Raw genomic sequence first — 56242 nt, 5'->3', positions numbered from 1 at the left:
CCCCCCGTCTCCTCCCTCTTCGCCGCCCAGCTGGGCGTCAATCCGATCCAGCACCTCCTCCAGCCCACCGGCGCTCTCGCTCACCTCACCGAAGCGCAGCAACAGGCCCTGACCGGACGCGAGTTCTTCCCGCCCCTGATCGCCGGCCCCTTCCACTCCGGCCTGATCATCGTCTTCGCCTTCGGGGCCGCTCTCGCGCTGCTCGCCGCGATCGCCTCCGTACTGCGCGGCAGCGGCCCCGCGGCCAGGCCCCCGGCGCCGCACGAGACCCCGACCGCAGCCCCCCTCCCACGACCGCAGGGGCGAGGCCTGTCCGGCGGCCGGCACCACCGAACTGTCCGGCCCGGCAACCGGCCGGCATCCACAGGAGAGACAACCGCATGACACTGACTACGATCGATCCCAGGCCCGCGCTCGTCGTGATCGACCTGCAGAAGGGCATCGTCTCCGCCCTGGCCGGCAGCCCACTCGCCGCCACCGCTGTCGAACGGGCGACCCAGCTGGCCGCCACCTTCCGGCGCCACGAACTGCCCGTGGTCCTCGTCAACGTCACCGGACGCGCGTCGGGACGTACCGACGCCGGACGGTCCGGGAGCGACGGCGCCCGGCCCGCCGGCTGGGCAGACCTCATCGATGAACTCGATGTCCAGCCGGCCGACCACCTGATCACCAAGCGGCGGCGCAGCGCGTTCCACGACACCGGCCTCGACACCCTCCTGCGAGACCTGGGCGTCACCCAGACCGTCCTCGCGGGCATCTCGACCAGCGCGGGCGTCGAGTCGACCGCACGCTCGGCCTCCGACTACGGATACCACGTCGTCATGGCCACCGATGCCATGTGCGACCCCGACCCCGAGGCCCACCGCCACAGCATCGAACGCGTCTTTCCCAAGATCGGTGAAACCGCCACGACCACCGAGGTCGTCCGCATGGTCGAGGTGACACGATGACGCTCCTCGGCCGACTCCTGCACAACCGCAGGGCGGGGGAGGCCCATACGGCGTGGAATCTGCCGAACCTCCAGGGCCCCGATCTGCTGACCCTCACCAGCCGGGACTTCGCCCACGGTGATGCCATGCCACCACGGCACGGCGCGAAGAACATCGGCGGCGAGAATCTCTCCCCCCACCTGGCCTGGACCGCGCCGCCGGCAGGCACCGCCCAACTCCTCCTGGTCGTAGAGGACATCGACGTCCCCCTGTCCAGGCCCGCCGTGCACTGCGTCGCTCTCGTCGACCCGGCATCGGGAGACCTCGGGCCCGGTGCCCTCGACGCGCGGCGGCCGGCGACCGGGGTACGGGTGCTCCGTGCCACCATCGGACGGGGCTACCACGGCCCCGCGCCCATCAAGGGCCATGGACCACACCGCTACACCTTCCAGCTGTTCGCCCTCGGGGCCACCGTGGACGGCGCCCTCGGCGCGGCGGCGACCGACCGGAAACGGCCCCGCGCACTCCTGGGCGCCATCACCGCCCCCGTCCTCGCCCGGGGCCGGCTGACCGGCACCTACGAACGCTGACCGCCGGCACGTGGCGTCTCCGCGACACCGTCCGCGACAGGGTCACGACGATGAGACGGGTGCGCCCTCTCCAACGAGGCTCCCGGATACCGGCCGGTCCGGACCGTCGGCCGGCTCGGCGCTCCGCAGCGCGGCCTCGACCCGGCGGTTGCCGGTCATGGTCGCGGTGAGGGCCGTCATGGTGAGGAGAAGGCCGGCGGCGGCGTAGAGCGGAGTGCGGACGCCGTACGAGGTGGCCAGCCACCCCCCGGCGAAGGCGCCGAACGGGGCCGCGCACATCGCGAGCATGCGGGAGGTGGAGGCTACCCGACCCATCAGCCGAGCCGGGACGATCGCCTGCCGGAGGGAGGGCGCGAGCACCATCGTCGCGCCCATGCCCGCCCCGCAGACGGCGAGCGCGAACCCGGCCACGTAGGAATTCGGGGCGGCGGCAAGCCCCAGGACGGCGAGGCCCTCGATCGCGGCCGTACAGGTCAGCGCGGTGCCGGTGCCGAGCCGCCGGCCGAGGAAGGAGGCGATGCCCGCGCCGAGCAGCCCGCCGGTGGCCTCCGCCGTGAGCAGCAGGCCGAAGCCGAAGTTGCCGATGCCGAGACGGTCGTGCGCGAAGAGGGCGAGCACGGTCTCCACAGCGAGGAAGGCCACGTTCCCGACCGCCGGACGGAGCGCGAGCCCGAGCAGCAACCGGTCCCGGAACACGTACGAGGCCCCGTCCCGCGCCTCCCGCAGCAGCGACGCGCGGACGCCCCCGGCAGGCCGGGGCACGGCGGGCAGCGACCGTACGAGCAGCGCGGAGAGCGCGAACGACACCGCGTCGGCGACCAGCGGAACCGCCCGGCCGAGCGCGAGCAGCGCACTGCCCGCGGGCGGCCCCGCGAATCCGGACATGGCGGTCTGGGCGCCGCGCAGCCGGGAGTTGGCGCGCGCCAGGCGGACGGGGTCGCGGCCGAGCAGATCGGGCAGATAGGCCGTCGCGGCCGTGTCGAAGAAGAGTCCGCCGAGGCCGAGCAGGAAGGCGACGGCCGCGAGCAGCGGAATGCTCAGCACGTCGAGCACCGCGGCCGCCGCCGGTATCACGAGCAGCACCGCACGAGCCGTGTCCGCGACCCACATCGTGCGCCGGCGGTCCCAGCGGTCCATCAGCGCACCGCCGACCACCCCGAAGAGCAGCCACGGCAGGGTCCCGGCGGCCGTGACGACGGCGAGCGCCATCGGATCCCGGGTCAGCGCCAGCGCGAGCAGCGGCAGCGCGGCATGCGTCACGCCGTCGCCGAGCGAGGAAACGGTCTGAGCGGTCCACAGCCGCCCGAACCCGGTCGGCAATGTGCGTGCGTCCGAGGTCACTTGGCCTCCTCCTCGACCTGCTCGCGCGGCCCCGGCCGGAACAGCGCGAAGGCCAGCGACACGTCCGGCAGCGCCGGATCCGACAGCTGCCGGTACTCGTCGGCCAGCTCCTCCAGCCGCGCCCCCAGCTCGGCGAACTGCTCCTCCGTGAGCCGCAGATGAGCCATCCGTACATACCGTTCGCCGTCCACGGGCGCCGCTTCCAGGTCCGCCACCGCATGCCGCATCAGCACATCCGGCTGTCCGGTCCCCGGGTCCGGCAGCACGATCGCCCGCGCGGCCATCGCGTAGTACCGCTCGGTGACCCCCCGCACCTTCCGCGTCCGTACGACCTTCACCAGCCCGGCCCGCTCAAGCAGCCGCACGTGATAGCTGGAACTCCCCTTCGCGAGGCCCACCCGACCGGCGATCTGAGTGATCGTCGCCGGTTCGAAGCGGAGCACGGCCATGATCCGGTGGCGCGTGAGGCTGGAGACGGCGCGTAGCTGCTCGTCGGTGGTGACATGAAGCGTCTCGGGCAGATCATCGGTAGGCATGCACCCAATGGTCAACGTTTCTTGACCATTGGGCAAGGGGTTTCCGTGACGGCGTTCAGAATTCGCTGTCCGATGTGCTGAGCCTTCGCTACGCCAGCCCGGCGCCGTTGAGCGCGCCAGCGGGGCTTTCTCACGCCGCGTCACCCACAGGGCGGTCTACTGGTCCGCGATCGCGGCGCTGGTCACGGGCGGTTGGTCGGCTTCTTCGGACGTGGCGTGGGAGCACGCCTCCGGTCAGTGACGGGCTGCGGGTGCCGTGGCAGTCTGCTCGGCTTCGGATACCAGATCTCGCATGACCGCGGGCGGCAGTGAGGGGTTGGCGGCGGCGGCCTCCACCACCTGCCAGTCGTCGTCGGAGAGGAGCTCGACCACGGTCCGGGTCGGAAGGGCCGGGTGGCGGGCGGCACGTGGCCGGGCCCGGCTGTCGGCGAGACAGGCGAGCAGGGCGGGTCCCGACGCGTCGCGGTGCCGGGCGATCTCGCGCAGTGCTTTGCGGGCGGGTGGATCGTGGCGGGACAGCTCTTCGAGCAGGGCGGGCGGTGTGTCCGGATTGGCCGCCACTTTGGCCATGACCTGGACTCCGTGCCGCGCGGTCATGGTCCGCAGCTGATGCTCCGACAGGCCCGGGTGCGGCGCTATGGACCTGGCGACCTTCGCGTCGGGGTCGGCGGCCAGTCTGTCGCGGACCCCGCCCGGCAGATCGCGTCGTTGGGCCAGGAGCATCCGTACCGAGGGATTCGACGAGCGGGACAGATCCTCGGCCTCGGCATCGGTGGCGGCGGATATCCGCGGCAGCAGTGTCGGTCCGATTCTGACGGCGGCCGCGAGGGCGGGGAGTACGTCCAGTGGCACCCGGGGGTTGTGCGCGAGTGTGCGCTGTACGTCGTGTCCGCGGTCGGCGGCCAGCTTCCGCATGAGCGCCGTGTCGATCGCCGGGTTCTCCGCGAGTTCGGCCCGGACTCCGGGAATGGGATCGTCGGCGAGCTTCAGCCCCGTCTCGGGCGGCAGGCCGGGGCGGGCGGCGAGGGCCCAGCGCAGCATCATGGAGGGGTGGCCGGCGAACCGGACGAGAGCCTCGACCGGCGCGGCGGGATTCCGCAGCACCCGTTCGGCCGTTTCGTGGACGGTGGACTCGTGGGAGCCGTCGCAGGAGGCACCGGACCGCAGATCGCAGTCGGGCAGCGGGCAGTGCGGATCGTGCGTGAACGGCGTCCCCACACTGTCGCAGACCAGGCAGCGCTCCGCCGGGGCAATCCCCTCACCGGTGGCGAGCGCGGCCAGGAGGTCCGGTGGCGTGGCCTCGTTCGCCGCAGCCGCGCGGCGGACCTCCGCATGAGGATGACGGGCGAGCCGGGCCGCCATGCCGGCTGTCGTCCACAGCGCCAGTTCCGCGACGACCCGGATCTCCGGGTCGGAGGCGAGCATTTCCAGTACGTCGTCCGGAAGCCCCGGACAGGCGGCCAGCTTCTCCCGGCGCCGGACATCCGGGTGCGTGGCCAGGAGACGTGCCCACTCCGGATCCCCGGCACGCTGGTCGAGCAGGGCGAGTGCCGCGCCCGGCTGTGTGACGGGATCGATGTCGGCGGCGGTCAGCAGACCCTCGTACGCAAGTCGTTCAGCACTCTCCTCGACCCGGGCGGCCAGGGTCACCGCCTGCTCGGGGCTGAGGTCGGCACGGCCGGCCAGGCTCTCCGCGATGTCCGCGTCCGCGACCGCGATGAGGCGCTGGACCAGCTCGGAGGGCAGAGCCGCGTTGACGGCGAGGCCGCACAGTGCATGATTCACAGCAACACATAGTGCCCGCCGCGCGATCGCCCCCACAACCGGCGGCCGCAGAGCAGACCCGAGGGCGAACACTGACGCGGCGTCATGGATATTGGCTCGCGGCGGGGTTGATCAATGGAGCGCTTCGAGCAGCGGAATCGTCCGCTCGGGTCCCGGTAGCGCGTTGATCTCCTCCGCGATCCGCTCGGCGGCGCGGCGGTGGGCGACGTCGGCGAGCACGGCCGATACGGACGTGCGCACTTCCTCCGAGGTGACGGTGACCGGGTCCAGGACCTGTGCCGCGCCGAGTTCGGCGCACCGCCGCGCGTTGTACGGCTGGTCCGCACCGAGGGGGAGCAGGACCGACGGCAGACCGTGTGCGAGCGCACCCATCAGGCTGCCGGAGCCCGCGTGCGAGACGACCAGATCGCACTGCGGCAGCAGCAGCTCCTGCGGAACGAACCGCTCGACCCGGACGTGGCCGGGCAGCGGCCCGAGCCCTGCGGGGTCGACGCGCTCACCGACGGTCACGACCACGTCGACGGGAAGCTCCTGGAGTCCGGCCAGGACCCGGGAGAACAGGTCAGTGGTGTTGTTCACGGTGCCGAGGGTGAAGTACACGGTAGGCGTGCGGCGCGGGGTGCCGACCGGACCGAAGGCCGTCGGCCGGAACGAGAAGGTGCGCGCAGGCAAAGGGAATCGGGGGTCTCGGAAGCTCGGCGGGAACGGCGACAGCACCAGGTGCCGGTCCAGCATGGCGAGCTCGGGGTCCGGCCGCAGGCCGTACGCGGATCGCAGCTCGTGCAGCGGCTCCGCGACGACTTCCCTGCGCAGGAAGCCCCCGGCTGCGAGCACGAGGACGGTCGCGCAGGGAACGGCGAGCGACTCGGCCGCGATCGCCGCGCCGAAGTCGACCTCGTCACGCACCAGGACATCGGGCTTCCACGCACGGGCGTGTTCAAGAATGGCCGAGGCATGCCGCCGTGCCCCGCGCCGGGCGAACCCCTCCGCGAGGTGCCGCACATCCGCCTCCGGATCGGGTGTCTCCACCGTCCGGCGCTCCGCGGCCCTCGTAGTTTCCGCGACCTCCGCACCTGTGCGCGGCTCGCTCGTGGCGAAGGCGGTGAACCCGGCGGCTGCGATCTCGGGCCCCCTCCTGCCCGCACCGGCGACGGCGACCGTGTGTCCTGCGGCCCGAGCTGCTCGGGCCACCGGGATGAGAGGGCGGAAGTGGCCGCTGCCCCCGATGAACGTGAACAGGATGCGCATCGGGGAAGGGTAAGGGGTGTGCCGCCCCCGGGGCACCGGCGCCGGTGTGCCTACTGCGGCAGGCCGGCCTCGGCCGCCCGGCGTAGGAGGTCGGCGCACGTCGGTGACGGTGACGGCTCGCGGGCGGCGAGGACGGTCAACGTCCGGCGTACCTCCGTGCCGAGTCGCATGAGCTGGAGACTGGACCGGCCGCCTCTGTAGGCGTACAGCCGGAAGATCGTGACAGCGACTTCGTCGCGGTCGTCGGCGAAGGTGTCCGGGAGCCCGGCGAGCAGCTCGAAGTCGCACTTGCCGGTCGCCGCGTCGGCCACGCTGCTGAGCGGCAGGTTCTCGAACTCCGCCGCGGACAAGGAATCATCCAGCGCGACAGCGTGGCCTGCCAGGGCCGCGAAGATCTCGATGAGCCGTTCCCCCACCACCGTGTCGATGCCCCAGCCTTCCAGCCCCTCCCGGCGGCGGTCCCGGCGCCACAGCTCCTGGTCGAGCAGTGGCAGCAGGGCGCGCCCCAGGAACGCGCAGCGAGACCACAGCATGTCGTGGTCCGAGGCCATGTGCGATCCCTTCCGCAGGCGCCACCGGCCCTCCAACTTCCCACTCCACGCGGGGCGCGTAAAGAACGGGGCGGCCCGCCGGGCGCGGTCGGAGAGACCTCATGGCCGCGGGGCCGGGGGCTCGGCGACGCCGGCCGGCAGCGCCCGGAGCAGTGCCTCGACCGCTGCCCCGTACGCGTGTTCCGGCGGCGTCGAGTACCCGATGACCAGACCGTCCCCGGCCGGCATAGACGCCCGTGGGTGCCGGAACCCGGCGAGGCCGTCCAGCGCGATCCCCTGCCAGGACGCGGCCTTGACCGCGGACGCCTCCGTGCCGGGCGGCAGCCGAAGGACGGCATGCAGTCCCGCCGCGACGCCGGTGGCCGTGATGTGCGGGGCCTGTTCGGCGAGGGCTCTGACGAGCCGGTCGCGGCGGTGCCGGTAGCGCTGCCGCATCCGGCGGATGTGACGGTCGTACTGCCCGGAGGTGATGAAGTCGGCGAGCGTGAGCTGGTCGAGGACGCTCGCCGACGACTCCCGCGTGCCCTTGGCGGCGAGCACGCCGTCGACGAGCCTCGCGGGCAGCACCATCCAGCCGAGACGCACCGCCGGGGACAGGCTCTTGCTGACCGAGCCGAGGTAGACGACCCGTTCGGGGTCCAGGCCCTGTACGGCGCCGACGGGCACGCGGTCGTAGCGGAACTCCCCGTCGTAGTCGTCCTCAAGAATCAGACCGTCGTGGGTGCGGGCCCAGTCGATGACCGAGGCGCGCCGGGCCGGATGCAGCGGTCCGCCGGTCGGGAACTGGTGCGCGGGCGTGAGCAGGACGCCGCGTACCCGTGGGTGCTCGGCCAACTGGTGCACCAGAGCGCCCTGTTCGTCCAGATCCAGCGGCACCGTCCGAACGCCCGAGCTCTCCAGGATGTCGCTGTGGAAGCGGAGCCCGTACGACTCCACGGCGAAAGGACCACGCAGCGTCGCGCCGCCCGCGCCACGCGAGCCGTCGAACAGCAGCCGCAGCGCGTGCGCGAAGCCGGAGCACACCACGATCCGCTCGGGATCGACGCGAACCCCGCGCACGCGCGTCAGATAGTCGGTGAGCGCGCGGCGAAGCTCGACGCGGCCGCGCGGATCGCCGGGCCCGAAGACCTCGTCCGGTGCGGCGCCCAGCGCGCGCCGGGCGGCCGCGAGCCAGGCCGTTCGAGGGAAGGAGGCGGCCTCCGGAACACCCTGGCGCAGATTGTGCCGATGGGCGGTGGGCGGCACGGGAGCGGGCTTCGGCTGCCGGGCGCGCACGGGCGGCGCGGCACCTTCCGCCACCCGCGTCCCGGAGCCCTGACGCGCGGTCAGCCAGCCCTCGGCGACCAGCTCCGCGTACGCGTCGGCGACCGTGTTACGGGCCAGGCCCAGGTCGGCGGCGAGCGAGCGGTAGGGCGGCAGGCGGGTGCCCGGCGCGAGCAGTCCCTCGCGCACGGCGTCCCGCAGCGCGCGGATGAGAACGGCGCGGCGACTGCCGGGACCCGACAGCTCCAGATACAGGTCGCTGCCGAGGCGCTCCGCCAAATTGACCCATGATTCCGGCATGAAAATGCACCTTACCGGAGGTCTTTCACGGCCGTAGATTCATGATCATGACAGACAACGCGCACACCAACACGACCGCACCCCACACCACCACGACCGCACCCCACACGCCCCCCACCGCTCACGACCACGCCCCGCGCATCAACTTCGCCAAGGCCGCCCCCAAGGCGTTCAAGGCCCTCATCGGCTTCGACGCCGCCGCCCGCGAGGGCCTCGACCCGGCCCTCGTCGAGCTGATCCAGATCCGCGCCTCGCTCCTCAACGGCTGCGCCTACTGCCTCCACATGCACACCTCCGACGCCCGCAAGGCCGGCGAGGACGAGGCCAGGCTGCACATGATCGGCGTCTGGCGCGAGGCCCGTCGCTTCTTCACCGAGCAGGAACAGGCCGCCCTCGCCATGACGGAGGCGGTCACCCTGGTCTCCCACGGCGGCGTCCCCGACGACGTCTACGCACAGGCCGCCCGCCACTTCGACGAACCGGAACTGGCCCGCGTCCTCGCCCTGATCTTCACCATCAACACCTGGAACCGCATCGCCCTGAGCACCGCGAAGGTCGCGGGCGAGGACGAGAGGGCGGCCCACTGATGGCGGCCCTGGAGGCGGGGACCGGCCGGCACCCGGCCCCCGCCCGGAGCGGGAGGACGAGCGCCGCGACGCTCGCTCTCCTCGCCTTCGCCCAACTGATCATCTCCGTCGACTACAACATCGTCTACGTGGCGCTGCCCCGGATCGGCACGGGCCTGGGCTTCTCCGCACAGCACCTCCAGTGGGTGATCAGCGCCTACGCCGTCGCCTTCGGCGGCTTCCTGCTCCTCGGCGGCCGCGCCTGCGACCTGTTCGGCCCACGCCGCACCTTCGTACTCGGACTGGGCCTGTACGGCGTCTCGTCGCTGGCGGGCGGCCTCGCCACCGGACCCGCTCCGCTGATCGCGGCCCGAGCCGTGCAGGGCATCGGCGGCGCGTTCCTCTTCCCCGCGACCCTCACCCTCGTCGGCACGCTCTTCCCCGAGGGCCGCGAGCGCGACCGCGCCTACTCGGTGTGGGGCGCGGCGGGCGGCAGCGGACTCATCGTGGGCGCGCTGCTCGGCGGCGTACTGACCCAACTCCTCGGCTGGCGCTCGGTGCTGTACGTCAATGTCCCGCTGGCCCTGATCGGGGTGGTGGCCGCCTTCCGCCTCATCACCCCGGACACCGCCCGGCGGGCCGGCCGCCGCATCGACCTGCCCGGCGCCCTGACCTCCACGCTCGGCGTCACGGGCCTGGTCGTCGCCCTGGTCCAGGGCCCGGACTCGGGCTGGCTGTCCGCGACGGTCACGCTCTCCGCGACGGCGGGCGCGACCCTGCTGGCCGCCTTCCTCCTCATCGAGGCCCGCACCCCCGACCCCCTGATGCCCCTGCGGCTGCTCCGCGGCCGCGGTCTGCGCACCGGCATGGCGGTGACGTTCCTCTTCATGGCGACGATCGGCAGCCTCGCGTACTTCCTCACCGGCTACTTCCAGAACGTGCTGGGCTACGGCGCCCTGCGCACCGGCCTCGCCTACCTCGTCCCGATGCTCGCGATCACCGCGGGCTCCCTCCTCGCGGGCCGCACCACCACACGGCTCGGCACCCGCACCGCGATGGCCGGCAGCCTGGCGCTCGGCGCGGCGGGCACCGCCACGGTGGCCCTCGCGATGGCCGCCGACGGTTCCTACACCGCGCTGGTCCCCGGCTTCCTGGTCCTCGGCCTCGGCCAGGGGACGGCCTACACCCTGATGTTCGGCGCCGCCGCCGCGGGCATCGCGGGCCACGAGCAGGGCATCGCCTCCGGCATGGCGTCCACGGCCCAGCAGATCGGCGGCGCGGTGGGCCTCGCGGTCCTGGTCGGCATCGCGGGTCTCGGCGACCACGCCTCGGCGGCGGCCACGGTGGACGGCACGCGGACCGCGCTCCTCGTGGCGACGGCGGGCATCGTGCTGACGGCGGTGGTAGCCCTGGGCTTCCCCCGCAGGGCCACCCGGTGACCTGGCGGGCCGGGGACGCCGGTCACTCCGGCACCACGCCCTCGCCCTCGACCCGGAACCGGGTCCCCGCGGTGACGGCGCGGAGCTTGTCGGGGTTGGCCACGTTGTGGATGGCCGAGATACGGCCCTCCGGGTCGAAGTCGAACGATATCGTCGCGAGCACACGGCCCGGGGCGTGGAAGACCACACCCGGTCCGCCGTTGATCCAGGTGAACTCGGCCCGCATCTCATGGGGTTCGACGCCCTGGTAGCTGGCCGTGCCGAGTGCGGCGAACCAGCCCGCCACGCTCTTCAGGCCCACGACCGGCTTGAGTGCCTGACGGACCTTGCCGCCGCCATCGGTCCACAGGGTCACGTCCGGGGACAGCAACTCCATGAGGGCGTTGATGTCTCCACCTGTCGCCGCCGCGAAGAACCGCTCGGCCACATCACGTTGGGCGGTACGGTCGGTGGAGAACCGGGGACGGCGCGCCCGTACGTGCTCGCGGGCACGGTGCGCCGCCTGCCGGACGGCCGGCTCGGCGCGTTCCACGGCCTCCGCGATCTCCGCGTAGCTGAAGGCGAACACCTCCTTCAGTACGAAGACCGCACGCTCCAGCGGGCTGAGAGTCTCCAGCACGACGAGCAGGGCTACGGAGACCGAGTCCGCCGCGACGACGTCCTCGGCCGCGGCGGGGCCGGTGAGTATCGGCTCGGGGAGCCACGGCCCGACATACGTCTCCCGCTGACGGCGGGTCGAACGGAGCAGCTCCATCGACAGGTTGGAGACGATCCGGGTCAGATAGGACTTGGGGTCGGCGACCTGGGAACGGTCGGCCGCCGACCACTTGAGCCAGGCGTCCTGGACCACGTCCTCCGCGTCGACGGCGGTACCGAGGATGCGGTACGCGACGGAGAAGAGCAGGGTGCGGTACTGCTGGAAGGCCGACTGGTCGCGGTCGGCCTGCTGCGGCTGAATCATTTGGCACTCCGGATGCGGGTGTAGCGCCCGCCGTGCGGCCAGAACGCGCCCGAGGCGGGAATCCTCTTCATCCGGGCGAAGGTCGGCCACGGCGAGGCGGTGACCGTCTCCTTATACCGCGCGGCCCGCTTCCCGGTCAGCACGATGCGGCGCGGGCTGTCGTCGGGGCGAGTGAACTGCACGACGCCGTCTTCGCGGCCCAGGCTGACCGGTGTGTGGTAGTAGCCGAAGCGGAAGGGCTTGGGCTCCTTGCCGGCCAGTGTCCGCAGGATCGTGAGGGCCGCGTGCACGCCGGTGGGCATGCCGCCCTGGCAGGTCCCGTGCATCACGCCGTAGCCCTGCCGGATCGCCGCCGCGTCGCCCACGGCGTGGACATCGGGGTGGGAGACGGACCGCAGCGCCCTGTCGGTGATCAGCCGGCCCCGCTCGTCGACGCTCAGGCCCGCGGCGGCGGCCAGTGGCGGGACGCGGGTCCCGCTGGTCCACAGCACGGCGCCCGCCGGGACGCCGGAGCCGTCCGCCAGCTCGACGCTGTCCGGCAGCACCTTGATGACTTCGACGCCCGCGAGTACCCGTACTCCGAGCCGGGCGAGCCCGGCTTCCAGGTGGGCCCTGGCCCTCGGGTGCATGCCCGCCCCGGGTCCCTCCCGGCCCAGCAGTGTCACCTGGAGCTCCGGGTGCCGTTCGGCGATCTCCGCCGCGGCCTCGACTCCGGTGAGACCGCAGCCGGCGACCACCACCGTCCCGCCGCCGAGCCCGGCCAGCCGGCCGGCGAGGAGGGCGGCGTCCTGTGGGCTGTTCAGGGTGTGCGCGTGGGCATCGACTCCGGGGACGGCGACGGTGTCGGCGACGCTGCCCAGACCGTAGACAAGGGTGTCGTAGCCCAGGACCCGGTCGTCGTCGATCCGGACGGTCTTCGCCTCGGCGTCCACGGCGGTGACCCAGCCGCGGACGAATTCGGCGCCGGTCCCCTCCAGCAGCTCCGGGATGCTCATCCCGGCCGTCTCCTGGCCCGTGGCCGTCATGTGCAGGCGGAGCCGTTCGGTAAAGTTCTCGCAGGGGTTGACCACCGTCACGCGCACGTCGCCACGCTTCCTGGTGCGGGCCGCGAGCTGGATCGCGGCGGCGAGACCGGCGTAACCGGCACCCAGGACCAGGACCTCGTGCTTCCGCGCCTCTGTTGTGTTCATCGCGTTGCCGCCTCTTTCGTCTGGTAGCCGTTCGGGCCTTGCGAACGACCACCAGACGCAAGCTGCTCGCCTGTTCGTGACATGAGGCGGATGTGAACTGCTTCACACGCTCGGCCGGCTCGGCGCCGGCCGGGTTCGACAGCGGAAGGCGTCAGACCGCGACGGAGAGGAGGTCCACCACGAAGACGAGTGTCGAGCCCGCCGGGATCAGCACGGAGGGCGACTGGTTGCCGTAGCCGAGGTGTGGGGGAACGATGATCTCGCGCCGGCCGCCGGCCTTCATCCCTCTGATCCCGCGGTCCCAGCCCTTGATCACCCTGCCACCGCCCACGGCGAACTTGAACGCCTTGCCCCGGTCCCAGGAGGAATCGAATTCCTTTCCCGACGCGAAGGTGACGCCGACGTAGTGAACCTGGACCACCCTGCCCGGCTTCGCCTCAAGCCCGTCCCCGACGACGAGGTCGCGGATGGTCAGTTCATCGGGAGCGTCACCCTCCGGACGGTCGATCCCGGGCTTCGTCGGTTCACTCATCGCAGCCTCATTCGCTCGCCGCCGGTGGCTCTCGTGCGGACCGGCCGACGCGCAGCCACTCTATGCCGTACTCCGTCCGCCCCAGGTCCGGAAGGTGCATGCCGCGGTCAAAGGGGCGGAGGCCGCGCACAGTGGTCGGCGGACTCTCCGGGAGGGGTTCGCGGTCGGCGGGATCGGTGGGCCCACCATGATCGCCCTGGGCGTCAGCGCCGCCGCGACCGGGCGAAAAGACTGAATTGCGGCTGATCAGGTGAGCGGGACCGAAACCGCCGCTGCCCGCGGACGGCTGTCCCGCGCCGGAACCGTTCCCGCACGGGCTTCTGTGGCCCCGTCGTGTGAGGCACCACCGCCCAGCGGCGCGGTCAGCCGCTCTGTGGGCCCTTCCTCGGTGATGCTGGGCGAATGGTCGAGCAAGGGTCTGCGCAGCGGTTCCGGGACAGGCGTCGTGGCCGGTTTCCCGACCTGGTGCCGCGGAGCGTCGCGGGACAGGTGTTCCTGCTGCAGGTGGCCGTCGCGGTCCTGCTCATCGCCGCCACCTTCCTGGTGCTCCTTCTCCAGTCCCAGCACAACGCCACAGCCGAGGCGCGGGACAGGTCGCTCGCCGTCGCCGTGGCGTTCCGGGACGCACCGGGCACCGCCGCGGCGATGCGGTCGGCCGACCCGACACGGGTGCTCCAGCCCAGTTCGGAGAAGATGCGCAAGAACGCCCACGTCGGCTACGTGGTGGCGTTCGCCCCGAACGGCATCCGCTGGTCCCACCCCGATCCGAGCCGCATCGGCGGCCATGTCACCGGCAGCTACGGACCCGCGCTCACGGGCAAGCCCTTCCAGGAGACGTTCAACAGCGCCCTGGGACGGGCCGTCGACACGACTGTCGCTGTGTTCGACGCCAGGGGCCGGGTCGTCGGACTGATCTCGGTGGGCATCTACGTCAAGAGCGTGAACGAGATGGTCACCCACCAGCTCCCCGCGATCCTGGCGGTCGCGGGCGGTGCACTCCTGCTGGCCGCGGCCGGGGCGGCGGCCGTCAGCAAACGCCTGCGCCATCAGACCCACGGCCTGGGATCCGCCGAGATGACACGGATGTACGAGCACCATGACGCGGTCCTCCACTCGGTCCGCGAAGGCGTGCTCATCATCGACGACCGGGGCGTTCTCACGCTCGCCAACGACGAGGCGCGACGCCTGCTCGACCTGCCGCGCGACGCCGAGCAACACGCGGTGGCCGACCTCGGACTGACCCCGGCCACGACGCAGCTCCTCGTCTCGGGCCGGACAGCCAGCGACGAGGTCCACGCCAACGGCGACCGGCTCCTCGCCGTCAACCTCCGCACCGTCGAGGGGCCGGGCGGCCCACGGGGCAGCGTGGTCACCCTGCGCGACACCACCGAGCTGCGTGAACTGGCCGGCCGGGCAGAAGTGGCGCGCTCCCGGCTGCGACTGCTCTACGACGCCGGGACGCGGATCGGCACCACGCTCGATGTGGCCCGCACCGCGGAGGAACTGGCGGCCGTGGCGGTGCCCCGGTTCGCCGACTTCGTCACCGTGGAGCTGCTGGACCCCGTACTGCGCGGCGAGGAACCCACCGGAGCGGACTCCGACATGCGCCGCACAGCGATCGCCGGCATCCGCGACGACCACCCCCTCCACCCGGTGGGGGAGGTGCTGCACTTGCCTGCCGGCATCCCCGCGGAGCCCGGTGTGGCAGGCGGCCGGGCCGTCCTCGCGGCCGATCTCTCGGCCGCCGATGGCTGGATCGCCCTGGACCCGCCACGGGCACGCGCCGTCCTGGACTACGGCATCCACTCCCTCGTCTCCGCCCCGTTGCAGCCACGCGGTGTGGTGCTGGGGAGCGTGGACTTCTGGCGCAAGGACAAGGGGCCCTTCGAGCCCGAGGACCTGTCCGTCGCGGAGGAACTGGCGGCCAGAGCGGGTGTGGCCATCGACAACGCCCGCCGCTTCACCCGCGAGCACGCCATGGCCGTCACCCTCCAGCGCAGCCTGCTGCCTAGCGCCCTGCCCGCACAATCCGCCCTTGAGGTGGCCCATCGCTACCTCCCGGCCCAGCCGGGCGTGGGCGGGGACTGGTACGACATCATCCCGCTGCCCGGAGTCCGGGTCGCACTGGTGGTCGGTGATGTCGTCGGCCACGGCCTCCACGCCGCGGCCACCATGGGACGGTTGCGCACCGCGGTGCACAACTTCTCCGCCTTGGACCTCTCCCCGGACGAACTCCTCGCCCACCTCGACGCCCTCGTCAGCCGCCTCGACGCGGAGGGGGACAGCGACGTCGACGTCTCCGGCGCCACCTGCCTCTACGCCATCTACGACCCGGTCACCGGGCACTGCACCCTGGCCAGGGCCGGTCACCCGGGCCCGGCCCTGGTGCTCCCGGACGGCACCGTCACCTATCCGGAGATCCCCGGGTCGCCGCCGCTCGGGATCAACGAGGGCCTGCCGGTGGAGACCACCGAACTCGTGCTGCCGGAAGGGAGCAGGCTGGTCCTGTTCACCGACGGGCTGGTCGAGCGGCGCGGCCGCGACATCGACGCGGGGCTGGACATCCTGCGCACCACGCTGGCCGGCCCCGGTGACCCGGACCCCGAGGAAACCTGCCAAGCGGTCCTCGACGCCCTGCTGACCGAGCGGCCCACGGACGACGTAGCCCTGCTCGTCGCCCGCACCCGGCGAATGGACCCCGGCCGGGTGGCCGACTGGGACATCCCCGACGATCCGACTGCCGTCTCCCGGATCCGCGCGGAAGCGGCGCGTGTGGTGACCGGGTGGGGACTGGCGGACGCCACCTATACGGCGGAACTCATCGTCAGCGAGCTGGTCACCAACGCGATCCGGTACGGAGCCCCGCCGATCCGGCTCCGGCTGCTGCACAACGACGACACTCTCATCTGTGAAGTCGCCGACGGCAGCAGCACCGCCCCGCACGTCCGTCAGGCGGCCACCACAGAGGAGGGCGGGCGCGGCCTGTTCATCATCGCCCGGCTCGCACACCGCTGGGGCACGCGCTACACCGCACGTGGCAAAGTCATCTGGGCCGAGCAGTCCCTCGGCATCGAGGTACCCCACACCAGCCTCAACGGCGAAGCACTGCTCGACCAGTGGCCGGACGAAGACTGGTGACGCCCCCGGGGCCGGTGACCTCGTCATGGCAACTGCGAGTCAGGGCCGCCGGGTGGCCCTCGCGGCGGGGGTACGGGGCCGGGATACGAGAACTCCGCCCAGCAGGACAACGGCCGCGCCCCCACCGGCCCAGACCACAAGCGTCCACCACGAAGCACCGGCACCCGCGCCATGGAAGTAGGCGATCGAATCCACGGCGTCCAGGCCCGCGCCCGGCGGCAGGTACGGGCCCACAGTGCGCCAGAACGCGGGCAGCAACTCGGTGGGATACACCCCGCCCGCGCCCGGCACACCGACGACGACCACCAGCAGGAACGCCAGCCCGACTCCCAGCGCCCCGGCCAGTTCGTACAGGGCGAGCGTGAGGGCACCGACCGCCAGAACCAACAAGGATCCCAGAGCCCACAGTGCCCAGAAGTTTCCTGGCACCGCGTCCAGAAGAGTCCTGGCGGCCAGCACACCGAGGAGCCCGGCAAGCACCGAACACACCAGCAGCACACCCATGGCGACCGACGCGCGCGATCCCGCCGGACGACTGCGCCGGGCACCGTACGCCTGTACCAGGGCGCACAGGACGCCGCCCGCACACCAGCCCACCACGAGCGAGAAGGAGGAGAGGAGACGCTTGTCCCCCGGCGCGATCGGCACCACGTCCCGGACTCGGACCGTGCGGCCCTGATGCCTCTCCGCCGCGATGACGTGCGTGGCGAGTTCCTCGGCCAGCAGGGGGCCCGCCCCACTGGCGACCAGCAACAGGTCGGCGGTGCCGGATCGGGAGAGGACCAGCGCACCCTCCACCTCACGACTGTGGATCCGGTCCAGAGCGGCGTCCTCGTCGGCCACCAGCAGCGGGTCCACCGGCTCTCCGGGCAGCAACGCGAGCTGGTAGAAGGTGTCGTCGGCGATCCGCGTCGTGGGAGCCATGACGGCCAGGGCGATGCGGTGCGGGACGGGAGCACGGAACGCGCCGACGCACGAGAGGACGAACGCTGTCTGCAGGACCAGCACCCCGAGGAGCAGGCGTACCGATCGCCCGCTCATGCCTTCGCCCGCAGCGCGGAAGCGCGGGGACGAATGACCGCCGGGAACACCGGCCGGGCTCTGTGCTGGCATACGTCCAACTTCGACGCAAGTCGGAGCTCCCGCAGCCCGGACGGGTCCGAACGGTGACCGGGTCGTCCGCCGCACACACCTCGGTCGGAGCGGGCAGCGGCTCGACACCTCCGGGCCGGGCCCGCACCGGCATGCCGACCAGCGCGACCGGCGCCCGGCGAGACCACGGTGATCCCAGCAGTTCGCCCGTTCCCCTTCGCTAAACTGCTGGTGGCCGCACGTGGGGTGAAACGAGGAGATCTGGATGCCGGCGAACGACCCGCCCGTCGTCGACGACCGGGCGGGGGCGCCCGAGCCCGCCACGGCACCGGTCCGCCAGCCGCTGTCCGACAGCGTCTACGAGGACATCAAGGCCATGGTCATGGACCACGAGATCGCGCCGGGAGCCCGCGTCGGCATCGAAGCCCTCTCCCGCAGACTCGACGTCTCACCGACCCCGGTCCGCGAGGCGCTGGCCCGCCTGGAGTCGGACGGCCTCGTGGTCAAGCGGTCCCTCTCCGGATACCGGGCGACCGAGCTCCTCACCCGGCAAGGCGTCGAGGAACTGTTCGAGATGCGCCTCCTCCTGGAGCCGCAGGCCGCGGCACTGGCGGCCCTGCACGCCGACGAGTCCCAGCTCGACGCCATCGAGGCCATCCAGGAGGACATGGAGGCCCGCCCCAGCCCCGCGGGCCCCTACGCGTCCTACCGCGAATTCGCCGCCCTGGACCAGCGCTTCCACGACGCCGTCGCGGTCGCCGCCCGCCGCCCCCTGCTCCGGGACGCGGTCGAACGACTCCACTCGCATCTCCACGTCTTCCGCCTCAGCAGCCTTCCCGCCGAGGACGATCCGACCCTCGCCGAGCACGAGCGGGTCGTCCGGGCGATACTGCGCCGCAGTGCCGAGCGGGCCGCACAGGCGATGACGGACCATCTGGCGCACAGCCTGGAGCGCCAGCTCAGCCGGTTCCAGGAGAGGTGACCGGCCGGGCCGGCGCCCCGACGTCCGTGACAGCTTGCACACCGTGTTCGGCGGGGCGGCCGGTTCGCGGATGTGGTTCTCCTTGCGGGAACGGCGCACCGGCCCCGCTGAACGGTCTCGTGCGGAGACCCACGGCCTACTCCATGAGGAAGACCTGCTCGGCCGACACCCACCGGGCGCCGGGCCCGGCCTCCGCCACGGGCCGCTGGCAGGGAGCGGTGAGTCGCCACCACTCCTGGGTGGCCGGGTCGTCCGCCATCAGCGCGAGATCGGCGGCCAGGTCGTCGCCGTGGTACTCGAAGTAACTGAACAGCCGGTCGCCGAGCAGGTGGATCGAGTAGTTGGCGATATGGGAGCGTCGCAGCCGGTCGAGCACGGGCTCGGGAACGGCACGGTGCAGCTCCCGGTACTCCGCCGCCATCTCGGGCCGCAGGCCGATGACCTGCGCGACCCGCCTCACGCGACCGGTCCCTTCGGGGAACCGGCCACGACCGGCCGGTCGTGGATCATACGGATGATCCGGCCGCTCATCCGGTCGTAGTCGTGGTCGTTGGCCACCTCACCGCGCACGCGGTGACCGGCCATCACGACCACCCGGTCGGCCAGGGTCACCATCTCCGCCAGATCGCTGCTGATCAGCAGGATCGGCAGACCGTCGCGGGCAAGCTCCCAGATCAGCTCGTGGAAGGCGTGCTTGGTCCGCACGTCCACACCCACGGTCGGCTCGTCGACGACCAGCAGCCGGGTGTCGGCCGCCAGCCACTTCGACAGGCTGACCTTCTGCTGATTGCCGCCCGACAGCTCACCGGCGTTCTGCGCCAGCCCCGAGACCCTGATGCCGAGGCGCTCGACGAGGTCCTCCGCGATCTCGCGTTCCCGGCGGGCGGGGACGTACCCGATCGCGTTCGCCAGCTTCCGCCACACCGACACGGTGATGTTGCGGAGGACGGTCTGTTCCAGGAAGACACCCTCCTCCTTGCGGTTCTCCGTCAGATAGCCGATCCCGTACCCGTGCAGCGCCTGCCGCGGCGAGCCGATCCGCGCGGGCTCCCCGTACACCCGGATCTCACCGCCGGTCACGCGGTCCAGACCGAGCACCGCCTTGACCAGTTCGCTGCGCCCCGCGCCGACCAGGCCGTACAGCCCGACGATCTCCCCGGGGCGCACGTCGAGGGAGATGTCACGGTGGCCGGAAGCCGTCGAGAGCCCGATGAGGGAGAGCGCGGGCGTCGCGGACGTGTCCACGGGCCGCGGGGCCATCGCCGTCACCGCGTGGGCGCGTCCGACCATCAGGGTCACGACATCGTCCTGGGTGTGCTCCGCGAGCGGCGCCGATTCCAGTACCGACCGGCCGTCGCGCAGCACGGTGACGGTGTCGCAGACCGCGAAGACCTCCTCCAGCTTGTGACTGACGAAGACCACACAGGTGCCGCGCTCGGTGAGCCGCCGCACGACATCGAAGAGACGCTCGGCCTCCTGCGGGGAGAGCGAGGCGGTCGGCTCGTCGAGCAGTAGAACCCTGCTGTCGGTGTGGAGTGCCTTGGCGATCTCCACCAACTGCTGCTGCGCGACCGAGAGTTCGGACACCAGCTGGTGCGGATCGATATCGAGGCCGAGTTCGGCAAGACAGCGCCGGGCCGGAGCCGTCATGGCCTCCCGGTCGACCAGGCCCCGGCGCGAGGGCGGGTTCTGCAGTGTGATGTTCTCGGCCACCGAGAACCCGGGGATCAGGTTGCGCTCCTGGTGGACGACGCCGACGCCGGCCCGCATGGCGTCCAGCGGGGAGCGCAGCTGGATCTCCTGGCCGCCCTTGAGCAGCCTGCCGCCGTCGGGCGCGTGCACGCCGGTGATCACCTTGATGAGGGTGGACTTCCCCGCCCCGTTCTCGCCGAGCAGGGCGTGCACGGAGCCGGCGGTGAGCCGCAGGCCGACGCCGTCGAGCGCGCGCACACCGGGGAAGACCTTGACGATCTGATCGCATTCCAGCAGGACTTCGCTCATCGGGCCTCTCCCGTCCGTGTCGGTACGGCCGTCGGCCGGGGTGTCTCCTGCGGAGGTGCCGGCGGGGGAGCGCCGCCCGGTGCCCCACCCTTCCTGGCGAGGTGACCCTGGTGCAGGCGACCGCCGACGACCGTGCCGAGAACGACCACCCCGATGAGGAAGTTGACCCAGCTCGGGTCGAGCGAGAACTGAGCCCGCGCGGTATCGATCAGGCGCATGACGAAGGCGGCGAGCACGGTCCCGAGAACCGCGACGGAGCCACCGGTCAGCGCCATGCCGCCGATGATGGGCGCGGCGAAACTGGGCAGCAGCCAGTCTCCGCCGACACTGCGGTTGACCCCGGGCAGCGAGGCCGTGGCGGTCAGCGCGGCGATGCCGATGAGCAGCCCGGACAGGGTGTGCGCGAGCACGATCTGCCGGTCGGTGGAGATGCCCGACAACCTGGCGGCGAGCGGGTTACCGCCCGCCGCCAGCAGCCGCCGCCCCGCGACGGTGCGGTACATGAAGGCGGCGAGCAGAGCCGCCGCGACCAGGGCCGTGACGAAGACCAGCGGGATGTTCAGCGGCGCGGAACGACCGAGGTCGCGCAGCGTGGCGGAGTAACCGTCGATGGTGCGGGTGCCGGAGAGCCGGTACTGCGCACCCAGCAGGATGGTCATGGTGCCGAGCGTCACGATGAAACCGTTGATGCGTGTGGCGACGATGAACACGCCGGTGATCAGGCCGATCAGGGTCGCGCCCAGCACACCGATGAGGACGGCGAGCCCGGCCGGGACACCTGCGTCGGCCATCAGAACGCCCATCAGACAGGCGCTGAACCCGCCCAGCGCACCGACCGCGAGATTCAGCTGCCCCACACACAGGGCGACCATCTGGGCCAGTCCGATGAGGACCGGTGTGGCGAGGTACTGCAGGAACGTACGGAGAGAGGGCCCTTCGAAGAAGGTGCCGGACGACGAGACACCGAGCGCGACGTAGCCGACGACGACCACGCCCAGCAGAGTGGTCGTCGTGGAGCGCGAGAAGCGGCGCAGCGCGGACCACGCGGCCGTCCTGCCGTCCTGGAGCGGGGTCATGTGGAACGCACCACCTTGCGGTAGGACACGACGCTGCGCACCCGGTCGGCGGACAGGGCCAGGAGCAGGACACAGCCGAGGTAGATGTTGAGGCTTTCGAGACCGACGCCGAGCAGGTCCAGCCCCTTGCGGATCACACCGACCAGCGAGGTGCCGAGCAGAGCGCCCACGACGGAGACGACGCCCCCGGTGAGCAGCGTTCCGCCCAGGACCGCTCCCAGGAACGACGGGAGCATGAAGTCGTCGCCGATGGACGCGCGGAACGTGCCCGTACCGACGGCGGCCATGAAGCCGGCCAGCGCGGCGAGCAGCCCCGAGAGCGCGTGCGCGAGGACGATCCTGCGGCCGGTGGGGATGCCGGACAGCTCGGCGGCCTTCGGATTGGCGCCGGTGAGCAGCAGCTCGCGTCCCATGCGGGTACGGGAGTAGAGGAAGCCGAGGCCGATGAGGGCGATCACGGTGAACTGGATGATCTGCGGGACGGCGGCCGAGCCGCAGACCCGCCCGGCACAGATGTCGGCGAGCGAGTAGGAACGCAGTTCCGCCAGCCCGTCCGGACGGGTGGTGAACGCGGCGTTGTCCGTGAAGGCCGAGTAGAGCAGCGAGACCAGTCCCAGCAGGGCGAAGTCCATGGCCAGCGTCACCACGAAGGAGTTCACGCCCGTACGGGCGATGATCCAGCCGGTCAGCGCGCCGATCGCACAGCCCGCCACCAGGCACAGCACCAGGCCGAGCGGCAGCGACAGACCGAGCCGGTCGTAGCCGAAACCGGCGAAGAACGCGCCGAAGGCGGCCATGCGTCCGACGGCGAGGTTCATGTGCCCGATGGACAGCACCACCATCTGCGCCAGTGCCACCACCGTCAGCGTCGAGATGTCCCTCAGCAGCGGGAAGAGCACCAGCCGCTCGTCGAAGAACGCCGGGCGCAGGACGCCGAACAGCGCGGCGAGCGCGACGATGATGACGAGGAGTCCGAGGCGCTGGTTGACCCAGAACGGCAGCCGGTGCGCCGGCCGGGCCCCTTCGGTGGGGCGGTCCGTTTCGCTGCCGGATGGAGCCACGGCCGTCTTCATGACACCCTCCGCCGGTCGATGGCGTCGATGTCCCAGTCGATCCCGATACCCGGCTCGTCCGGAGCGACGGCCAGACCGTCCCGCACGGTCAGCTCGGTGCGGGTGACCGCGCGCAGCTGCGGGATGTACTCCACGTACGCGCCGTTGGCGACGGCGGCGACGAGACTGACGTGCAGTTCCATCAGGAAGTGCGGACAGACCTTGACGTTGAACGTCTCGGCGAGGTGGGCGACCTTCAGCCACGGCGTGATCCCGCCGACCCTGGCCACGTCGACCTGTACGACGGAGGCGGCGCCCGCCTCCAGATAGCCGCGGAACTGCATCGGCGCGTACATCGACTCGCCTACCGCGACCGGGATCCGGGTCGAGCGGGCGAGCCGGGCGTGGCCGCTGATGTCGTCGGCGGGCATGGGCTCTTCGAGCCAGTACGGATCGTACGGTTCCAGTGCGGCGGCCAGCCGCACGGCGGAGGACAACGACTGCGACTGGTTCGCGTCGGTCATGATGTGCAGGAACGGACCCACGGCCTCGCGCACGGCACGCAGGCGCTCCGCGTCCTCCGCCGGGTGCGGCTTGCCGACCTTGATCTTGACGCCGGAGAACCGCGCCTCCTTCGCGGCGAGGGCCGACTCGACCAGCTCGTCGGTGCCGAGGTGGAGCCAGCCGCCCTCGGTGTCGTACACCGGTATCTCCCGGCGGTGACCACCGGCCAGCCGCCACAGGGGTTCACCGGCGCGCTTGCAGCGCAGGTCCCACAGCGCCGTGTCGATCGCGGCGAGCGCGAGCGAGGTGATGGCGCCGGTGGTGGTGGCACGGGTCAGGCCGAACAACTCCTGCCAGAGCCCCTCCACATTGCGGGCGTCCTTACCGGCGAGGAGCGGCAGCAGGTGGTCGCGCAGCAGCGCCAGGACGGACGATCCGCCGGTGCCGATGGTGTAGGCGTAGCCGGTTCCCTCGATGCCGTCCGTGGTCGTCAGGGTGACGAGGATCGTCTCCTGTTTGACGAACGACTGCACGGCGTCGGTGCGGTCGGTCTCCACCGCGATGTCGGCCAGCAGGGCCGTCGCTTTCGTGATCATGGTCATGCGGGTGCGCTGACTTTCTGTCGTTTGGGCCGGAACGGTCAGCCGCAGGAGAGGTACTCGTCGGCGAACTGCTTCTTCAGCTCGGCTGTCTTGGCGTCGCGAGCCTTGTCGTACGTGCCGAGGTCCTTCTTCGTGACGACGAAGGAACCCGAGTCGATGACCTGGCCCGGCCGCTTGAACGTGCACTGCTTGCTCTGCAGCAGCGCGAGCGCCCATGCGCCGATCTCGGCCTGACCGACCGGGTTCTGCACGACTGTGGCGCTCACCGAACCGTTCTTGATCGAGGAGAGGATCTTGGCGTCGTCGTCGATCGCCACGACCTTGGCCTTCGAGCCGGTCTCCTGGACGGCCTCGGCGGCGGCGACCGCCGGGTTGTACGCGGTCGAGACGATGCCCTGGATCCGCGAGCCCTTGGTCGCGAGAAGGTCGGAGACGGCCTTCTGCGCGGTCTGGAGGTCCTTGTCGATATCGGTGATGTTCTGCAGCAGGTCGACCTTGCCGCCCGACTCCTGCACGGCCTTCCGCACGCCCTTGATCCGCAGCTGCGTGTTGGCGTCGACGTTGTTGCCGGTCAGGTGCACGATCGTGCCCTTGCCGCCCATCGCCTCGATGGTCGCCTCGGCCGCCTTGTAGGCGGCGAGTTCGACATCGGTGGAGAGGCAGAAGTCCGCCTCGTTCCTGCCCCCGGCGGGGCACGAGCCCAGGGACGCCACCGCGAAGCCCTGGGACTTGAGGTCGGCGAAGGTGGTGTTGACGTCGGTGGGGGACACCCCGAAGACGCCGAAGGCGTTGTAGCCGCGCGCGGCCAGGGTCGACAGCAGGTTGTTCTGCTTCTGCTGGTCCCACTCGGCGGTCTCGTCGAGCGTGACATCGCCCAGCTTCAGCGTCTTCTCGGCATCCGCGCCGGCCTTCTTCCAGGGCTGGAAGTACGGGTGGGCGCCGCCCGGAACGAGGGCGATCTTGACACCGGAACCGTCGGCGAGCTCGGCGCTCCCCTTGCCGGTGTTGGCGGTCGCGGCCCCGGCCGGCCCGCTGCCGTCGGAGGTCTTCACGGTGCATGCCGTCGAGGCGATGGCCAGGAGGGCGAGGGCAGCGGCAGCGGGCACCGCGGATCTGCGAAGGATCATGATCATTGCCTCGGTTGAATCAGATAGGATTCTGTTGCCGAGATGCTGCGGTAGCGGGGATCACCTCGTCAAGGCCCGTGCGTCGAATACTTTGATGCGCCGTTCCTATCCCTGCGGTGGGAGGTCAACTTCTCCGTGTCGGGGCGAAATCCCGGCCTCTCGGCGTACGACCTTCCGGGGTCGAGGCATGCTGAATCACATAGGATTGTTGGGGCTGAGGCAGTAGCACCAAGCCGGTGAACCGCACCGATGGGTCAGCGCCGTCACCCTCCCGGCCGGAAGGGGTACGGGGCCTGCCCGACAAGGGCCACGGCTTCGCCGTCTACGGCCGCTTCGCGGTACTGGACCAGCGCTTCCACGAAACACGCGCCGCCGTGGTGGAGCGGCGGCGAGCCCCCTCCACCTCTTCCGCCTCAGCCGGTCACCGGGCGGCAGCCCCGCAACGGCCGTGGAGCACAGCCGGATCCGGCGAGCGGTACCGCGGCGCAACGCCGAACGAGCGGAGGACGCCCCCTGCACGTGGCCGAAGGCGCGCAGCACGACAGGTCCAGCGCTCATCGGACAGGTGGAATGCCGGTCACAACAGGCTGCGGTGACAGTGACCATGTGCTCCCTCCGCCTCGGCTGCGTACATCGCCTCTGCCCCCGCGACAGGAACCACCGCCACCCTCCCCGCCCGAGGCGAACACACCGCACCACCGACGCCACCGGTCGCTCGCTGCCCGGCGAGGGTTCTGGTGAAGCCGTAAGCCGTACATACCGGCTGATGCCTTCCCGCGACGTCTCAGTCCTCGGCGGCCTCCTGGTGTCGCCCCGGCCGCTGTGCTAGAAAAACTGCCGTGACAGGCGATCATCTTCTGGTGGAGTGTCTCCACATCGATCTCTGCCGCGTTTCCAGCGCTTCCTGTTGAAGCCTGCCGCGGCATCCACAGCGATGCCCGAGTGACGTCCCCGTGAAGCTCACGGGCCGTACGGATCTCCCCTCCCGATAGGCCGCGCGCCTCGCGCGATCGGCGCGTCCCCACCCAGCTGTGTACGCGCGACTCGCCCCGCCGATCCGTCCCCAGGCCCGGCGCCACTCCACGCCACCGGAGAGCCCTTCATGCCCATGCCCATATCTGTTCAGGAACGGACCGCGGAGCCGGGCCCGTCCGGCGAGCAGGCTCGGGCCGATCGCCGGCCCGAACGTGCCGCTCGATGGCGCCGTGCGGGGCTCCGGCTGGTGGCACTCGTCGCTCTGCTCGCTCTGTGGCAACTGGTGGTCTCGCTCCAGGTGTGGTCGCCGGTACTGGTGCCGTCGCCCGGCGCCGTATGGCGGGCGCTGCTGGAGACCTCCGGGACCCACGACGGGGTGCGCGGCTACCAGGGACACACCCTGATCGAACACCTCGGCATCAGCCTGCGGCGTATTCTCATCGGCGCCGGTGCGGGAGTTGTCGCAGGGCTCGTCATCGGGCTGCTCATGGGCACGCTGCCGTGGGTACGGGTCGTGCTTGAGCCCGCGGTGGCGTTCCTGCGTACGCTGCCACCGCTCGCCTACTTCAGCCTGCTGATCATCTGGTTCGGCATCGACGAGGCGCCCAAGCTCTGGCTGCTGGCCATCGCGGCGATGCCACCCGTCGCGGTGGCCACCGCATCGGCCGTCGCATCCGCGCCGACCGCCCTGGTGGAGGCCGCCCGCGCGATCGGGGCCCGACGCGGACAGGTCGTCACCTCGGTCGTCCTGCCTTCCGCCCTGCCCGAGATCCTCATCGGCGTCCGGCTCGCCTTCGGCATCGCCTACTCCTCGGTGGTGGCAGCAGAGACCGTGAACGGCCTGCCGGGGATCGGCGGAATGATCCGCGACGCCCAGCGCTACAACCAGTCCGACACGGTCGTGCTCGGCCTCTTCGCCATCGGCATCTCAGGCCTGCTCATCGACGCCGTGCTACGCGGGCTGGAGAACCGGCTCGCCCCGTGGCGACGGCATATATGACCGGCGGTCGAGTACTACTCCTCCGCGTACCGCTTCCCTGCTTCCGTACCCCGGCTCCTCCCGCTCGTACTCGTCAGAAGGACACACACATGCCCAGAACACGCGGTTGGCTCCGCACCTCCTCGCTCGCTGCGGCACTGGGAGCCCTGCTGGTGGTGACCGCGTGCGGCCAGGGCGGTTCAGGGGAGGGCGGAAAGGGCGGCGGCAAGACCATACGCATCGCCTACCAGGCCTTCCCCAGCGGTGACCTGATCGTCAAGGAGAAGGGGTGGCTGGAGAAGGCGCTGCCGGACTACACGATCAAATGGACCAAATTCGACTCCGGCGCCAGCATCAACACCGCCTTCGTCGCAGGGGCCGTGGACCTCGCCGCCATCGGGTCGAGCCCGGTCGCCCGAGGGCTCTCGAAGCCGCTGAACATTCCCTACCAGGTCACCTGGGTACTGGATGTGGCCGGGGAGAACGAGGCACTGGTCGCACGCAACGGCTCCAAGATCTCCTCGGTCGAGGACCTGGAGGGGCACAAGGTAGCGACCCCGTTCAGCTCCACCTCGCACTACAGCCTGCTGGCCGCTCTCGACAAGGCAGGCGTGGACGCCTCCAAGGTCCAGCTCCTCGACCTTGAGCCGCAAGACATCCTGGCGGCCTGGACCCGCGGCGACATCGACGCCTCATACGTCTGGCTGCCGACCCTCGACGAGCTGAAGAAGACCGGCAAGGTGCTCATCACCAGCCGCGAGCTCGCCGCGTCCGGAAACCCCACTCTCGACCTCGGGGTCGCCTCCACCGCCTTCATCAAGGCGCACCCGGACGTGCTGCCCGCCTGGCGGAAGGCACAGGCCCGGGCGCTCGATCTCATCCACGACGACCCCACCGCGGCCTCCACCGCCGTGGGCAAGCAGCTCGGCATCAGCCCCGCCGAAGCGGCCGCACAGATCGAGCAGGGCACCTTCCTCAAGCCGGCCGACCAGGCGGACGCCAAGTGGCTCGGCACCCCGGGCAGAGTCGGCGGGCTGGCGGACAACCTGCGGAGCGCCGCGCAGTTCCTGGTCGACCAGAAGCAGATCGACGCGGCACCCGACCTCGACACGCTGCGCAAGTCCGTCTACGTGGAAGGGCTCACCGATGCCGTCTCTCCCTGAAGTCGACAACGACAGCCACGACGCGGGTGGGGCAGCGGCCCCCGCCGTGGAGAAGCAGGACCCGACCGCTGCCACGCGCCCAGAACAGGCCGCCGTGCAGTGGACCGGTGCGGCACCGACAGCCGTCTCCGTGCGCGACGTACGCCATACGTACGGTCGCGGCGCGGAAGCGGTGACCGCGCTCGGACCGCTCACGTTGGAGATCCCGGCCGGCGAGTTCCTCGTTCTCGTTGGCCCGTCCGGGTGCGGCAAAAGCACCCTCCTGCGGCTGATCGCGGGCTTCGAGCGGGCCTCCCAGGGCGAGGTCACCGTCAACGGCGAAACCCCCGAACCCGGCCGACAGGCGGGGATCGTGTTCCAACAGCCCCGCCTCTTCCCGTGGCGCACGGTCGGCGACAACATCGCCCAGGCCCTGAAGTACGCCGGCGTTCCCCGCGCCGAACGCGCCGCTCGCACAGCCGAGTTGCTGGAACGCGTCGGACTGGCCGACACCGCGGGCCGCCGCATCTGGCAGATTTCCGGCGGTCAGCAGCAACGCGTAGCCATCGCCCGCGCCCTGGCGGGCGGCAAGCGCCTGCTGCTGCTCGACGAACCGTTCGCCGCGCTCGACGCGCTCACCCGCGAGCGCCTCCAGGAGGATCTGCGAACGGTCAGTGCGGAGACCGGCACCACCTCAATCTTCGTCACGCACAGCGTCGACGAGGCAGTCTTCCTCGGCACCCGAACCGTCGTCCTCTCCACCAGGCCGGGCACCACCGCCCTCGACATCCCCATCGGCCTGCCCCGAACCGGCGTCGCCCCCGACGACCTGCGTGGCCTGCCCGAGTACGCCGCGCTGCGCGCCGAGATCGGAACAGCCGTACGCGACGCCGCCCGCTGACCGCACCCCGCCGAACCGGAGGAGAAAACATGACCGCCGCCATCGAGACCCCGACAGGCACCCCGCCCGCCCTGCGCGACCACCACATCCCCGCCGACGGACTGTACGAAGGCCCACGCACTCTGCGACGGGTGCCCGAAGGATGGACCGACCGGCCCTACGACCTGTTCACCGTGGTCCCGCTGGGGCGGGTCATCGGCGCGGAGATCCACGGCCTCGACCTGTCACGGCCCATTGACCCGGCTCTGCACGCGGAGCTCGACAGGGCGCTGCTCGAATGGAAGGTGCTGTTCTTCCGCGACCAGCACCTCACCTCCCGGCAGCAGCGCGACTTCGCCGGGCACTGGGGGAACCTGGAGACCAACCCGCTGCTCGCCACCGGTGACGATCCCGAGGTCGTCCGCCTGGACCGGTCGGCTGTACCGACGTTCGAGAACGTCTGGCACGCCGACGTGACCTTCCGCGAACGCCCCGCCCTCGGAGCGGTCCTCCAACTGCGGGAGGTGCCCCCTGTCGGCGGCGACACCCTGTGGGCGGACATGGCCGCCGCGTACGACAACCTGCCGCTGGAGGTGAAGGAACGCATCGAGGGGGCGCGGGCCGTGCACGACTTCATTCCCGGGTTCTCCCGCTTCTACCCGGCGGACCGGCTCGCGCCCCACCAGGAGGAGTTCCCGCCGGTCGAGCACCCGGTGGTCCGGCGCCACCCCGGTACGGGACGCCGGACCCTCTTCGTCAACGCCTCGTTCACCACCCGGATCGTGGGCCTCTCCAGGGAGGAGAGCGACCGCCTGCTGCGGCTGCTGTTCCAGCAGGCCCATGCCCCGGAGTTCCAGGTCAGGTTCAGCTGGCGCGCCGGTGATGTGGCGTTCTGGGACAACCGGTCCACCCAGCACTACGCGGTCAACGACTACGCCCCGCACCGCCGGGTGGCCGAACGCGTAGCCATCGCCGGCGACCGCCCGTACTGAGCGCCGTTCATCAGCCACGCCTGGGAGCCGCTCACCGGGGGAGCGGCTCCGTGACCACCTGCGGGTATTCCTGGTGGATCACCGGGTAGGCGGTCCGGCAGCGGAAGAGCTCGACCGATTACGCGGCGTGAGGGCGGACAGATGGCTGACGGCATGCTCGAAGAGGACCTTTACCGTTTCGAGGAACTGCTGGACGACGGGGAGCGCAAGACACTCCACCGCGTCCGGGAGTTCCTGCGCGAGGAGGTGGCACCGCACGCGGACACCTGGTGGGGCAAGGCGTCCTTCCCACACCACTTGATCCCGCGTTACGGGGAGTTGGGCATCGCCGGCCTGGGTTTCGAAGAGTGCGGCACCGGCACGGCGAGCAGCCTGCTCAGCGGCTTCATCGCGATGGAAATGGCCCGCGTCGACGCCTCCATGGCCACGTTCTACGGCGTGCATGCCGGACTGGCCATGGGCAGCATCGCCCGCTGCGGCTCCGCCGAACAGCGCAGCCGCTGGCTGCCCGCGATGGGGCGGATGGAGAAGATCGGGGCGTTCGCGCTGACCGAACCGCAGGGCGGGTCCGATGTCGCGGCCGGTCTGCGGACCACAGCGAGGCGTGACGGCGACACCTGGGTCCTCAACGGCGAGAAGCGGTGGATCGGCAATGCCACCTTCGCCGACCTCGTGGTCGTCTGGGCCAGGGAGGACGGAGGCGATGGTGGCGTCCTCGGCTTCGTGGTCGACAGCTCGACGCCCGGATTCTCGGCGAGCATCATCGAGAACAAGATCGCCCTGCGAACCGTGGAGAACGCCGACATCGTCCTGAAGGACTGCCGAGTCCCCGAGGAGAACAGGCTCCAGGAGGCCCACGGCTTCCGGGACACCGCAGACGTCCTGCGGCACACCCGGAGCGGTGTGGCCTGGGAAGCCGTGGGCGTGATGCTGGCCGCCTACCGCATCGCCCTGGACTACACGCGCGAGCGCGAGCAGTTCGGCGGACCGGTCGCCCGCTTCCAGCTGGTCCAGGACCTGCTGGTACGCATGCTGAGCGACGCCACCTCCTGCCTCGGAATGGTCGTCCGGCTCGCCCAGCTGGAGGACGCGGGCACCTTCCGCGACGAGCACTCGGCGATGGCGAAGGCCCACTGCACGACGCGCATGCGCGAGGTCGTCGGCTGGGGCCGCGAGCTCCTGGCCGGCAACGGAATCGTGCTCGACTACAGCATCGGCCGCTTCGTCGCCGACGCGGAGGCGCTCTACTCGTACGAGGGGACCAGGGAGATCAACACGCTCATCACCGGACGCGCGGTCACGGGGCTCGGCGCGTTCGTCTGAGCCACCGGGGGAGGGGGCACCCAGGGCCTGCGGGCGACGGACGCATCCAGCAAAGCGCGAAGCGCTGATTCCGCGTAGGCAACCTCAAGCGCTGAGCACGCAACCGGCTCCGCGCCGCCGTCTACTTGTATGCCTGGTTCAGCACCCAGATCGCCCAGACGATCACGGCCAGTGGAATCACGGTGGCCGCAGTGCCGAGCACGACACCCGCCCGGGCCCGGAAGCGATCGGCTTCCTCCTGGCCCCGCATCCTTCGCAGAGTGATGATGCCTGAGACGACCGCGGAAATCCCCGTGGGCACGATGAAGTACACGGGAAGAAAGCGGACCCATATCGGGACCGGAGGAGGCAGAAAGGGGCAGGCCATCATCAAGACGGCGGCAGCCCCCAGCACAAGCGCGGTCGTCCCCCGCGACTCCTGCCGCGTCGCCACCCGTTCATTCGATCCGGCTATCCGCTCAACGGAACTCATGTTCGGGATGTTAGGCCGTAGGTAGCGCACTCCGCTTGGGCGCGAGTACCTAGGTCGTCCTGAGTAGCCCGCTCGTCGACAACACGGTTGCTGCCCAAGTCACTTACCAGCTCGTTCCGTCCCAACATGTGTGATCCTTCAGCTCTACATCTCGATGGTTCGGGCGGGGTCTGCCGACAAGGACCATCGCTTGGCGGTTGCCAACGTGTCGTAGCGCCGTGTCAGCAGGTGGCGACAGCCAAGCTGACGACGTAGCGCTCCTCGACCATCCGTTTCGGGAAGACCTCGGTGAGGAGGTCGTGCTCCTTGGCGATAAAGGTGTGCGTCGCTTCCTTTCCGAGTACGAGGAAGTCTGAGTAGCTGGCGAGGTTGGCGAGGTGCATGTCGAGAGGAACGCTCCGGGTCCACGGCACATGCCGGTGAACGAAGCCGAGCTCGGGCGGCAGCCCGCGGAACCGGGCCGTGGGGTCGTGAGGGCTGTCGTCGGCAGCGAAGAGCCGGCGCAAGCGCGCGTCCTGGTCGGCAATCCACGGAACGGTGTCATCCGAGTCGTTCCACCAGAGGGCGAGCGCGCCACCGGTACGCAGGACCCGGAGAGCTTCCGGAACGGATTTGCGCTGGTCGGTCCAGTGCCAGGCTTGGGCATATGTGAGGACGTCGATAGAGGATGAGGCCAACGGTAGGTTGTTGCCGTCCCCGATCACGAGGGGGACGGCGGGCAGGCTGAGACGGAACTGGGAGGCCATCCCGGGGCCGGGCTCGATAGCGACGACGTTCGCTCCGCGATCCTGGAGAAGCGCAGTCGCCAGTCCGGTACCGGCTCCGACGTCTGCGACGCGGGCGCCCTCCAAGGGGGAGCCGGTGAGTTCTTCGATCGCGTCGAGCAATTCGGACGGGTAGGAAGGACGGTTCGCAGCGTAGCTGGCGGCAGCGGTGTCGAACGAACGAGCCTGCGAAGTGATGGTCATACGAACATTGTTGACTGCTGCAGGTACTTGGCGCCGCATTCTTATGCTTTCTGCCTGCAGCTGCCAGTCTCTTCGGCTCGTGCTCGGGTGGCAGCGAGGTGGCATGAGTCAGTGCTGGTCTCGATGATGGTGCCGCGTAAACCACCAGGTGAAGGGCGTGCATGACGACACACACTCACTTGCCGATAAAACGGGTCGAGACCGAGTAGCGGTTGGTTCGGGCGTTGATCTGGCTGCAGCGGTTGCCCCGTGGTGTGAACAGTCGGCCCGTCTGCAAGGGCTCCTTAGGCAGCGACATCAGCAGCGGCTGCTCGATCGCGAAGTTCTCAGCTCTCGACGTTGAAGTGCGAGCGGAAAGCAATCCACCGGTCGGTCTCCACCCTCGCCCGGTTTACTGATCGTTTCAGAATGAGTTCAGCTTCGGATCTTGCACTAGACGATGTTGGTCAGCAGGGTGCCCGCGTGCGTACTGATCTTGTTTCTGACGACCTGTGGGAGCGGGTGGCTCCGCTGCGAGCTATTGTCAAATCCTGTGGATGACCGGACAGTCCGATGGCCGGTCGATCAAGCAAGCGGCTTGCGGTAGCGGACGTATTCGTTCTGCCGCCGGAACCCCACGCTCTCGTAGAGGTCGTAGGACCGATGTGGATTTGCCGTGCCCGTGAACAGCCGGGCGGTCGTTGCACCCTGTTCGCGAAGGCTTTGCAGCCCGTCCAGCAGCAGGGCCCGGCCGATTCCGAGGCGTCGCTGGTCCGTCCGGATACTCAGCTCTTCCACCTCGCCCACGGTGTGGTTGTGACGGCGGATGGAGCAGAGGGCGACGCCGACCATGTCCTGCCCGTTCCAGGCAGCCCTCCAGCATGCAGGGTCGGCGGTGTCGACGAAGTCCTGGAACGGCCATCTCTGAGTGAAGCCGCTGTCCGCGTACGAATCGACGACCGTCCTCCAGGCTGCACCGTAGTGGCATGTCCCGATCGGCCCCGTCCGTATCCCGGCCGGCAGTTCGTCGCCCGGCTCGGGCATCTGCTGCAGATCGCCCAGCTCCAGCTCGACCAGACTGAAGACACGTCGGTAGCCGGCTGCACGCAGAAGTGCCGTGGCATCCTGCTCGGAGGTCGTGGCGTTCGCGCCGATCACTGCCGTCCGCGCCGTTCCATGCTGTTTGACGAGCTGGCGGATCCGCTCTTCGGCCCAGCTCAGCATGGCTGACCCGATGCCCTGGCCGCGATGCTCGGGCAAGAGGTAGCCGCGGTGCAGGTATAGCCACGTATCGTCCCGCTCCTGCCACCACCGGATCGTCGAGAAGCCGACGACGCTCCCGTCGCACACCACCAGGATCTGGTTCTTGGACGGCTCCTCCAACTTGGCAGAAGCTTCCGCGATCTCGGCCGCTGTCGGGAGCCCTTCCACAACCGAATGGGCATCGACCCGGTCCCGTTCAGCACACCCCCGCCGCACCGCGGCCATGGCGCCGTGGTCTTCGTCGCCGCGATACGGCCGGAACCCGAAGCCGACCGGAAGGTCCTGTCCTGCCGTGCCATCCAACATGACCGGATGATCTCGAACTTCGAGGCAGGCCCGCCACCCTATTCACGCCGCGGTCGTCTGCGGCCGTTCAACGAGCAAGCCGCGTTCGAAACGGGCCCCGGCGCGGACGAGGCCAACGAGGTGGGGTGCATTCACGGCTCGCCAGCGGGCTTGGGCGGCCTCGACGAGCTTGAAGACCATCGCCAGGGCGGCGGCCCGGGATCCAGCACCCTTGGTGACCTTGGTCCGCAGACGGACGGTCGCGAAGGTCGACTCGATGGGGTTGGTTGTCCGCAGATGGATCCAGTGCTCGGCGGGGAAGTCGTAGAACGCCAACAGTTCGTCCTCGTCATCGACGATCTTCTTGACGGCCTTGGGGAACTTCGCGCTGTACTGCTTGGCGAAGGTCTTGACCGCGGCGGCCGCGTGCGCGCGGCCCTCGGCGTTGTAGATGTCCTGGATGGCCTTCTTCGCCGCAGGCTGAGCTGACTTCGGGAGGCTGTCGAGGCAGTAGGCCGTTTTGTGAACCCAGCACCTTTGGTGGCGGGTTTCGGGGAAGACTTCGTTCAGCGCGTTCCAGAAGCCGAGGGCGCCGTCGGCCCAGACGTAGACGTAGTCCGTGGCCGACAGGTCGCGCTCGCTGAACGCCTGATGGTCGGCCTGCCACTGGGTGGTCAGCCGGGTGACGGTGGCCGGGGACAGGCCAGCCGAGGAGCCAAGGAACTGCTCCAGCGCGGGCACGAAGTCCCCGCTGGACAGGCCGTGGAGGTAGAGGAGCGGCAGCACCTCGCTGATCTTCGGGGACTTGCGGCACCACGGCGGCAGGATCGCAGAGGAGAACCGTTTGCGCTCGCCGGTTGCCTCGTTGATGCGCTTGTCGTTGATGCGTGGAGCCTTCACCTCGATCACCCCGGCCGCGGTGGTGATCTTCCTGGGTTGGTGGTAGCCGCTGCGGACCACCAGGCGGCGCCCGTTCTCGTCTCGCTGGTCGGTCAACTCGGCTATGTAGGCGTTGATGTCAGGCGGCGGCCAGCATCCGCCTCGCGCCCTCGCGGACGATGTCGTCGATCAGGGAGCCGGCCTCGGTCGTTCCATCGGCATTCACTACGCTCAGTACGGGCGTGCCTTCCCGACCGACGGTGCAACGTCGGCCTACTCGATGACAGAAGTCGATCACTCGGGAAGGTACGCCCTTCGTGTCCAACCCGAGGCCGATCCAAAGGTCATGAGCGTTGCTCCTTCGCTGCTGCAACCGCCTCCTGACCGGCGGCGGCTTCACCCCGGGCGGTTGCGTGTTCCCGACCGGGGGGGCATCCTCTACGTGCTTCGGACTGGTGTCGCGTGGCGCGATGCCCCTGCGGAGACCGTGGGCTGCTCCGGGGTGATGGCCTGGCGCCGACTGCGGATTGGACGGAGGCCAGCGTCTGGCTCCGCCTGCACGCCGCCCTGCTGGCCGGGACGACTGCTCCGTGGATGGATCGCACGTCCTGGGCCCGCAAAAAAAGGGGGGATCTCGTCGGCTCCTCACTCGTCGATCGCGCCTGCCCCGGCTCCAAGCACCATTCATGGGACCCCACTTGCTGTCACGTTCACCGGCAGGAACCGGCACGATGCCCGCTCAGCTCCTGCCGCTGCTGGACTGGGCAAGGTGTGCTGAGTGGTCGAGCGCGCGTTCGCCTGGCTGCACCAGTTCAAACGACTCCGCATCCGTTATGGCGATGCGCCGATCGTCACCAGGGTTTGCTCGAACTGGCCTGCAGCTTGATCTACGTTCGACGTCTATCCCGCGGCACCAGAGTGACCGGCTAGGAGTCCGAGCGCGGCCCCAGGGCACTGTGCTGAATCAGTCCGGCCGGAGCGTCGGAATCCGACTCCCGACGCGTCAACTCGACCAACTGCGAACGGAGATCTGCCGCCGACTCACCAAGTGCGATGGCACTGATCACCAACTCAAGCATGGCGTATTCGTAGGCATCGTCCGTTCCTCGATAGCGTTCCGCGTCACGCTCGACTACGGCACTGGCGACCCGCCATCCACCTCCATCAATGGGTGCGAAGGTCGCCGCGAAGGCTCCGTTACCATTCCAGCTTCGGTACAGGAAGACGGCCTCGCCCTCTGTGAAGACGTCCCACTTCTCGTCCAAATCCCGCGACGCCTAGGACTTGTCCCGACCGATCATGTCCATGTCAGTATCTTGTGCCCGGCTCGTTGTGCTGGGCTCAGATTCCCCGGGCAGCTTGTGCCGGAACCGCGCCAGATGTCCGGTCACCCTCACATCTCCATGTGATCACACGCTTGACCTCAATCGCGCTTGAGGTATGACGATGATCCACATGACCACAGAATCCACATCCCACGCGGCAGACATCGAAGCGATCGACCGGCTCGTCGCGACCGTCGAGCACTCCCAGCAGAACAAGGACCCCGAAGAGTTCCTCAGCCTCTTCCACCCTGACGCGATCTGGACGACGGCCCACGGCAAGATCCTCATCGGCCTCGACATGATCTCGGAATTCACCCGCAAGACCCTCCCCACGGCAAGCTGGGACGGCAAGGTCACCTACGAGGTGGTCCACGTGCTCTTCATCCGCCCCGACGTCGCGGCAGTCAAGGTCCGTCAGCGTTACCTGACCCCGGGCGAGGAGAGCGAGGGCGCCCCGCTGTACGTGCTCTCGAAGCAGGCCGACGGCCGCTGGCTGATGACCGCCTGCCAGAACACGCCGGTCGTCACCGACTAACTTGACTGTCGTTCATGTTCGGGGCCAGATCGCGAGGGCTGCCGCAGTGGCGATGCCCACCTTCAACCAGATCGCGGGACGCGCCAGCGACACCTGACGGCCGACACCGTTCTCCGCGTCATGAGCGGCAGGTCAAGCCTCCCAAGGCCCGCACCATGCGTCGATCGCTGCTCTGGAGCTGTCCGCCCACGCGGTAGCGGTCCCGCGCGTACGCGGAAGCGCATCAACCCACCGTTCCCAGAGGCCGTCCGGAGCGAGCTTCATCTCCACTGTGCAAAGCATGCCCGCGCACACCCACGGAGTTATCTGAGCAGGGGCGCGAGATAGCCGCCCTCGGTGTCGAGGAGTTCGGTGAGCAGGCGGCTCGGGCGCCAGTCCTCGCGATGCTCCTCGGCTGGGTCGAGGGTGAGAAAGATGTCGAGGTCGCGGAGCTGGTCGAGAACTGCGGCGCCGTGAATCAGGGCTCTGCCATGAACCGGATCCAGATGATGAGCGGCGATCTCCACCGCGGCGGTGCCGGCCTCCGATTCGACGTGGTGGCCTTCCTCGGATACGCGGGCTTCGCATACCAGTCGGCACAGGTCGATCTCGATGGGACCGAGGACTGCGAACTCGAAGTCCAGGAGGGCGACGACCTCACCGTCCCACAGGGCGTTGATCAGGGCGAGGTCGCCGTGGTTGACGGTCTGCGCGACCACGGGCGCAGACCGGAAGTAGCCCTCGATGACTTGGTGGAGCTGCGACTGCTGGGCGCTGGAGAGTTTCAGTGCGGCTTGGGCGCGTCTGGCCGCTGCCGTGGCATCGCCGAACGTTGCCGGGATGAAACCCCCGTGTGATGCGACATGCGTCTTGAGAGAAGGGCTCGCGTCGTGCACGGTCAGGCTTCGAGCCCACAGCTGACGGATCGCCTGTCGTTGCTCCGCAGGTGTCAGCGTCGGCCACGCTTCGTGCAGGTTCCGGCCCCGAACCTCCGCGGTCACGATCCATCCGTGGCCCTCAGTAGTGCCCACTCCGAGGATCTCTGGGTGCCCGACCTCTCGCGGCAGAGCACGCACGAGCGCAGCCTCGCGAGCCATGTCGACGGGTGTATGGGCGATCCGCACGGCGATGCCGTCACCGACCCACGTCGCGTTCGAGTACCCGTTGGCTCGTCGCATCCGCGTGAGGTCGCCGCCGTAGTCGGCTGCAACCTGGGCGGCCAATCCCCGGACAAGGTCTACGCGCAACGGGTCACGACGCTCATCGAGCGGATGAATATCAGCACTGGGCTCCTGCATCATGCGAGCACTTTCCCACAGGCGTGTAGGTGCTGATCCAGCAGAGAAGGGTCGTCACGCAACCGCCAACTTCGTCCTCGTCAGCGGCGCCCCGCACTCCGGGCAATACCGCGGCACCACCGCACCCAAGCCCATACGCCCAGCATCAAAGCCCCCAAGCCCTACGACCAGGGATTCCAATCAGGCACTAAAAATCTGTGGAAGCACGCCACTTCCATAACCGGTGGTCGCTACACGACCAGTAACAAGTGGGCCGACGATCTCCTGGTCCGCTGGAGCGACGGTGAAGTCACCCTGTACACCGACGTCAACCGCGACGGCTTCCACGGCGAGAAGAAACTCGCCGCGCCCAACGGCACCTGGAAGCACGCCGCGACGATCACGTCGGGCGACTTCACCGGCAACGACCAGCACGACCTCATCGTGCGCTGGACGGACGGAGAGCTGACCCTCTACAAGGACGTCGACCAGAACGGTTTCCACGGCGAGAGCCAGGTCAAGAAGCCCAACCGGCTCTGGACGCACGCCACCGTCCTGGGCGCGGGCGACTACACGGACAACCGCCACCCGGACGACCTCCTGGTGCGGTGGTCCGACGGTGAGGTGTCCATGTACCCGGATGTGGACGAGACCGGCCTGAACCGCGAGATCACGTTGGTGTACCCGCCTGCATAGGGCCTTCTGCGGGCCGGAGATGGGCTTTCCCTCGGGGAGAGCCCTTCTCTCGTCGGATCGCCCTCCTCACATCCGGGAGGGCTTCTTCTCGTCGAAGAGCCAGGTGTTGAAGAGCGCGCTCAAGTCCTTCCCGGATTTGCTCTCGCACAGGGCGATGAACTGCCGGGTGTCAACATTGTCGTGCCGGTGCTGCCGGGTCCAGGTACGAAGGATGTCGAAGAAGGTCTCGTCGCCGACAGCCCTGCGCACCTTGTGCACGACCATGGCACCGCGTCCGTAGACAGGCGGATCTGAGACGCGTCCTGCGCCGGGCGGATCCGCCGGCGGGAACGCCCAGATGCCCTCGCTCTCGGTGTCCGTGCCGTCGTAGTAATCCTCGAAGATCTCCGTGGTGCCCCTGTCGCCCCGCTCCTCTTCCCAGAGCCACTCCGCGTAGGTGGCCAGACCCTCACTGAGCCACAGGTCCTTCCACTCGCGTGGGGTGACGGAGTTGCCGAACCACTGGTGTGCCAGTTCGTGCACGAGCAGCGCCTCTTCGGGCGCCTCGCCGAAGTAGGGCTTGGTCTGGGTCTCCAGGGCGTAGTCGAGCCCGGGAAGGTGGTCGACGATGGCACCGGCGGAGGAGAAGGGGTAGGGGCCGAAGAGTTTGCTGGCCCAGTCGACGATCTCAGGCACCAGGTCTGGGACATCGGCGGAGTCTTCGGCCTCGTCGGGGTCGATGGCGACGTAGACGGGCACGTCATCGCCCGTCCGCCCCTTGTGGGTCTCGAAGTATCCGATGGAGACGTGTGCAAGGTAGCTGGCCATGGGCTCCTCGGTGCGCCAGTGGCGGGTTACCGTTTTCCCTCTGTCCTCCTCCGTGATCAGCTTGCCGTTACTGATCACGTCGTAGGGGTCGCCGTCCTCGTCCTTGGGCACGGTGACCGTGGTGTCGTACGTGGCCTTGTCCGACGGGTGGTGGTTGCCCGGAAACCAGGTCATGGAGCCGGACGGCTGACCCAGGGCCGTCGAGCCGTCGTCGGTCTCCATCCAGCCTTCCAGGCCTCCGTCGTCGTCCTTGAGCGTGCGCGGTGTGCCGTCGTAGGTGACGACTGTCTTGAAGACTTCGCGGTTCCTCACCGTCTTCGGCGGTGTCACGAGCAATTCGTCTCCCGCGCGAGCGACTTGGGCCTTGGCTCCCTGCACCGTGGTGCTGCGTAGCCGCAGCCCTGAAAGGTCGAGGTTGAAGCGGCTCAGGTCCTGGGTGGCCTGCGCTGTGATGATCGCCGTGCCCTTCAGGTGGTTGGTCTCGGGCACGTAATCCAGCGTCAGCCCGTAGTGCACCACGTCATAGCCACCATTGCCGAGCCCTGGGAAGAGCCGATCTCCTACTCCGGCCGTGCCAGGCTTTCCGGCCGCGACGCCACCGTTTCCCGGTGCGGAGCCGGTGCAGGATGTCGTCACGGCCAGGAGGAGCGCTGTGGCCGGAGCCCAGCTGGACAGACAGCCCGGTCCCGACGACCGAGGGCGGCTGCCCATCGCCATAGGCGGATTCATCTCGTGTCTCCCATCGATCGCAGGGCGCGAGACGTCAGAACGTCGGCATCGTCCATTGGTTGCTTCAAGACTGGCAGAAGTTCTTTACGCGCCTTGCGGCTGACAAGGTTGGCCAGGGTCTCGTCGGTGCCGACGGGCACATCCACAGCCTGCTCGTCGAACTCCAGCCCTACTGACCCTTCCGTGGCAGAACCACTGACGATGTCGTGGCAGACGGCAGAAGTGCGGCCCGCGCGCGCAGGGACGGTCCCTCGACCAGCTCCTCAACCGTGGCACCCACGCCGTGCGACCCGAGCGCAGGGGCACCCCCTCGAAACCACACTGGAGCGGGGCGGGACATGAGTTGGGCCGCACGTGCAGGGACCGTCCCGCGCGCCTGAGCTGAGGCGGAAGCGGCCACCTCTCAGTGGGAAGGTGTACTTCTCGACGGGCGAGTCCCTGCCAGTGAGCGGCACACATTCGCGTGTTCCCGAGGTCTTCGGCGCGCCTATCCGCATCCGATATTCGAACATACGTAGCATTGGTGTGTGCCGAAAATGTGCCCGTTCCCGCCAGGGCGACGCCCTCATCAATCCACGTCCTGGTCTCAGACGTTGGGTCAGCAGCACCCTGGAGATCGATTCAACCGGAACTCCATGATCGAGCTGCACCACGAAGGCACCGTCACTATGGCCACCAACGTGTCGTGGCGGCCCCCTTCCGAGGAAGACCGACCCAGCTTCAGCGAAGAGGCCGGCATCATCGGTGCCCCGCCGACCAGGCCGAACCCGTGCAGTTCTGGCTCTCCAACCTGCCCGACACGACCCCGCTGCCCGTCCTCGTGCGCACCCCGAAGCTCCGCCGGCGCATCGAGAACGACTACCGCGAGATGAAACAGGCCCTGGGCCTGGCCCATTTCGAAGGCCGCACCTGGCCCGGTTGGCACCACCACGTCACCCTCGTCTCGGTCGCCCACACCTTCTGCACCCTGCAACGACTGAACCGATCCCCAAAAGAGACGGCGTCGGCCTGAGGCTCTACCGAGTCGTCCACGAACTGCAGATACTCCTCGTGATCTCGACCGGCGCCTGCCCCACCTGTCACCGCGACATGCCAGACCCCGCACCAACATGACCAAGCACTACTAGGGTGATCGTAGGTATCCGGGAGCGGCCTGTCCCGCCGGACGTAGGCTCCCCAGAGGAGCGTCGAGTAGGCCCATACGTCGAGGCCCTCGGCGGACGCGAGGTCCAGGTCGTCAGGACCGAGCATCCGGTGGCCGCCCTCGGCGACGGGCGTGAGCGGACGCGGCAGTGCCAGGGAATGCCGGAGCTGGAGCGCCGTCCACGGTTCGACGCCCAGTTCGCGGGCGATGTTGCGGGCCCTCTCGACCCGCCAGGAGGCGTGGTTGGCGGCACCGACACGCAGTGCCGAGCCCTTGGCGACGACCTCCCCGGAGGCTTCCACGGTCTCCTCCAGCGCGACGGCGCGGTCCTCGGCGTGTGCCCGGAGCAGGTCCACCCGGTCGGTACCGAGGCGGCGCAGGCTCTCCTCAACACCGTCGTGTACCGCCCGGCCGGACAGCCCTTCCGCGCTGCCCGGCCACTCGTGCGGGACCAGTGGGTTCTGCCGGACCTTCGTCGCGATCCGTACCGTGTCGCGGCGTCCGGGGCGGGCCGCCGGCCAGGCGCCGATGACGCGTTCGCTCGCCGCGCCGGTACCGCTCGGGTCGGCCCAGAAGCTGTAGCAGTTCGCGGTGTCGAGCCGCCACCGGCGGTGAAGGCGTCGAGGACCGCGAAGGAGCGTTCGGCGTCGGTGGGGGTGCCGAAACCCATGGTGCCGAGGACGATCTGACGAGGCGACGAGTTCATGACCACCATGCCGGAACCTGGGGCGCGCTCCAGGTCAAGGGCGATAACGCGAAAACCCCCGGAAGATCGGGAGAGGGAGCCGCCCCGCGGCACCGTGCCGCCACCGCCCGCGTACGTTGCGCGAGTTGGGCGGCCCGGCCGGTCAGCTCAGGAACAGGGCTGTCCCGTCGCGGCGGCTGCGGCGGGCCCGCCACGTGAGTGACGCGAGGGCCGCGGCGAGCCAGCAGGCCCCGACCAGTGCCTCCCAGGCCGCGAGCGCGGCGGTGTGGAGGCCCGCTCGCCCGGCCAGTACCTCGCGGACCGCGAGGAGGCCGTGGGTCAGCGGCAGGACGTCGCCGAGCCGGCCGAGCACGGGGCCGACGGCCTGGGCCGGGACCTCGGCGCCGCAGACGATCATCATCACCGTGAACGCGCCGTTGGACGCCACGTTGCGCAGGTCCGAAGCGGTCAGCACCAGCGAACCCAGGAACAGGCCGAGGCAATAGCTCGTCACCGCGACGAGGACGAGGAGACCCGCGAGCAGGGCGACCCGTGCCACGGTCAGCCGCAGGTCCGCCACCGGGGCGAGGAGGACTATCCCGCCCAGGCCGCAGGCGACGCCGTCCGGAAGCCAGAACAGGCTCCGCCCCACGAGGACCAGGGAGGGACTGCTGGGCGAGGCGACCAGCAGGGGCAGGGTGCCGTTCTGCAACTCCCATGTCGTCGACGCCGTCGCGAAGACGCCGTGCAGCGCGACCAGTGCCACCGCGTTGCCGATCAGCAGGTACCGGGCCTGCCCGGGCCCCAGCAGGTCGCCGATGGTGGTGAAGAACAGCATCTGGGCGAGCATCCGTACGAACCAGCCGAGCACCCAGGTCTTCCAGGTGAAGACGGTGGCGTAGTCGGCGATTCCGGCGCGCGCCGCCCAGCCGAGCACCTGGAGACGGCGGCCCGGACCGGTCGCGTCGGCGGTGCCGTCGCCCGCCGAGGTGATCGTGGTCATGCCAGCCCCACCGTCCCCGTCTCCCGTACCAGCCGGACGACCCTGCCGAGCAGCAGCCGGCCGCCGATCCCGGTGAGGAGCCCGAGGCCGAGGACGACGCCGGTCCGCCAGGCCGCCGAGGCCGAGGTGACCGGGGCCGGGTCAAGCGCGTCGCGCAGCAGATCGGAACTCCAGGAGAGGTAGAGGAGCCTGCCGATTGGGTGCGTCCACTCCGGCAGCCGGTCGAGCGGGGTGAACACCCCGCCGAGCAGCAGTACCGGATAACTCAGCGAGTTCTGGAAGGTCCGCGCGGTGCGCGTCGCCACGAACAGGGCGGCCATCAGGGTCGCCGACCCGGCGGTGGCGACCGCGGTGGCGAGCAGGCCCACCAGAAAGACGAACGGGTGCGGTACGTCGGGAACGATGCCGAAGCCGAGGACCGCCACCGCGCCGACCTCCACCACCGTCAGCAGACTGATGGCCGTGGTCACCCAGACCCTGCTGAGCACCACGCGGGCGAAGCCGGCCGGCGCCGCTATCTGGAGTTCCAGGGTGCCGAGCCAGCGGTCGCTGTCGACGACCTCTCCGGAGATCAGCATGGCCATGCTCCACACCCCCATCAGCACCGGCGCGAGCAGCCCGTACGCGAGGAGGTCCGGCCGGTCGTTGTGCTGTACCAGCAGCAGGAACACGGCGGCGAGCAGCGGGGTGCGCACCAGGTCGATGAGGTAGTCGCGGTGGGTCAGCACCAGACGGCCCTGGAAGCGCCCGGTCGCGGCCAGCAGGCTCACCGGTTCACCACGCTGCGCTGCTCGTTGCGGTGGACGAGTCGAAGGTAGACCTCTTCGAGACCGGGCAGCTCGGTGCGTACGTCGGTGACGCCCTCGGCGACCACGAAGGCGAGCACGGCGCCGAGGGCCTGCTGGCTCTCGACGGAGACGACCGCCGTGCCGTCGTCGGTCGGCTCCACGCCGAGGACACCGTCGAGGGCGCGCACCCGGTCGAGCAGTCCGGCGTCCGCGCGGACGCGGACACGCTCCTGTCGCGACATCAGGCGCGACAGCGTCTTCGGCGCCTCCGTCGCGATCACCCGGCCGTGGTTGATCATCGTGACCCGGTCGCAGAGCACCTCCGCCTCGGCCAGGTCGTGCGTGGCGAGGAGGATCGTGCGCCCCTCCCCGGCGAGCCGCTGGATCAGCTCGCGCAACTGACGGGCGGCCAACGGGTCCAGGCCGTTGGTCGGCTCGTCGAGCAGCAGGACGCGCGGGTCGCCGACGATCCCGCGGGCCAGGTGCAGTCGCTGGCGCATGCCGACAGAGAAGGTCTCTACCCGGTCGTCGGCGCGCTCGGCCAGGCCGAGTTCGTCGAGCAGGGTGTCCGTCCTGGCCAGGCCCTTCTTCGTGGACATGCCGTACAACGCGGCCCAGTAGCGCATGTTTTGACGAGCCGTCAGTCGTGGGTAGAGGCCGCGTTCACCGCCGAAGACGATCCCGAGCAGCGGCCGGATCCTGCGGTACTCGGTCACCAGGTCGTGGCCGAGCACGGACGCGCTTCCCGACGTCGGCAGCAGCACCGTCGAGAGGATCTTCATCAGGGTGCTCTTGCCGGCCCCGTTCGGACCGAGCAGCCCGTGCACCTCGCCCTGTTCCACCTGGATCGACACGTCGTCCAGGGCGGTGACCGCCGGGCCGCGCCGCACGTGGTACTCCCGCCGCAGCCCGCGGGCGTCAACGGCGAGTCGCACGGCGTCAGGTCGATTGCCGCTGTCGCGCATCACGCTCCCGATCGTCCGGACGGAGAGGTGCCTGTGCTGGACGGCCCGGTCGGGGCCGTCGACCCGGTCGGGGCGGAAGCGGTGCGGGGTGCGGGTTCCGCGCCGTTCACCTCGTCCAGCCATTCCTGCCGGGCGGCACCCGACACCAGCAGGAAGGAACCCAGCGGGGTCCGCGCGACCAGATGGCGGCCGACGTCGTCCAGGCGCAGCCCGTCGACGGGCTCGGCCGCCGGCGGACGGGCACCGGCGGGGGCATCCGGGCGGGCACCCGCAGGGGGGGTCGAACCCGTGTCCCCGGCCGTGTCCCCGCCCCCCAGCGGCACCCCGAACAAAGGCACCCCTGAGGCGAGCAGCCGGCGCGCGCCGGGCCGGCGGTGCACGAGGTCGGAGGCGAGGGCGGCCGGGCGCCCCCCGCGGCCCTCGATGCCGGACTGCGCGGCGAACGCGGCCGCCCGCACCGGGTTGCTCCAGCGCACCGCCGTGCGCACCGACCGCGCCAGCCGTACGCGCACCGCCGCCGCACGGGTGTACGGAAGTGCGACCGTGGGCCGCCAGCCGAGACGGGCGACGCCCCGCATCGCCTGCCGCCACTCCGGCCACAGGCCGACCCTGTCGAGGTCGGCGCCGAACTGCCGTACGGCCTCTTCGTCCATGGCCTGGAGAAGGAGCACCAGGTCGAGCAAGTCACGTGAGCGGAAGGGGCGTTCCCATCGTTCCGCCACTAGGGCGACCGCGCTCGTGGCCCACGCGGAGCCGGGCGGGCGCGCGAGCTGCCGGGCGGGGCCGTGGACATCCGTCACGATCTCGGCGGTGAACAGACCCACGGCGTAAGGGTCCTGGGACGCGTCGGGCGCCGGCTTGCGGAACTCCGCGCCCAGGTGAGGGGAGACGGTGTCGCCGGGGTGGGCGGGCCCCACGGTGAAGGCCACCAACTCCCAGTCGCAGGCGAGCAGATGACGGGCGCAGGCCCACAGGCCGGCGTGGCGTGGACAGATGACGTCGAGGTCGCCGGCCGAGCGGAGCACACCAGGCGGGTAGAGGGCGGCGATCGTCGCCCCCTTCAGGGGGAAGGCGTCGGGCGCGTGTTCCTGAAGCTCTTCCCAGACCCGGCGGTACCGGTCGACGCGCTCCCGTGCCGTCCGCAGCTCGGCCGCCTGACCGTCCGTGAGCTCCTCGCCGCCGACGGCCCACAGGCTCAGCAGGGTTCCGGCGAGCTTGTGCCGGCCGTCACGGGCCGTACGCAGCAGAGAGTCCCGGTCGGATCCGGGCGCGGCGTCGAGCAGGGCGAGGACCGTGTCGGTCGTGACCGCGTTCCCAGTTGGTGCTTCAGTCAACGCGGACTCCGCCCCGGTTGGGTGTTCTCCGGCCGAAATGGGCCACTAGGGCGCCAAGGGCAACGAGAGCGAATAGGGGAATTCCAGGGGCGGGCGACGGAAGACGCGGTCAGGATGTCCGGAAATCCGGATCCTGGCCGCATCCACGTCTGCTCCGACCGGTCGTCTACTTGCCCGGCTTCGGGCGGACCGTAACCTTCTTGAAGGCGACGCTCATGGGATCCTCCTTGATGTGTTCGGTCGTGGAAGTTAGCCTCAGCGTATTGCCCCGAATGCAGCATTGGCAACGGTGCAACTCCTTCTGCATCGAGCCTAGTTGTCGGGAAAACGCCGGGTTGGCGCACGGGCCCCGACCGAATGGAGAGCCGGAGGAACATGGCCGTCGAGCAGTGGTTGCAGGCCCCCTTCACGCACGATCCGGCACGGCGCCGAACGTATCCGGACGACGTCTACTTCCGGGAGATGGCCGCTTTGCTGGACGAGCGGGACGCGGAGGAGACCGGCCGGACACTCGGCGGAACCACCTTCGTCATGTTCAAGCCCGACGCGGTGGTCGGGCGCCGTATCGAGCCCGCCCTCGATCTGCTGGCCGGCCACGGTTTCCTGCCGCTCGGCGCACGCGAGGTCCGGGTCGACGCACGGGTCTGCCGCGAGCTGTGGCGCTACCAAATCAACGCCGCGCCCCTGGCGGTCATCCGGGCCGTGGACATGATCCTGGAGTCCGGGCCGCCCTGCCTCTTCGTCGCCCTGCGCGACACCCGCGGTCCGCGGGACACGGGGATGTCCGCGGCCCAACGGCTCAGCGAGTTGAAGGGGTCGTCCAAGAACCGAGACACGGACGGCGTCACTCTGCGCGGCGCGCTCGGCTGCGAGCTGATGTGTCTCAATTTCCTGCACGCGCCGGACGATCCCGCCGATCTCGTCCGGGAGGTCGGCGTCCTGGTGCCCCACAGCCACCGGAACGAGGTGCTGACGATGCTGGCGGGCGAGCCGTCGCCCGCGCGGACCGCCGGGGTGGTCGCCGCCGCGCGCCGGCTCTGCGCCGCGCATCCGGCCCACCCCCTGGCCCCGGCGCCCGGCTCCGCCCGGCCGGCGCGGGCCGACTCCGCCGGGGCCCTCGCCCGGGTCGGCGAACTGGCCGCAGGGCAGGGCGGACTCGCGTTGTGGGACCGCATAGTGATCGCCGCGCACCTGGTCGAGGGGCTGCCGTCCGAGGGCACGGCCCTGATCGGACCCCCTCCCGGCACCCGACTGAACCATCCCCGGGCCACCGGGCCCACGCAGGGCGCGACCACCCCTGCGGGCACACGGTCCGCCCGTGTCCCCGCGCCCGCCGCCGTCGCCCCGGACCACTGACCACCGACCGCTCCGCCCCGCACCAAGCACCGCAACGAAAGGCCCGCCCCCCGATGGACGACTCCACGACGGAAGACGTCACCCTGCACGGTCCGGCGAGCTGGGAAGGACCGGTGCGCCGGCACGGGCCGGTGGCCCGGGTCGCCGTGCTCTCCGACATCCACGCGAACATCCCCGCGTTCGAAGCCGTGCTCGCCGAGCCCGACGTCGCGGCGGCCGATCTCGTCGTCCTCTGCGGTGACCTGACCTGGGGCCCGCAGCCGCAGGAGGCGTACGAGCGGATCCTCTCGCTGGGGGAGCGCGCCCTGTGCGTGCGGGGCAACGCCGACCGGTGCGCCGCCGAGATCGGCACCGGCGCCCGCGCGGCCGACACACCCCGCCAGTCGTGGATCGCCGACCGGCACTCGCCCGAGGCCATCGGATTCCTCACCCGGGTGCCCTTCGGAGTCGTGGTCGAGGTCGACGGGCTCGGCCCGGTGCACTTCTGCCACGGCTCACCGCGCAGCGACCACGAACTGGTCACGCCGGGCACACCGCCCGAGCGCTTCGCCCGACTGTCCGCCACCCTCGACGCGCGGGTCCTGGTCACCGGCCACTCGCACCTCCAGTTCGACCGGTCGGTGGCCGGACTGCGCAGCGTCAACCCGGGAAGCGTCGGGCTGCCCTACCACACGGCCGAGCCGGGCACCGCGTACTGGGCGCTGCTGGGCCCCGACGTCCGCCTCAGGACCACGCGCTACGACGTCTCGGACGCCGTCGACCGTGCCTACCGCGCGGCGGACCCCGACGCCGAGCGCTACGCAGGCAGCCTCACGAATCCTCCCGTACCGGAGAAGATCGTCGAGGAGGCGGAATCCCTGGTCTTCGTCAACTGACCGGTTTCCGCCAACCGGCCGGATCATCAACGTCAGTGAAAACGCTCGTAGTTGAGAGGAAAGCTCGGCCGGTCCGACATTGACAGGCCAACTCGCCGTGTGTTGACCTGTTCGCGCACAAGTCGAAAGTTGTTTGGCACCTTTCTCTCGCGCTATCCAGCAAGCAGGAGGAATCCATGCAGACAGCTCCACTCCCCACTCCGAAGACGACCACCACGTCGACGCCCGCGCCGGTGATGCTGCTGCCGCGTCTCGTCGAGCGCATGATCACGGACCGTCAGGCCGTGCACGTCGCCAAGTTCCGCACCACCTGCACCGACTGCGTGCCGAACTTCTGAGCACGGCGTCGCGCGTCGGCGGACGTACGACAGCGTCCGCCGACCTGCGCGTGGTGCCCGAAGTCGTCGAACGGTGTCTGAGCACAGCGCCCCGCGGACTGTGCCTCCTGGCGGTCGACGGCCTGTCGTACGCCGTCGCCGAACCGGCGCTCTCCCACGCGCGGATACGCCCCCTGCGCTCCACGTTCCCCAGCACCTCGACCACCGCCTGGCTGACCGCGGTCACCGGCGCCGCCCCCTCCCGGCACGGCGCCCTCGGCATGGTCTACCGGGCACCGGACGCCGACTGCGTCACCCACCTCGTCACGGGCGGGACCTACGCCTTCGGCCCCGCGACGCCGCCCAGGAACCCGTTGCTGCACGGCGGCCCCACACTCTTCGACCGTGCCGCCGCGGCGGGCCGCACAGCCCTCGTGGTCGGCGCCGAACTCGAACGGCTGACGGGGGAGTGGGTGGAGGCGCTGCTCCACGGCGCCCGGATCGTCCCGTCGCCGGCCACAGAACTCGGCACCGATCCCGTCGCGGTCGTCGAACGGACGGTCAGCGAGGTCGAGGCCGTCCTCGCGGACCCCCACGACGTACCACCCCTGATATGGGCCTACGTGAACCTCGACGACCACATCCACCTCAGCGGCTACGACGACCGCCTGCACGCCTCCCTGCGGCTGCTCGACACGGCGGCGAGCCGCTGGGCCGACGCCGGATGGAGCGTCCTCGCACACGCCGACCACGGCCAGGTCCCCGCCGCGCCGAAGGTCGAACTCCTCGACGCCTGGGCCAGGTTGGACGCACCCACGCACTGCCGGATGCCCGGCGGCGGCGCCGGCCGGGTCCGCTGGCTCTACCCCCGGCCCGGCCACGAGCAGGAACTCGCGGACGCCCTGAGCGACGCGCTCGGCGACCACGCGCTCGTCCTGACCCCCGACGCCCTGGCCGAGCGCGGCCTGCTCGCCGCCACCCCCGTTGTCCGCGAACGGATCGGCGCGGTGGTCGCCCTCGCGACCTCCGCGGCGTTCCCCGTGCCCGACCCCTCCGTCGCGTGGGAGCACGGATCCCTCAGCGACGACGAGATGCTCGTCCCCCTCGCGGCCTGGAACGCGCCCCGCGCGGCCCAGGACGCGTAGCCCCCGCATCCCCAGACGAACAGGAGAGACCATGAGCACGGTCGTGTTCCGCAACAAGACCGGCGGTTCGGAGACCCTCAACGCAGAACCGGGCCAGAACCTCCTCGACGTCCTGCGCCTGCACGGCATCCCGGCCAACGCCGTGCTCACCTACCGCGACGGGGCCGTGGTCCCCGAGTCGACGGTCGTCGTCCGGGCGGACGAGGTCATCGAGGTACGCCAGGTACGCCACTACGACCTCGACGTGCTGCGCAAGCCCAAGGAGCACGTTTACGCCGCGCCCGACCCCGTGTACTCCAAGTCCGTGCTCTTCGACCACGGCGGGACCCTCGAACGCCGCACCGAGCAGCTCACCGCCGAGACCTTCGTGACCTACGTCGAGGAGACCTTCGTCCAGAGCATCACCTCCGGCGGCACCATGCGCGCCGGGGACCGAGCCGTCATCGGACTGTCGGGCGGCCGGGACAGCGTCGCCTACCTCAAGCTCCTCGAACGCACCCGGGGCCGCTGGCCCGAGATGGACATGACCGCGGTCACCATCACCGGACTGCCCGACTGGGACGAGCCCGCGACGTTCCGGATCGCGCTGGACGCCTGCGAGAGCCTCGGCCTGGACCACACGATCGTGACCGCCGACGACGTGACCGAACTGTTCAAGCTGCGCGAGCCGTTCGTCGACCTGATGAACAAGGTCGTCGCCGGCGAGCACCGCAACATGAACATGGTGATCGGCCACCAGGTGCTGCGCCGCATGCTGGAACGGGAGGCCGGGCGGGCAGGCGCCTCGGTCGTCGCGTTCGGCTTCAACGCCGACGACCTGGTCGCCAGCATGGTGACCTGGTTCACCACCGGCTACCGGATGGGCGGCATCCCCGTACGCGAACTGGGCGACCTGCGCTACGTCTTCCCGCTCTACCGGATCACCAAGAAGGAACTGACCCTCTACCTCGAACTCGTCGCCCCGGAACTCAACCGCCAGGGCGCCCCGGGCCGCTTCACCACCGGCTCGGACGAACGCTCCCTTGCCTACGCGATGGCCGACCAGCTCTACGACCAGTGGCCGGGCATCGACTACTACCTCTTCAACGCCTTCGAGAACGTCCAGCGCAGCCTGCTGCCGGTGGTCGACGACGTGTGCCGGGTCTGCGAGGGCCGCTACCTCCTCATGGAGGGCGCGCCCAACCCCGCCGGACTGTGCGACGTGTGCGGCTTCCTCCAGCGGCAGGAGGCGCTGCGGGCGGACGCGGTATGACGGGCGGTGCGGGCGGCGGTACGGACCGCCGCCCCTGGTACCAAGACTTTTTCGGCGAGGAGTTCTGGGCGGTGGCGGCCCACGAGTACACCGCCGAGCGCACCGCGGCAGAGGCCGACTACCTGGCCGGCGTCCTCGACGCCTCGGCCCCCGGCCGCCGCGTCCTGGACCTTGGCTGCGGCACAGGGCGGCACGCGGTAGCACTGGCCGGGCGCGGATTCCACGTCACGGGTGCCGACATCGGCACGTGGGCGCTGCGCCAGGCGGCGGCTTCAGCAGCTGCGGCCGGCGTGGACGTGCAATGGCTGCGACTCGACCTTCTGCGTGAACTCACCTGGCCAGTGGAGGAGTTCGACGCGGTCGTCTGCGTGCAGTCCTTCGGCTGGGGCAGCGACACGCAGCAACTTCGGCTGCTCCGGGAGGCGCGCCGGGCACTCGTCCCCGGCGGGGTCCTCCTGCTCGACCACTCCAACGTCCTGACGATCGCGGGTAACTACGTACCCGAGGCGACCTTCGAGACCGACGGGCTGCGGGCCGTCTTCCGCCGCGACTACCGCGTGGAGCACGGCCGCAGCCGGGGCTCGATCGAGGTCCGCCGAGGCGACGCCAAGCCGGTCGTCGTCCACGACGACGTACGGCTCTACCAGCCCGCCGAGGTACGGGACCTGCTGACCCGCGCCGGATTCCGGGTCGAGCGCGCCGACGCTGATTTCACCGCCGGCCGGGAAGCCCAACTGACATCCCGGTACGTGCAGTTCGTGGCCCGCAACCCGGATGCCGGGGAGCACCGCACCGCGATCGCGACGTGGGAACGTCCCGCCGCCGGGGGTTCGGCGAGGGGCGCGACAACGGGACCGGCGGAGGCGGCGGGGTCCGGCGGTCCGGTGGGCTTGGCCGGTCAAGACGGTCTGGTGGACCTGCGGTGGTCGCCGGACGAGATCGACTTCGTACGGTCCGCGGTCGACCGGGCCTTCGAGTCGGTCACCGTCACCGCCGACGCGGCACGCGCCTACCACGTGACCGACCCCTACGCCGCGGTGCGGGCCGCGCCGGTGCTGTCCGAGCACTTCGGCCTGGAGCTTCCCCCCGACACGGTGACGGCCGGCACCGGTGCCACCGGCCTGCTGCACGCCTGCGCGGCACTGGCACAGCCGGGCCCCGTGCTGCACCTGCGCGGCGGCCACCCCGACCTGTCGAGGTGGGCGGCACGCTCGGGCAGCGAGGCGATCGCGACGCGCATGGAGGACCTGGCCGACGCCCTCGAACGGCACACCCCCTCGGTACTCGTGCTCGACCGCCCGACTGTCACCGGGGACCTGCACGGCAGGGGAGAGCTGGACGACATCGTCCGCACCGCCCGCGCCCACGGCACCACGGTGGTCCTCGACGAGGCATACGCCGTCTACGCCGGGCCGGGCGCCAGCTGCGTCCCCGCGGTCGCCGAGCACGACAACCTGATCGTGCTGCGGAGCATGTCCAAGGGCTACTGCTGCGGCGGACTCAGGGTCGGGTTCGCCGTGGCCGCGCCCGCGCTGACCCGGCGGTTGCGTGCGGTGGTGCCGCCGCTGGGCGCGAACGCCTTCGGCCTGGCCGTCTCCCTGGGCCTGCTGGCACAGGGAGACGTCTTCACCGCGCTGCGGGCCCGGATCGCCGGGGTGAAGCCGCGGACGGCGGCACTGCTGCGCGGGGCGGGACTCGCGGTGACCGAGGGGGCCGACTGCCTGCCCTGGGTGACCGTCCCGGGGGACGACCAGGCGGATGCCCTGCTCGAAAAGCTCGGGCTGCGGGTCAAAAGGGTCGAAGGGCAGGGGACTGGGGACCCGGGAGCGCGGGTCGGGGACCGCGACACGCTCTTCAAGATGGCCGTTCCGCTGTCGGACGCCCGCCTGGCCGCCTTCCACGCGGCCTTCGGCAAGGGCGGACAGCGTGAGTGACAGCGGCCTGAGCGCCCCGAACGGCCCGAGCGGCCCAGGTGTGTTGAGTGGCCCGAGTGGCTTGAGCGGCCTGGTCAGTGGCGTTTTCCGGGACATCGACGCCGACGAGGCGATGGGCTGGGTTGCCCGGCTGGCCGAATGGGATCGGTACCAGGGATCGGCGGGGATCGCCCGGGCCGCCGACTTCGTCGCGGGCGAGGCCGAACGCGTGGGACTCACCGACGTCGAGGTACTGAACCTGCCCGCGGACGGCAGGACGACGTGGTGGACCTACACGGCGCCCCACTCATGGACTCCGCGCGCAGCCCATCTCTCGCTCAACGGCTCCCCTGCGCTGATCAGTTACCCCGCACAGTCCTCTTCCCTCGCGGCGAATTCGGCGGCGGTGGACGGCGAGGCGCCGCTCGCGGTACCCGGGGAGCCCGGCTGGCCGCCGGGCGCACTGGTCCTCGTCCCCTCGGCGGCCGATCTCGGCCCCGGACTGTTCGGCCGGATGGAGGCCGAGAAGGCGGCCGGGTTCTGCGTGACGACCCGCCCCGACCTGGACGACGAGGCGGGACGCGTCGAACTGCCCGGCGGCAGCCCGCTGTTCGGCTTCAGCGCGACCCCGGGCCAACTCGACGAACTGCTGCGCGCGCACCGGCGCGGAGAGCGGGCCCGCGTGGTCGTCGACGTCGATGACCGCCCGCGCCGGATGCCCGTGGTGGTCGCCCGTACCCCGTCGGGAGCGGCGGCCGAGGGGGACGCGTGCCTGCTCGGCGCCCATCTGTGCCACCCGGCGCCCGGGGCCAACGACAACGCCTCGGGTGTCGCCGCCGCTCTGGCGGCCGGACGTGTCCTGGCCGGACGGCGACTGCGCCGGCCCGTCCGCTTCGTGTGGGCACCGGAGTTCGTGGGACTCGCCGCCTACGCCCACCAGGCGGTCGAGGAGGGTGTGCGGCCACTGCCCGCCATGGCGGTCAACCTCGACATGGTGGGCGAGGACCAGCGCCGCTGCGGCGGCCCGCTGATCGTCGAGTACAGTCCTGAGTACCTTCCGCACTACGCCAACGCCCTGGTCGAGGCCTGCGTACGGGCCCTTCCGCCCGCCGCGCGCTCCTACAGCGGTGCCGTCGGCTGCGACACCTGGGCCTGGCGCACCACACCGTTCGTCGGCGCCTCCGACCACGCGATCCTCGCGGACCGGGCGATCGGCTGCCCCGCCGTCCAACTCGGCCACTGGCCGGACCGGTTCAACCACTCCGGCGCCGACACGCTCGACAAGGTCGACCCCGGAGAGCTGCGCAGGTCCGCGGCGATCGCGGCGTCCGCGGCGGCCGTCGCGGCGACCGCCGACGGACCGGACGCGGACCGCATGGCCCGGCTCCTCACCCAGTGGACGGCCCGGCGGATGACCGCCTGCCTCCCCTCCGCCGACGGACCGCCCCCCGGACCGCCGGGCGCCGACGGGCCACCGTCCGAAGAGCTCGCCGTCGCCCGGCTCACGCGGCGGTGGCACTACGGCCGTGACGCGCTGAGCACCCTGCGCCCGCTCGGCGCGAGCCCGAGCGTCCTCGACCGGCAGGCGGACGTCCTCGCCGGGCTGCACCGCACCTTGTCGTCCGCCTGGGACGAGGCCTCCGCGGACCGCCGGCCGCACCACCACCAGCGGGGCCCGGCCCTGCGCAGGCACTGGCCGGGTCCCTTCAACCTCCGGGCGCTGACGGGAGCCATGACGGACAAGGACCGCCGGTGGTTCCTGGGAGAGCTGACGGCGGACCGGGGCGGCTGCTACGCCGCCGCGATGGCGCTGGCGCAGAGCGTCGACGGCCGCGCCGACGCCGCGGCCGTCATCCGCGTCGCCGAACTGGACTCGGGAATCCGCCCGGCGACAGCGGACTTCGGGGAGCGGTTCTTGGCGGCGATGGCCGCGGCGGGCTGGATCGAGGAGACCGCGGCGGCGGCCGCCGCACCCGCCCCCGGGACGGACGACGTGACGCCCGGCCGGGCGGGAGCGGTACACGAAGGAGGCAGGACATGAGTGCAGGGCGAATCCGCATCCAAGTCGCCGAGTCCCTCGGCGAGCTGGACATCACCCAGTGGCAGCGGGTGGCCACCGCCGCGGGCGCGCCAGTCCACTACACCCCGGCGTACCTGCGGGCCTACCAGGACAACCCGCTCAGCCCGTATGCAGCCGTCCGCTACCTGACGGCCGTCGAGGCCGGGCGGACCGTCGCGATCCTGCCGTGCTACCTCGACAAGCGGGGCGACCCGTACGGCTTCCTGCGGGAGGTCGGCATCGCCGAGGCGGACGGCCCGGCACTGCTCGGGCACAACTGGTACTGCTACGACACCCGTGTCCCCGTACTCGCCACGGACGCGGGCCACCGGGACCGGGTGCTCGCGGCGATGCTGGACGGCCTGGCGGAGGTGGGCGCCGGCGACGGCGCCCAGGTCGCGGGTCTGGTCAGCGTCCCGGAGGGCGACCCGCTGCTCGACGTCGCCCGGGGCAAGGGCTGGCGGGTGGCCCCGATCGTCACGCGCTTCCAACTCCCGCTCCAAGGCGTGCAGTCGTACGACGACTATCTGGCGAGGCTCGGCCCGAGGACACGGCGTACGATCCGCCGGTACGCGCGCCGCGCGGCCGACGTCGGAGCCACGATGTCCGTCGAGTCGCCCCGGCCCGACTTCCTGCGCACCGTGTGCGACCTGACTCGCCGCACGGCCGCCAAGCACGGCAGCGCGGACATGTATCCCGAGAGCGCCTTCGTGGACTTCGTGATGGCCCTGGGCGACCGCGCCCGCGTCGTGCGCGTCGACGTGCCCGGGCGGACACTGGCGGCCGCGGTGGTTCTCCTGGACGACCAGCGCCTGCACATGTGGGTGGGCGGGACGAGCGACGCCACCGTCCACAGCTTCAGCCCCAACTACCTCCTGTGGGCCACGGAGATCCGCGCCGCCATCGAGTCGGGCAAGGAGTGGGTGGAGGGCGGCCGAAGCAACCGGCCGATGAAGGAACGCCACGGGATGAGACCACTGCCGCTGTACGCCTGCGTCACCCCCGGGTGATCGCGCCTGAGCGGGCGGCGGACCGATGTACTCGGACGGCTGCGCGATGTCCTTCTGAGGCTCCTGCGGAATCGCGAGCAATTCGATTGCCTCTTCATCATGAGCG

At 70.5% G+C, this 56242-nt stretch carries 48 protein-coding genes and 4 pseudogenes (1 of these 52 cut by a window edge); 24 read left to right on the top strand and 28 right to left on the bottom strand.

The window, feature by feature from the left end; translation table 11 throughout:
* The 3 genes in view from ACFVQ0_RS28735 to ACFVQ0_RS28725 are tightly spaced (each overlapping or abutting the next) and all read left to right on the top strand, a layout consistent with a single transcriptional unit that may run on beyond the window.
* A protein-coding gene (locus ACFVQ0_RS28735) for an MFS transporter (protein ID WP_390092097.1) crosses the window boundary here: on the top strand, positions 1–384 show its final stretch. Its footprint begins 1443 nt before the window's first position; the window shows 384 of its 1827 coding nt (coding positions 1444–1827); its start codon lies beyond the left edge, outside the window; its stop codon occupies positions 382–384.
* Positions 381–950 (top strand): isochorismatase family cysteine hydrolase, encoded by a 570-nt coding sequence (locus ACFVQ0_RS28730; protein ID WP_390092096.1) that lies wholly within the window; start codon positions 381–383, stop codon positions 948–950. The genes ACFVQ0_RS28735 and ACFVQ0_RS28730 overlap by 4 nt, the downstream gene beginning before the upstream one ends.
* The gene (locus ACFVQ0_RS28725) at positions 947–1519 is read left to right on the top strand and encodes a YbhB/YbcL family Raf kinase inhibitor-like protein (protein WP_390092095.1); all 573 of its coding nucleotides are present in this window, start codon (positions 947–949) and stop codon (positions 1517–1519) included. The genes ACFVQ0_RS28730 and ACFVQ0_RS28725 overlap by 4 nt, the downstream gene beginning before the upstream one ends.
* Positions 1520–1561: 42 nt before the next feature.
* On the opposite strand, the gene ACFVQ0_RS28720 is transcribed toward ACFVQ0_RS28725, so the two are convergent.
* The 6 genes from ACFVQ0_RS28720 to ACFVQ0_RS28695 form a co-directional block, all read right to left on the bottom strand.
* Positions 1562–2860: an MFS transporter gene (locus ACFVQ0_RS28720; protein ID WP_390092094.1), complete on the bottom strand. Its 1299-nt coding sequence runs from the start codon at positions 2858–2860 to the stop codon at positions 1562–1564.
* A complete protein-coding gene (locus tag ACFVQ0_RS28715; protein ID WP_390092093.1) occupies positions 2857–3396 on the bottom strand; it encodes a helix-turn-helix domain-containing protein in 540 nt (179 codons plus the stop codon). The genes ACFVQ0_RS28720 and ACFVQ0_RS28715 overlap by 4 nt, the downstream gene beginning before the upstream one ends.
* A 234-nt stretch (positions 3397–3630) precedes the next feature.
* Positions 3631–5181, bottom strand: a complete 1551-nt coding sequence (locus ACFVQ0_RS28710) for a hypothetical protein (RefSeq protein WP_390092092.1) — start codon at positions 5179–5181, stop codon at positions 3631–3633.
* 111 nt (positions 5182–5292) lie between these two features.
* Positions 5293–6429: a glycosyltransferase gene (locus ACFVQ0_RS28705; protein ID WP_390092091.1), complete on the bottom strand. Its 1137-nt coding sequence runs from the start codon at positions 6427–6429 to the stop codon at positions 5293–5295.
* Positions 6430–6479: 50 nt separating this feature from the next.
* The gene (locus ACFVQ0_RS28700; RefSeq protein WP_390092090.1) at positions 6480–6980 is read right to left on the bottom strand and encodes a hypothetical protein; all 501 of its coding nucleotides are present in this window, start codon (positions 6978–6980) and stop codon (positions 6480–6482) included.
* Positions 6981–7079: 99 nt separating this feature from the next.
* The gene (locus ACFVQ0_RS28695) at positions 7080–8543 is read right to left on the bottom strand and encodes a PLP-dependent aminotransferase family protein (RefSeq protein WP_390092089.1); all 1464 of its coding nucleotides are present in this window, start codon (positions 8541–8543) and stop codon (positions 7080–7082) included.
* A 41-nt stretch (positions 8544–8584) separates the two neighbouring features.
* On the opposite strand from ACFVQ0_RS28695, the gene ACFVQ0_RS28690 reads away from it, so the two are divergent.
* Positions 8585–9130: a carboxymuconolactone decarboxylase family protein gene (locus tag ACFVQ0_RS28690; RefSeq protein WP_390092088.1), complete on the top strand. Its 546-nt coding sequence runs from the start codon at positions 8585–8587 to the stop codon at positions 9128–9130.
* Positions 9130–10548, top strand: coding sequence for an MFS transporter (locus ACFVQ0_RS28685; RefSeq protein WP_390092087.1), 1419 nt, complete (start codon positions 9130–9132; stop codon positions 10546–10548). Before ACFVQ0_RS28690 ends, ACFVQ0_RS28685 begins: the two co-directional genes overlap by 1 nt.
* Positions 10549–10570: 22 nt before the next feature.
* On the opposite strand, the gene ACFVQ0_RS28680 is transcribed toward ACFVQ0_RS28685, so the two are convergent.
* The 3 genes from ACFVQ0_RS28680 to ACFVQ0_RS28670 all read right to left on the bottom strand — a co-directional run bounded on the left by ACFVQ0_RS28680 (position 10571) and on the right by ACFVQ0_RS28670 (position 13231).
* A complete protein-coding gene (locus tag ACFVQ0_RS28680; protein ID WP_390092086.1) occupies positions 10571–11509 on the bottom strand; it encodes an RNA polymerase sigma-70 factor in 939 nt (312 codons plus the stop codon).
* Positions 11506–12699, bottom strand: a complete 1194-nt coding sequence (locus tag ACFVQ0_RS28675) for an NAD(P)/FAD-dependent oxidoreductase (RefSeq protein ID WP_390092085.1) — start codon at positions 12697–12699, stop codon at positions 11506–11508. Before ACFVQ0_RS28675 ends, ACFVQ0_RS28680 begins: the two co-directional genes overlap by 4 nt.
* Before the next feature lie 151 nt (positions 12700–12850).
* On the bottom strand, positions 12851–13231 hold the full coding sequence (locus ACFVQ0_RS28670) for an FKBP-type peptidyl-prolyl cis-trans isomerase (RefSeq protein ID WP_390092084.1): 381 nt from the start codon (positions 13229–13231) through the stop codon (positions 12851–12853).
* Between the two features lie 402 nt (positions 13232–13633).
* Between ACFVQ0_RS28670 and ACFVQ0_RS28665 the strand changes: the two genes are divergently transcribed.
* Positions 13634–16369, top strand: a complete 2736-nt coding sequence (locus tag ACFVQ0_RS28665; protein ID WP_390092083.1) for a SpoIIE family protein phosphatase — start codon at positions 13634–13636, stop codon at positions 16367–16369.
* Between the two features lie 39 nt (positions 16370–16408).
* On the opposite strand, the gene ACFVQ0_RS28660 is transcribed toward ACFVQ0_RS28665, so the two are convergent.
* On the bottom strand, positions 16409–17410 hold the full coding sequence (locus ACFVQ0_RS28660; RefSeq protein ID WP_390092082.1) for a DUF3533 domain-containing protein: 1002 nt from the start codon (positions 17408–17410) through the stop codon (positions 16409–16411).
* A gap of 316 nt (positions 17411–17726) precedes the next feature.
* Here ACFVQ0_RS28660 and ACFVQ0_RS28655 point away from each other — a divergent pair, with 316 nt between their 5' ends.
* A complete protein-coding gene (locus ACFVQ0_RS28655) occupies positions 17727–18443 on the top strand; it encodes a GntR family transcriptional regulator (RefSeq protein WP_390092081.1) in 717 nt (238 codons plus the stop codon).
* A gap of 136 nt (positions 18444–18579) precedes the next feature.
* Here ACFVQ0_RS28655 and ACFVQ0_RS28650 read toward each other — a convergent pair whose 3' ends face one another.
* Genes ACFVQ0_RS28650 through ACFVQ0_RS28625 form a run of 6 tightly spaced genes read right to left on the bottom strand, consistent with a single transcriptional unit; the run spans position 18580 to position 24805 of the window.
* Entirely contained in the window at positions 18580–18903 is a 324-nt protein-coding gene (locus tag ACFVQ0_RS28650) for an L-rhamnose mutarotase (protein ID WP_390092080.1), read from the bottom strand.
* On the bottom strand, positions 18900–20444 hold the full coding sequence (locus tag ACFVQ0_RS28645; protein ID WP_390092079.1) for a sugar ABC transporter ATP-binding protein: 1545 nt from the start codon (positions 20442–20444) through the stop codon (positions 18900–18902). Before ACFVQ0_RS28645 ends, ACFVQ0_RS28650 begins: the two co-directional genes overlap by 4 nt.
* Positions 20441–21520 carry an ABC transporter permease gene (locus ACFVQ0_RS28640; protein ID WP_390092078.1) on the bottom strand — a complete coding sequence of 360 codons (1080 nt, stop codon included), beginning with the start codon at positions 21518–21520 and terminating at the stop codon, positions 20441–20443. The genes ACFVQ0_RS28645 and ACFVQ0_RS28640 overlap by 4 nt, the downstream gene beginning before the upstream one ends.
* Positions 21517–22593, bottom strand: a complete 1077-nt coding sequence (locus ACFVQ0_RS28635) for an ABC transporter permease (protein ID WP_390092077.1) — start codon at positions 22591–22593, stop codon at positions 21517–21519. Before ACFVQ0_RS28635 ends, ACFVQ0_RS28640 begins: the two co-directional genes overlap by 4 nt.
* Complete coding sequence (locus ACFVQ0_RS28630; RefSeq protein ID WP_390092076.1) at positions 22590–23678, bottom strand: mandelate racemase/muconate lactonizing enzyme family protein; 1089 nt, start codon at positions 23676–23678, stop codon at positions 22590–22592. Before ACFVQ0_RS28630 ends, ACFVQ0_RS28635 begins: the two co-directional genes overlap by 4 nt.
* A gap of 38 nt (positions 23679–23716) precedes the next feature.
* Positions 23717–24805 carry a substrate-binding domain-containing protein gene (locus ACFVQ0_RS28625; RefSeq protein WP_390092075.1) on the bottom strand — a complete coding sequence of 363 codons (1089 nt, stop codon included), beginning with the start codon at positions 24803–24805 and terminating at the stop codon, positions 23717–23719.
* Between the two features lie 1102 nt (positions 24806–25907).
* Between ACFVQ0_RS28625 and ACFVQ0_RS28620 the strand changes: the two genes are divergently transcribed.
* The 5 genes from ACFVQ0_RS28620 to ACFVQ0_RS28600 all read left to right on the top strand — a co-directional run bounded on the left by ACFVQ0_RS28620 (position 25908) and on the right by ACFVQ0_RS28600 (position 31096).
* A complete protein-coding gene (locus tag ACFVQ0_RS28620; RefSeq protein ID WP_390092074.1) occupies positions 25908–26780 on the top strand; it encodes an ABC transporter permease in 873 nt (290 codons plus the stop codon).
* A gap of 89 nt (positions 26781–26869) precedes the next feature.
* Complete coding sequence (locus tag ACFVQ0_RS28615; protein WP_390092073.1) at positions 26870–27922, top strand: ABC transporter substrate-binding protein; 1053 nt, start codon at positions 26870–26872, stop codon at positions 27920–27922.
* The gene (locus tag ACFVQ0_RS28610) at positions 27906–28802 is read left to right on the top strand and encodes an ABC transporter ATP-binding protein (RefSeq protein WP_390092072.1); all 897 of its coding nucleotides are present in this window, start codon (positions 27906–27908) and stop codon (positions 28800–28802) included. The genes ACFVQ0_RS28615 and ACFVQ0_RS28610 overlap by 17 nt, the downstream gene beginning before the upstream one ends.
* Before the next feature lie 29 nt (positions 28803–28831).
* The gene (locus ACFVQ0_RS28605) at positions 28832–29773 is read left to right on the top strand and encodes a TauD/TfdA dioxygenase family protein (protein ID WP_390092071.1); all 942 of its coding nucleotides are present in this window, start codon (positions 28832–28834) and stop codon (positions 29771–29773) included.
* A gap of 141 nt (positions 29774–29914) precedes the next feature.
* Entirely contained in the window at positions 29915–31096 is a 1182-nt protein-coding gene (locus ACFVQ0_RS28600; RefSeq protein ID WP_390092070.1) for an acyl-CoA dehydrogenase family protein, read from the top strand.
* A gap of 121 nt (positions 31097–31217) precedes the next feature.
* On the opposite strand, the gene ACFVQ0_RS28595 is transcribed toward ACFVQ0_RS28600, so the two are convergent.
* From ACFVQ0_RS28595 to ACFVQ0_RS28580, 4 genes and pseudogenes are all read right to left on the bottom strand, one after another.
* Positions 31218–31568, bottom strand: coding sequence for a hypothetical protein (locus ACFVQ0_RS28595; protein ID WP_390092069.1), 351 nt, complete (start codon positions 31566–31568; stop codon positions 31218–31220).
* 221 nt (positions 31569–31789) lie between these two features.
* Positions 31790–32536 carry a class I SAM-dependent methyltransferase gene (locus tag ACFVQ0_RS28590; protein WP_390092068.1) on the bottom strand — a complete coding sequence of 249 codons (747 nt, stop codon included), beginning with the start codon at positions 32534–32536 and terminating at the stop codon, positions 31790–31792.
* 564 nt (positions 32537–33100) lie between these two features.
* The gene (locus ACFVQ0_RS28585) at positions 33101–34084 is read right to left on the bottom strand and encodes a GNAT family N-acetyltransferase (protein ID WP_390092067.1); all 984 of its coding nucleotides are present in this window, start codon (positions 34082–34084) and stop codon (positions 33101–33103) included.
* Between the two features lie 42 nt (positions 34085–34126).
* Positions 34127–35177: pseudogene (locus ACFVQ0_RS28580) on the bottom strand (transposase).
* A gap of 111 nt (positions 35178–35288) precedes the next feature.
* On the opposite strand from ACFVQ0_RS28580, the pseudogene ACFVQ0_RS28575 reads away from it, so the two are divergent.
* A pseudogene (locus ACFVQ0_RS28575) lies at positions 35289–35872 on the top strand (transposase).
* 516 nt (positions 35873–36388) lie between these two features.
* A complete protein-coding gene (locus ACFVQ0_RS28570) occupies positions 36389–36802 on the top strand; it encodes an SgcJ/EcaC family oxidoreductase (RefSeq protein ID WP_390092066.1) in 414 nt (137 codons plus the stop codon).
* Positions 36803–37104: 302 nt separating this feature from the next.
* Here the strand turns inward: ACFVQ0_RS28570 and ACFVQ0_RS28565 are convergent, their stop codons facing one another.
* Together ACFVQ0_RS28565 and ACFVQ0_RS28560 are read right to left on the bottom strand one after the other, a co-directional pair.
* Entirely contained in the window at positions 37105–38082 is a 978-nt protein-coding gene (locus ACFVQ0_RS28565; RefSeq protein WP_390092065.1) for a phosphotransferase family protein, read from the bottom strand.
* A gap of 177 nt (positions 38083–38259) precedes the next feature.
* Entirely contained in the window at positions 38260–38493 is a 234-nt protein-coding gene (locus ACFVQ0_RS28560) for a hypothetical protein (RefSeq protein WP_390092064.1), read from the bottom strand.
* A 9-nt stretch (positions 38494–38502) separates the two neighbouring features.
* Here ACFVQ0_RS28560 and ACFVQ0_RS28555 point away from each other — a divergent pair, with 9 nt between their 5' ends.
* Positions 38503–38754, top strand: a complete 252-nt coding sequence (locus ACFVQ0_RS28555; protein WP_390092063.1) for a hypothetical protein — start codon at positions 38503–38505, stop codon at positions 38752–38754.
* 66 nt (positions 38755–38820) lie between these two features.
* Here ACFVQ0_RS28555 and ACFVQ0_RS28550 read toward each other — a convergent pair whose 3' ends face one another.
* A complete protein-coding gene (locus tag ACFVQ0_RS28550) occupies positions 38821–40272 on the bottom strand; it encodes a M1 family metallopeptidase (RefSeq protein WP_390092257.1) in 1452 nt (483 codons plus the stop codon).
* Between the two features lie 790 nt (positions 40273–41062).
* Here ACFVQ0_RS28550 and ACFVQ0_RS28545 point away from each other — a divergent pair.
* Positions 41063–41302 (top strand): annotated as a pseudogene (locus ACFVQ0_RS28545) (IS701 family transposase); the annotation flags it as partial.
* Between the two features lie 104 nt (positions 41303–41406).
* Here ACFVQ0_RS28545 and ACFVQ0_RS28540 read toward each other — a convergent pair.
* The 5 genes and pseudogenes from ACFVQ0_RS28540 to ACFVQ0_RS28520 all read right to left on the bottom strand — a co-directional run.
* Positions 41407–42149, bottom strand: a pseudogene (locus ACFVQ0_RS28540) (aldo/keto reductase); the annotation flags it as partial.
* 133 nt (positions 42150–42282) lie between these two features.
* Positions 42283–43122 (bottom strand): ABC transporter permease, encoded by an 840-nt coding sequence (locus tag ACFVQ0_RS28535; RefSeq protein WP_390092062.1) that lies wholly within the window; start codon positions 43120–43122, stop codon positions 42283–42285.
* Entirely contained in the window at positions 43119–43892 is a 774-nt protein-coding gene (locus ACFVQ0_RS28530) for an ABC transporter permease (RefSeq protein WP_390092061.1), read from the bottom strand. The genes ACFVQ0_RS28535 and ACFVQ0_RS28530 overlap by 4 nt, the downstream gene beginning before the upstream one ends.
* Entirely contained in the window at positions 43889–44845 is a 957-nt protein-coding gene (locus ACFVQ0_RS28525; RefSeq protein WP_389218205.1) for an ABC transporter ATP-binding protein, read from the bottom strand. The genes ACFVQ0_RS28530 and ACFVQ0_RS28525 overlap by 4 nt, the downstream gene beginning before the upstream one ends.
* Positions 44846–44874: 29 nt before the next feature.
* A complete protein-coding gene (locus ACFVQ0_RS28520; RefSeq protein WP_390092060.1) occupies positions 44875–46209 on the bottom strand; it encodes a hypothetical protein in 1335 nt (444 codons plus the stop codon).
* A 375-nt stretch (positions 46210–46584) separates the two neighbouring features.
* Between ACFVQ0_RS28520 and ACFVQ0_RS28515 the strand changes: the two genes are divergently transcribed.
* The 8 genes from ACFVQ0_RS28515 (at position 46585) to ACFVQ0_RS28480 (ending at position 56136) form a co-directional block, all read left to right on the top strand.
* On the top strand, positions 46585–47565 hold the full coding sequence (locus tag ACFVQ0_RS28515) for a nucleoside-diphosphate kinase (protein WP_390092059.1): 981 nt from the start codon (positions 46585–46587) through the stop codon (positions 47563–47565).
* A 53-nt stretch (positions 47566–47618) separates the two neighbouring features.
* Positions 47619–48440, top strand: a complete 822-nt coding sequence (locus ACFVQ0_RS28510) for a metallophosphoesterase family protein (protein ID WP_390092058.1) — start codon at positions 47619–47621, stop codon at positions 48438–48440.
* A 176-nt stretch (positions 48441–48616) separates the two neighbouring features.
* Entirely contained in the window at positions 48617–48778 is a 162-nt protein-coding gene (locus tag ACFVQ0_RS28505) for a hypothetical protein (RefSeq protein ID WP_158072237.1), read from the top strand.
* Positions 48779–48831: 53 nt separating this feature from the next.
* Positions 48832–49902, top strand: a complete 1071-nt coding sequence (locus tag ACFVQ0_RS28500; protein WP_390092057.1) for an alkaline phosphatase family protein — start codon at positions 48832–48834, stop codon at positions 49900–49902.
* A 31-nt stretch (positions 49903–49933) separates the two neighbouring features.
* Positions 49934–51154, top strand: a complete 1221-nt coding sequence (locus ACFVQ0_RS28495) for a hypothetical protein (RefSeq protein WP_390092056.1) — start codon at positions 49934–49936, stop codon at positions 51152–51154.
* On the top strand, positions 51151–53088 hold the full coding sequence (locus tag ACFVQ0_RS28490; RefSeq protein ID WP_390092055.1) for an aminotransferase class I/II-fold pyridoxal phosphate-dependent enzyme: 1938 nt from the start codon (positions 51151–51153) through the stop codon (positions 53086–53088). Before ACFVQ0_RS28495 ends, ACFVQ0_RS28490 begins: the two co-directional genes overlap by 4 nt.
* Positions 53089–53149: 61 nt before the next feature.
* Positions 53150–55108 (top strand): DUF4910 domain-containing protein, encoded by a 1959-nt coding sequence (locus tag ACFVQ0_RS28485; protein ID WP_390092054.1) that lies wholly within the window; start codon positions 53150–53152, stop codon positions 55106–55108.
* Positions 55105–56136: a GNAT family N-acetyltransferase gene (locus ACFVQ0_RS28480; protein ID WP_390092053.1), complete on the top strand. Its 1032-nt coding sequence runs from the start codon at positions 55105–55107 to the stop codon at positions 56134–56136. The genes ACFVQ0_RS28485 and ACFVQ0_RS28480 overlap by 4 nt, the downstream gene beginning before the upstream one ends.
* Positions 56137–56242: the final 106 nt, after the last annotated feature.

The organism is Streptomyces sp. NPDC057900 (assembly GCF_042887885.1).
In the GTDB taxonomy this organism is placed as follows: Bacteria; Actinomycetota; Actinomycetes; order Streptomycetales; family Streptomycetaceae; genus Streptomyces.
The sequence above is the reverse complement of the archived record's forward strand: the minus strand, read 5'-3'. Positions and strand labels throughout refer to the sequence as shown.

Bases quoted from the DNA above. Each gene is read 5' to 3' on its own strand.
- ACFVQ0_RS28565 (WP_390092065.1), bottom strand. From the start codon at position 38,082: ATGATGCAGGAGCCCAGTGCTGATATTCATCCGCTCGATGAGCGTCGT.
- ACFVQ0_RS28600 (WP_390092070.1), top strand. From the start codon at position 29,915: ATGGCTGACGGCATGCTCGAAGAGGACCTTTACCGTTTCGAGGAACTG.
- ACFVQ0_RS28730 (WP_390092096.1), top strand. From the start codon at position 381: ATGACACTGACTACGATCGATCCCAGGCCCGCGCTCGTCGTGATCGAC.
- ACFVQ0_RS28685 (WP_390092087.1), top strand. From the start codon at position 9,130: ATGGCGGCCCTGGAGGCGGGGACCGGCCGGCACCCGGCCCCCGCCCGG.
- ACFVQ0_RS28675 (WP_390092085.1), bottom strand. From the start codon at position 12,699: ATGAACACAACAGAGGCGCGGAAGCACGAGGTCCTGGTCCTGGGTGCC.
- ACFVQ0_RS28700 (WP_390092090.1), bottom strand. From the start codon at position 6,980: ATGGCCTCGGACCACGACATGCTGTGGTCTCGCTGCGCGTTCCTGGGG.
- ACFVQ0_RS28715 (WP_390092093.1), bottom strand. From the start codon at position 3,396: ATGCCTACCGATGATCTGCCCGAGACGCTTCATGTCACCACCGACGAG.
- ACFVQ0_RS28645 (WP_390092079.1), bottom strand. From the start codon at position 20,444: ATGAGCGAAGTCCTGCTGGAATGCGATCAGATCGTCAAGGTCTTCCCC.
- ACFVQ0_RS28635 (WP_390092077.1), bottom strand. From the start codon at position 22,593: ATGAAGACGGCCGTGGCTCCATCCGGCAGCGAAACGGACCGCCCCACC.
- ACFVQ0_RS28505 (WP_158072237.1), top strand. From the start codon at position 48,617: ATGCAGACAGCTCCACTCCCCACTCCGAAGACGACCACCACGTCGACG.
- ACFVQ0_RS28655 (WP_390092081.1), top strand. From the start codon at position 17,727: ATGCCGGCGAACGACCCGCCCGTCGTCGACGACCGGGCGGGGGCGCCC.
- ACFVQ0_RS28610 (WP_390092072.1), top strand. From the start codon at position 27,906: ATGCCGTCTCTCCCTGAAGTCGACAACGACAGCCACGACGCGGGTGGG.
- ACFVQ0_RS28595 (WP_390092069.1), bottom strand. From the start codon at position 31,568: ATGAGTTCCGTTGAGCGGATAGCCGGATCGAATGAACGGGTGGCGACG.
- ACFVQ0_RS28535 (WP_390092062.1), bottom strand. From the start codon at position 43,122: ATGACCACGATCACCTCGGCGGGCGACGGCACCGCCGACGCGACCGGT.
- ACFVQ0_RS28605 (WP_390092071.1), top strand. From the start codon at position 28,832: ATGACCGCCGCCATCGAGACCCCGACAGGCACCCCGCCCGCCCTGCGC.
- ACFVQ0_RS28670 (WP_390092084.1), bottom strand. From the start codon at position 13,231: ATGAGTGAACCGACGAAGCCCGGGATCGACCGTCCGGAGGGTGACGCT.
- ACFVQ0_RS28550 (WP_390092257.1), bottom strand. From the start codon at position 40,272: ATGGGCAGCCGCCCTCGGTCGTCGGGACCGGGCTGTCTGTCCAGCTGG.
- ACFVQ0_RS28690 (WP_390092088.1), top strand. From the start codon at position 8,585: ATGATCATGACAGACAACGCGCACACCAACACGACCGCACCCCACACC.
- ACFVQ0_RS28490 (WP_390092055.1), top strand. From the start codon at position 51,151: ATGACGGGCGGTGCGGGCGGCGGTACGGACCGCCGCCCCTGGTACCAA.
- ACFVQ0_RS28630 (WP_390092076.1), bottom strand. From the start codon at position 23,678: ATGACCATGATCACGAAAGCGACGGCCCTGCTGGCCGACATCGCGGTG.
- ACFVQ0_RS28615 (WP_390092073.1), top strand. From the start codon at position 26,870: ATGCCCAGAACACGCGGTTGGCTCCGCACCTCCTCGCTCGCTGCGGCA.
- ACFVQ0_RS28695 (WP_390092089.1), bottom strand. From the start codon at position 8,543: ATGCCGGAATCATGGGTCAATTTGGCGGAGCGCCTCGGCAGCGACCTG.
- ACFVQ0_RS28660 (WP_390092082.1), bottom strand. From the start codon at position 17,410: ATGAGCGGGCGATCGGTACGCCTGCTCCTCGGGGTGCTGGTCCTGCAG.
- ACFVQ0_RS28590 (WP_390092068.1), bottom strand. From the start codon at position 32,536: ATGACCATCACTTCGCAGGCTCGTTCGTTCGACACCGCTGCCGCCAGC.
- ACFVQ0_RS28725 (WP_390092095.1), top strand. From the start codon at position 947: ATGACGCTCCTCGGCCGACTCCTGCACAACCGCAGGGCGGGGGAGGCC.
- ACFVQ0_RS28705 (WP_390092091.1), bottom strand. From the start codon at position 6,429: ATGCGCATCCTGTTCACGTTCATCGGGGGCAGCGGCCACTTCCGCCCT.
- ACFVQ0_RS28585 (WP_390092067.1), bottom strand. From the start codon at position 34,084: ATGTTGGATGGCACGGCAGGACAGGACCTTCCGGTCGGCTTCGGGTTC.
- ACFVQ0_RS28665 (WP_390092083.1), top strand. From the start codon at position 13,634: ATGGTCGAGCAAGGGTCTGCGCAGCGGTTCCGGGACAGGCGTCGTGGC.
- ACFVQ0_RS28680 (WP_390092086.1), bottom strand. From the start codon at position 11,509: ATGATTCAGCCGCAGCAGGCCGACCGCGACCAGTCGGCCTTCCAGCAG.
- ACFVQ0_RS28480 (WP_390092053.1), top strand. From the start codon at position 55,105: ATGAGTGCAGGGCGAATCCGCATCCAAGTCGCCGAGTCCCTCGGCGAG.
- ACFVQ0_RS28495 (WP_390092056.1), top strand. From the start codon at position 49,934: ATGAGCACGGTCGTGTTCCGCAACAAGACCGGCGGTTCGGAGACCCTC.
- ACFVQ0_RS28620 (WP_390092074.1), top strand. From the start codon at position 25,908: ATGCCCATGCCCATATCTGTTCAGGAACGGACCGCGGAGCCGGGCCCG.
- ACFVQ0_RS28510 (WP_390092058.1), top strand. From the start codon at position 47,619: ATGGACGACTCCACGACGGAAGACGTCACCCTGCACGGTCCGGCGAGC.
- ACFVQ0_RS28515 (WP_390092059.1), top strand. From the start codon at position 46,585: ATGGCCGTCGAGCAGTGGTTGCAGGCCCCCTTCACGCACGATCCGGCA.
- ACFVQ0_RS28640 (WP_390092078.1), bottom strand. From the start codon at position 21,520: ATGACCCCGCTCCAGGACGGCAGGACGGCCGCGTGGTCCGCGCTGCGC.
- ACFVQ0_RS28625 (WP_390092075.1), bottom strand. From the start codon at position 24,805: ATGATCCTTCGCAGATCCGCGGTGCCCGCTGCCGCTGCCCTCGCCCTC.
- ACFVQ0_RS28570 (WP_390092066.1), top strand. From the start codon at position 36,389: ATGATCCACATGACCACAGAATCCACATCCCACGCGGCAGACATCGAA.